The sequence below is a fragment of the Bradyrhizobium sp. CCBAU 53340 genome (assembly GCF_015291645.1).
Lineage (GTDB): Bacteria > Pseudomonadota > Alphaproteobacteria > Rhizobiales > Xanthobacteraceae > Bradyrhizobium.
Window position 1 is genome coordinate 793937 of the sequence record NZ_CP030055.1, and the last position, 56389, is coordinate 850325.

The 56389-nt window shown below is 64.3% G+C and carries 51 protein-coding genes and 3 pseudogenes (2 of these 54 cut by a window edge); 24 read left to right on the top strand and 30 right to left on the bottom strand.

The features are described 5' to 3' along the window. Together XH89_RS03685 and XH89_RS03690 are read left to right on the top strand one after the other, a co-directional pair. Positions 1-685: the 3' portion of a potassium/proton antiporter gene (locus tag XH89_RS03685; RefSeq protein ID WP_194465782.1), read on the top strand. 1109 nt of this gene lie to the left of the window's left edge; only the last 685 of its 1794 coding nucleotides appear in the window; its start codon lies beyond the left edge, outside the window; its stop codon occupies positions 683-685. A 369-nt stretch (positions 686-1054) separates the two neighbouring features. Beyond that, positions 1055-1315: a PepSY domain-containing protein gene (locus XH89_RS03690; RefSeq protein WP_194465783.1), complete on the top strand. Its 261-nt coding sequence runs from the start codon at positions 1055-1057 to the stop codon at positions 1313-1315. 132 nt (positions 1316-1447) lie between these two features. On the opposite strand, the gene modC is transcribed toward XH89_RS03690, so the two are convergent. The 5 genes from modC to mepA all read right to left on the bottom strand — a co-directional run bounded on the left by modC (position 1448) and on the right by mepA (position 5748). After that, positions 1448-2110, bottom strand: a complete 663-nt coding sequence (modC, locus tag XH89_RS03695; protein ID WP_194465784.1) for a molybdenum ABC transporter ATP-binding protein — start codon at positions 2108-2110, stop codon at positions 1448-1450. Positions 2111-2112: 2 nt separating this feature from the next. Continuing rightward, the gene (gene modB / locus XH89_RS03700; RefSeq protein WP_194465785.1) at positions 2113-2808 is read right to left on the bottom strand and encodes a molybdate ABC transporter permease subunit; all 696 of its coding nucleotides are present in this window, start codon (positions 2806-2808) and stop codon (positions 2113-2115) included. Between the two features lie 8 nt (positions 2809-2816). After that, complete coding sequence (modA, locus tag XH89_RS03705; RefSeq protein WP_194465786.1) at positions 2817-3602, bottom strand: molybdate ABC transporter substrate-binding protein; 786 nt, start codon at positions 3600-3602, stop codon at positions 2817-2819. Positions 3603-3776: 174 nt separating this feature from the next. Next, positions 3777-4280 carry a hypothetical protein gene (locus XH89_RS03710; protein ID WP_194465787.1) on the bottom strand — a complete coding sequence of 168 codons (504 nt, stop codon included), beginning with the start codon at positions 4278-4280 and terminating at the stop codon, positions 3777-3779. A 523-nt stretch (positions 4281-4803) separates the two neighbouring features. After that, on the bottom strand, positions 4804-5748 hold the full coding sequence (gene mepA, locus XH89_RS03715) for a penicillin-insensitive murein endopeptidase (RefSeq protein ID WP_194465788.1): 945 nt from the start codon (positions 5746-5748) through the stop codon (positions 4804-4806). Between the two features lie 552 nt (positions 5749-6300). Here mepA and XH89_RS03720 point away from each other — a divergent pair. Continuing rightward, a complete protein-coding gene (locus XH89_RS03720; protein WP_194465789.1) occupies positions 6301-8391 on the top strand; it encodes a bifunctional diguanylate cyclase/phosphodiesterase in 2091 nt (696 codons plus the stop codon). 8 nt (positions 8392-8399) lie between these two features. On the opposite strand, the gene XH89_RS03725 is transcribed toward XH89_RS03720, so the two are convergent. Then, positions 8400-9551, bottom strand: coding sequence for an acyl-CoA dehydrogenase family protein (locus XH89_RS03725; RefSeq protein ID WP_194465790.1), 1152 nt, complete (start codon positions 9549-9551; stop codon positions 8400-8402). A 79-nt stretch (positions 9552-9630) separates the two neighbouring features. Further along, positions 9631-10352: pseudogene (gene plsY, locus XH89_RS03730) on the bottom strand (glycerol-3-phosphate 1-O-acyltransferase PlsY). Positions 10353-10546: 194 nt separating this feature from the next. On the opposite strand from plsY, the gene XH89_RS03735 reads away from it, so the two are divergent. The 4 genes from XH89_RS03735 (at position 10547) to XH89_RS03750 (ending at position 13811) form a co-directional block, all read left to right on the top strand. Further along, complete coding sequence (locus XH89_RS03735) at positions 10547-11578, top strand: alpha/beta fold hydrolase (protein ID WP_371825196.1); 1032 nt, start codon at positions 10547-10549, stop codon at positions 11576-11578. A gap of 125 nt (positions 11579-11703) precedes the next feature. Next, the gene (locus XH89_RS03740) at positions 11704-12666 is read left to right on the top strand and encodes a tetratricopeptide repeat protein (protein WP_194465791.1); all 963 of its coding nucleotides are present in this window, start codon (positions 11704-11706) and stop codon (positions 12664-12666) included. A gap of 6 nt (positions 12667-12672) precedes the next feature. Continuing rightward, positions 12673-13152, top strand: a complete 480-nt coding sequence (locus XH89_RS03745) for a hypothetical protein (protein ID WP_194465792.1) — start codon at positions 12673-12675, stop codon at positions 13150-13152. Between the two features lie 242 nt (positions 13153-13394). Continuing rightward, entirely contained in the window at positions 13395-13811 is a 417-nt protein-coding gene (locus XH89_RS03750) for an SRPBCC family protein (RefSeq protein ID WP_194465793.1), read from the top strand. A 109-nt stretch (positions 13812-13920) separates the two neighbouring features. Here the strand turns inward: XH89_RS03750 and XH89_RS03755 are convergent, their stop codons facing one another. Further along, positions 13921-14688, bottom strand: coding sequence for an alpha/beta fold hydrolase (locus tag XH89_RS03755; RefSeq protein WP_246767728.1), 768 nt, complete (start codon positions 14686-14688; stop codon positions 13921-13923). Positions 14689-15016: 328 nt separating this feature from the next. Between XH89_RS03755 and XH89_RS03760 the strand changes: the two genes are divergently transcribed. Both XH89_RS03760 and XH89_RS03765 read left to right on the top strand, forming a co-directional pair. After that, complete coding sequence (locus XH89_RS03760) at positions 15017-15322, top strand: hypothetical protein (RefSeq protein ID WP_246767729.1); 306 nt, start codon at positions 15017-15019, stop codon at positions 15320-15322. Positions 15323-15329: 7 nt separating this feature from the next. Then, complete coding sequence (locus XH89_RS03765; protein WP_194465795.1) at positions 15330-16448, top strand: lipopolysaccharide assembly protein LapB; 1119 nt, start codon at positions 15330-15332, stop codon at positions 16446-16448. Here XH89_RS03765 and XH89_RS03770 read toward each other — a convergent pair. Continuing rightward, entirely contained in the window at positions 16445-16690 is a 246-nt protein-coding gene (locus XH89_RS03770; RefSeq protein ID WP_194465796.1) for a hypothetical protein, read from the bottom strand. The genes XH89_RS03765 and XH89_RS03770 overlap by 4 nt on opposite strands. A 127-nt stretch (positions 16691-16817) precedes the next feature. Then, a complete protein-coding gene (locus tag XH89_RS03775) occupies positions 16818-17027 on the bottom strand; it encodes a hypothetical protein (RefSeq protein WP_194465797.1) in 210 nt (69 codons plus the stop codon). 386 nt (positions 17028-17413) lie between these two features. Between XH89_RS03775 and XH89_RS03780 the strand changes: the two genes are divergently transcribed. After that, on the top strand, positions 17414-18103 hold the full coding sequence (locus tag XH89_RS03780; protein ID WP_194465798.1) for an aspartate/glutamate racemase family protein: 690 nt from the start codon (positions 17414-17416) through the stop codon (positions 18101-18103). Between the two features lie 269 nt (positions 18104-18372). After that, positions 18373-19485: a helix-turn-helix transcriptional regulator gene (locus XH89_RS03785; RefSeq protein ID WP_194465799.1), complete on the top strand. Its 1113-nt coding sequence runs from the start codon at positions 18373-18375 to the stop codon at positions 19483-19485. A gap of 814 nt (positions 19486-20299) precedes the next feature. On the opposite strand, the gene lepA is transcribed toward XH89_RS03785, so the two are convergent. Beyond that, complete coding sequence (lepA, locus tag XH89_RS03790) at positions 20300-22111, bottom strand: translation elongation factor 4 (protein WP_194465800.1); 1812 nt, start codon at positions 22109-22111, stop codon at positions 20300-20302. A gap of 113 nt (positions 22112-22224) precedes the next feature. Here lepA and XH89_RS03795 point away from each other — a divergent pair, with 113 nt between their 5' ends. Further along, the gene (locus XH89_RS03795) at positions 22225-23850 is read left to right on the top strand and encodes a glycosyltransferase family 39 protein (RefSeq protein ID WP_194465801.1); all 1626 of its coding nucleotides are present in this window, start codon (positions 22225-22227) and stop codon (positions 23848-23850) included. Between the two features lie 18 nt (positions 23851-23868). Here XH89_RS03795 and XH89_RS03800 read toward each other — a convergent pair whose 3' ends face one another. From XH89_RS03800 to XH89_RS03820, 5 genes are all read right to left on the bottom strand, one after another. Further along, positions 23869-24186 carry an HPr family phosphocarrier protein gene (locus tag XH89_RS03800; protein WP_194465802.1) on the bottom strand — a complete coding sequence of 106 codons (318 nt, stop codon included), beginning with the start codon at positions 24184-24186 and terminating at the stop codon, positions 23869-23871. After that, positions 24183-24584: a PTS sugar transporter subunit IIA gene (locus XH89_RS03805; protein ID WP_007597752.1), complete on the bottom strand. Its 402-nt coding sequence runs from the start codon at positions 24582-24584 to the stop codon at positions 24183-24185. The genes XH89_RS03800 and XH89_RS03805 overlap by 4 nt, the downstream gene beginning before the upstream one ends. A gap of 207 nt (positions 24585-24791) precedes the next feature. Continuing rightward, complete coding sequence (locus tag XH89_RS03810) at positions 24792-25256, bottom strand: HPr kinase/phosphorylase (protein ID WP_246767730.1); 465 nt, start codon at positions 25254-25256, stop codon at positions 24792-24794. Beyond that, entirely contained in the window at positions 25253-27043 is a 1791-nt protein-coding gene (locus tag XH89_RS03815; protein WP_194465803.1) for a sensor histidine kinase, read from the bottom strand. Before XH89_RS03815 ends, XH89_RS03810 begins: the two co-directional genes overlap by 4 nt. A gap of 116 nt (positions 27044-27159) precedes the next feature. Further along, a complete protein-coding gene (locus XH89_RS03820; protein ID WP_008542552.1) occupies positions 27160-27861 on the bottom strand; it encodes a response regulator transcription factor in 702 nt (233 codons plus the stop codon). A gap of 242 nt (positions 27862-28103) precedes the next feature. Between XH89_RS03820 and XH89_RS03825 the strand changes: the two genes are divergently transcribed. Both XH89_RS03825 and XH89_RS03830 read left to right on the top strand, forming a co-directional pair. Continuing rightward, complete coding sequence (locus XH89_RS03825; protein ID WP_194465804.1) at positions 28104-28838, top strand: HugZ family protein; 735 nt, start codon at positions 28104-28106, stop codon at positions 28836-28838. 83 nt (positions 28839-28921) lie between these two features. Then, positions 28922-31516, top strand: a complete 2595-nt coding sequence (locus tag XH89_RS03830; protein WP_194465805.1) for a CHAT domain-containing tetratricopeptide repeat protein — start codon at positions 28922-28924, stop codon at positions 31514-31516. On the opposite strand, the gene XH89_RS03835 is transcribed toward XH89_RS03830, so the two are convergent. After that, the gene (locus XH89_RS03835) at positions 31491-31694 is read right to left on the bottom strand and encodes a hypothetical protein (RefSeq protein ID WP_194465806.1); all 204 of its coding nucleotides are present in this window, start codon (positions 31692-31694) and stop codon (positions 31491-31493) included. The two genes, XH89_RS03830 and XH89_RS03835, sit on opposite strands and share 26 nt — an antisense overlap. Before the next feature lie 104 nt (positions 31695-31798). Between XH89_RS03835 and XH89_RS03840 the strand changes: the two genes are divergently transcribed. Beyond that, entirely contained in the window at positions 31799-33415 is a 1617-nt protein-coding gene (locus XH89_RS03840) for a phosphoenolpyruvate carboxykinase (RefSeq protein WP_194465807.1), read from the top strand. Between the two features lie 239 nt (positions 33416-33654). On the opposite strand, the gene XH89_RS03845 is transcribed toward XH89_RS03840, so the two are convergent. Together XH89_RS03845 and XH89_RS03850 are read right to left on the bottom strand one after the other, a co-directional pair. Next, positions 33655-34470, bottom strand: a complete 816-nt coding sequence (locus XH89_RS03845; protein ID WP_194465808.1) for an acyl-CoA thioesterase II — start codon at positions 34468-34470, stop codon at positions 33655-33657. Positions 34471-34564: 94 nt separating this feature from the next. Next, positions 34565-37090 (bottom strand): glycogen/starch/alpha-glucan phosphorylase, encoded by a 2526-nt coding sequence (locus XH89_RS03850; protein WP_194465809.1) that lies wholly within the window; start codon positions 37088-37090, stop codon positions 34565-34567. Positions 37091-37298: 208 nt separating this feature from the next. On the opposite strand from XH89_RS03850, the gene XH89_RS03855 reads away from it, so the two are divergent. After that, entirely contained in the window at positions 37299-37538 is a 240-nt protein-coding gene (locus XH89_RS03855) for a hypothetical protein (protein ID WP_194465810.1), read from the top strand. A 70-nt stretch (positions 37539-37608) separates the two neighbouring features. Here XH89_RS03855 and XH89_RS03860 read toward each other — a convergent pair. Then, positions 37609-37864 (bottom strand): annotated as a pseudogene (locus XH89_RS03860) (GIY-YIG nuclease family protein). Between the two features lie 197 nt (positions 37865-38061). Here XH89_RS03860 and XH89_RS03865 point away from each other — a divergent pair. After that, on the top strand, positions 38062-38493 hold the full coding sequence (locus XH89_RS03865; protein WP_194465811.1) for a hypothetical protein: 432 nt from the start codon (positions 38062-38064) through the stop codon (positions 38491-38493). A gap of 112 nt (positions 38494-38605) precedes the next feature. Here XH89_RS03865 and XH89_RS03870 read toward each other — a convergent pair whose 3' ends face one another. After that, positions 38606-39382, bottom strand: coding sequence for a DUF2865 domain-containing protein (locus XH89_RS03870; RefSeq protein ID WP_194468361.1), 777 nt, complete (start codon positions 39380-39382; stop codon positions 38606-38608). A gap of 145 nt (positions 39383-39527) precedes the next feature. Further along, a complete protein-coding gene (gene pyrE, locus XH89_RS03875) occupies positions 39528-40091 on the bottom strand; it encodes an orotate phosphoribosyltransferase (protein WP_092292810.1) in 564 nt (187 codons plus the stop codon). A gap of 198 nt (positions 40092-40289) precedes the next feature. Here pyrE and XH89_RS03880 point away from each other — a divergent pair, with 198 nt between their 5' ends. Then, a complete protein-coding gene (locus XH89_RS03880; RefSeq protein ID WP_194465812.1) occupies positions 40290-40916 on the top strand; it encodes a glutathione S-transferase family protein in 627 nt (208 codons plus the stop codon). Between the two features lie 181 nt (positions 40917-41097). Here the strand turns inward: XH89_RS03880 and XH89_RS03885 are convergent, their stop codons facing one another. The 4 genes from XH89_RS03885 to XH89_RS03900 all read right to left on the bottom strand — a co-directional run bounded on the left by XH89_RS03885 (position 41098) and on the right by XH89_RS03900 (position 46394). Next, entirely contained in the window at positions 41098-41733 is a 636-nt protein-coding gene (locus XH89_RS03885) for a LysE family translocator (protein ID WP_194465813.1), read from the bottom strand. A 90-nt stretch (positions 41734-41823) separates the two neighbouring features. Further along, complete coding sequence (locus XH89_RS03890) at positions 41824-42363, bottom strand: NADPH-dependent FMN reductase (protein WP_194465814.1); 540 nt, start codon at positions 42361-42363, stop codon at positions 41824-41826. Positions 42364-42373: 10 nt separating this feature from the next. Beyond that, complete coding sequence (gene polA, locus XH89_RS03895) at positions 42374-45436, bottom strand: DNA polymerase I (RefSeq protein ID WP_194465815.1); 3063 nt, start codon at positions 45434-45436, stop codon at positions 42374-42376. A gap of 100 nt (positions 45437-45536) precedes the next feature. After that, positions 45537-46394, bottom strand: coding sequence for a LysR family transcriptional regulator (locus XH89_RS03900; protein WP_246767731.1), 858 nt, complete (start codon positions 46392-46394; stop codon positions 45537-45539). A gap of 81 nt (positions 46395-46475) precedes the next feature. Here XH89_RS03900 and XH89_RS03905 point away from each other — a divergent pair, with 81 nt between their 5' ends. Then, entirely contained in the window at positions 46476-47447 is a 972-nt protein-coding gene (locus tag XH89_RS03905) for a quinone oxidoreductase (protein ID WP_194465816.1), read from the top strand. Between the two features lie 5 nt (positions 47448-47452). Here the strand turns inward: XH89_RS03905 and XH89_RS03910 are convergent, their stop codons facing one another. Further along, entirely contained in the window at positions 47453-48523 is a 1071-nt protein-coding gene (locus tag XH89_RS03910; protein ID WP_194465817.1) for an acyltransferase family protein, read from the bottom strand. Positions 48524-48716: 193 nt separating this feature from the next. On the opposite strand from XH89_RS03910, the gene XH89_RS03915 reads away from it, so the two are divergent. From XH89_RS03915 to XH89_RS42035, 5 genes are all read left to right on the top strand, one after another. Next, on the top strand, positions 48717-50033 hold the full coding sequence (locus XH89_RS03915) for a UDP-glucose/GDP-mannose dehydrogenase family protein (RefSeq protein ID WP_194465818.1): 1317 nt from the start codon (positions 48717-48719) through the stop codon (positions 50031-50033). A 125-nt stretch (positions 50034-50158) separates the two neighbouring features. Further along, the gene (hrpB, locus tag XH89_RS03920) at positions 50159-52633 is read left to right on the top strand and encodes an ATP-dependent helicase HrpB (protein WP_194465819.1); all 2475 of its coding nucleotides are present in this window, start codon (positions 50159-50161) and stop codon (positions 52631-52633) included. 119 nt (positions 52634-52752) lie between these two features. Beyond that, complete coding sequence (locus XH89_RS03925) at positions 52753-53265, top strand: TIGR02281 family clan AA aspartic protease (RefSeq protein ID WP_194465820.1); 513 nt, start codon at positions 52753-52755, stop codon at positions 53263-53265. Between the two features lie 186 nt (positions 53266-53451). Further along, the gene (locus tag XH89_RS03930) at positions 53452-54951 is read left to right on the top strand and encodes a phosphomannomutase/phosphoglucomutase (RefSeq protein ID WP_194465821.1); all 1500 of its coding nucleotides are present in this window, start codon (positions 53452-53454) and stop codon (positions 54949-54951) included. Between the two features lie 164 nt (positions 54952-55115). Next, positions 55116-55271, top strand: a complete 156-nt coding sequence (locus XH89_RS42035; protein WP_371825245.1) for a hypothetical protein — start codon at positions 55116-55118, stop codon at positions 55269-55271. Here XH89_RS42035 and XH89_RS42040 read toward each other — a convergent pair. From XH89_RS42040 to XH89_RS03945, 3 genes and pseudogenes are all read right to left on the bottom strand, one after another. Next, positions 55200-55736 (bottom strand): annotated as a pseudogene (locus tag XH89_RS42040) (sterol desaturase family protein); the annotation flags it as partial. The gene XH89_RS42035 and the pseudogene XH89_RS42040 sit on opposite strands and share 72 nt — an antisense overlap. A 75-nt stretch (positions 55737-55811) precedes the next feature. Then, positions 55812-56123, bottom strand: a complete 312-nt coding sequence (locus XH89_RS03940) for a cysteine rich repeat-containing protein (protein ID WP_194465823.1) — start codon at positions 56121-56123, stop codon at positions 55812-55814. Positions 56124-56200: 77 nt separating this feature from the next. Then, a protein-coding gene (locus XH89_RS03945; RefSeq protein WP_194465824.1) for a hypothetical protein crosses the window boundary here: on the bottom strand, positions 56201-56389 show its 3' portion. 33 nt of this gene lie beyond the right edge of the window; only the last 189 of its 222 coding nucleotides appear in the window; its start codon lies beyond the right edge, outside the window; it ends in the stop codon at positions 56201-56203.

The window sequence follows — 56389 nt, forward strand, 5'->3', positions numbered from 1 at the left end:
CGTCGTGGTCATCATTTCGCTGCTGCTGCAAGGCTGGACGCTGGCGCCCGCTGCGCGCAAGCTGCACGTGGCGCTGCCGCGCGCCGAGCGCGGCCCGCGCCGGGTCGAGCTGGATCTGCCCGGCCAGCTCGAACAGCAGCTGGTCGGCTATCCGGTCCGGCCGAAGAGCCTCTATTTCCGCCGCGGCCTGATTCCGTCCTGGTCCAAGCCGACGCTGGTGATCCGCAACGAGCACATCCTGACGCCTGTGGAAGCCGAGCCGGTCGCGCCCGGCGACTATATCTACCTGCTGGCGCCGCCTGAGAAGGCCGAGGCGCTCGACCGCTTCTTCGTCGACATGCAGCCGAGCACGGCGCCGGATCCGCACCTGCTCGGCGACTTCATGGTCTCAGGCGAGCACACGCTCGCCGAGCTCGCCGAGATCTACGGCGTGAGGGTGAGCGAGGACGAGGGCAAGCTGACGCTCGCCGATTATTTCGACGTCCATCTCGACCGCGCGCCGAAGGAAGGCGCCGAGCTCGCGCTTGATACGATCGTGCTCGTCGCGCGCAGCATTTCCGGCGGCCGCGTCAACGTCGTCGGCCTGCGTCTGCCGGAAGACGACGAAACGCCTGCGCCGCTGACGCGGCGGCAGGCGCTGCGGAAGAAGCTCGCGGAGATATGGACCTCGGTGGCGGGAGTTTAGGTGCTCGCCTGTTTCCTCAATGTCGTCCTGGCGGAAGCCAGGACCCATTACCACAGTCGGTAGTTTGGTCGGCGAAACTAGCCAAAAATTCGTCATTGCGAGGAGCTCTTGCGACGAAGCAATCCATACCGTCTCCGCGGGTGCATTTCTGGATTGCTTCGCTGCGCTCGCAATGACGGTGTTTGCCGATGCATCTTGCCCAATCGACGACATCGTTACGCATGGGAACGGAACACGGATTGACGACCGCCACCAAATCGCCGCAACCGCCGAAGATTTGCGCGGTTTCGTGACTCCCGGTTCCGGAACGTGTCGCGGCGTTGTCCGTTCTAGCCGCGTAATGGTCAACGCATCTGACAGGAGCAACCCATGCGCAAACTCATCCTGCCCGCCATCGTCGCGATCGGCCTCGGAGCCGCGGCGCCGGCGCTGGCCTATGACACGGGCGACCAGATCTCGATGCAGGCCGCGATCGATGTCGCCACCGATATCGGCGTCATGACCATTTCGCACACCGAGTTCGCCGGCGACGAATGGCAGATCGAGGGCCGCGACAGTCGTGGCCGCTGGATGGAGGTCGACGTCGACGCCCGCACCGGCGACGTGCGCAACGTCGATCGCGGCTGGTAGCTCTAGCCCGTCATTGCGAGGAGCCCGCGACAAAATTGCGAAGCAATTTTGCGCTGGTGCGACGAAGCAATCCAGGATCTTTCCGCCGGAGCACTCTGGATTGCTTCGCTGCGCTCGCAATGACGGGAAAGGCTAGGTCAGCACCTTCACCCCGCCGAACGACGTCACGCGGCCCTGCCTCAGCATCACGATCTGCGTGGCGAGCTGGCGCAGCTCGGCGACATCGTGACTGACATAGACCATGGGGACATTGGCTTCGTCGCGCAGCCGCACCAGGTACGGCAAAATCTCGAGCTTGCGGGCCTCGTCGAGCGCGCCGAGCGGCTCGTCGAGCAGCAGCAAACGTGGCTTCGACAGCAGCGCGCGGCCGAGCGCGACCCGCTGGCGCTCGCCGCCGGACAGTTTTCCGGGTCGGCGATCGAGCAGAGCGCCGATATCGAGCAGCTCGACGACGCGCTTGTGCTGGGCCGCATCGCGCGCGAGGCGGTTCATCCGCCTGCCATAGTCGAGATTCTGTGCGACGTTGAGATGCGGAAACAGCCGCGCGTCCTGGAAGACATAGCCGATGCGGCGGCGCCAGGTCGGCACGTGAATGCCTCTTTCTGTGTCGTCGACCGTCTCGCCGTCGATGACGATGGTGCCACGGTCGGGCCGCAGCAGGCCCGCGATCATGTTGATCAGTGAGGTCTTGCCGGCGCCGGATGCGCCGAACAGGCCGGTGACGCGGCCTTCGCTGGCGAAGGTTGCGTGCAGCGAAAACTCGCCAAGCTGCTTTTCGACGTCGACGCGCAGCATGGTCAGTTCCCGTGCAGTCGCGCTGTGGCGCGGCGGGCGAACCATTCGGCGGCGATGAGTGCGCCGAGCGCGAGCACGATCGAGACGATCACGAGCCGCTCCGCGGCGGCGTCGCCATCAGGCGTCTGGATCAGCGAATAGATCGCGGAGGAGATCGTCTGGGTCTCGCCGGGAATGTTGGAGACGAAGGTGATGGTGGCGCCGAACTCGCCGATCGCCTTGGCAAAGCCGAGCACCATGCCGGCGAGCACGCCGGGCAGCGCCAGCGGCAGCGTCACCGTGAAGAACACTTTGAACGGCGCGGCGCCAAGCGTCTCGGCGGCCTGCTCGAGCTTACGGTCGATTGCCTCGATCGACAGCCGCATCGGCCGCACCAGCAGCGGAAACGACATCACGCCGCAGGCGAGCGCGGCTCCGGTCCAGCGGAAGGCAAACACAATGCCGAGATGATCGGCGAGGAAGCCACCGACCAGGCCGCGTCGGCCGAAGGTGAGGAGCAGGAGATAGCCGGTGACAACGGGCGGCAGCACCAGCGGCAGGTGCACGACGGCGTCGAGCACCGACTTGCCCCAAAAATCCTTGCGGGCAAGCAGCCACGCCAGCGCAACGCCGAACGGCGTTGCCACCAGCGTCGCGACGACGGCGACCCTGAGCGAGAGCAGGATCGCCGTCCATTCGGCAGGAGAGATGTCGAGCACGAAAAAAATCAGGTTGTCGGGCTGATCAGGAATTTGAAGCCGTATTTTTCCAGAATGGCTTTGGCGGCCGAAGTGCGCAGGAAGGCGAGATAGCCGTTGGTCTCGGGCTTTGCGGTCGTCGTCGCTGCCACCGGATAGATGATCGCCGGATGCGAATCCGCGGGGAAGGTACCGACGATCTTCACGCCGGGCTCGACCTTGGCGTCGGTGGAATAGACGATGCCGAGGTTGGCTTCACCACGCGCAACCAGCGTCAGCGCCGCGCGGACGCTTTCGGCCATGGCGAATTTCGGCTCGGCAGCCTGCCAGGCCCCGAGCTTCTCGAGCGCGGCCTTGGCGTATTTGCCAACCGGCACCGACTTCACATCGCCGGTCGCGATCCTGCCGTCGCCGGCGAGTTTTGCGAGATCGAAGCCCTGCGCGATGGTGACGTTGTCGACCTTGGAATCCTTCGGCGCGATCAGCACGATGCTGTTGCCGAGCAGGTTGACCCTGGAAGGCTCGTTGATGGTCTTCTTGGAGAGGGCGTAGTCCATCCAGTCGGTGTCGGCGGAGACGAACACGTCGGCCGGCGCGCCTTGCTCGATCTGCTTTGCCAGAACCGAGCTCGCGGCATAGCTGACGCTGAACTTGATGCCGGTTTTGGCCGTATAGGCGGCGTCGATCTCGTCGAGCGCGTTCTTCATCGACGCTGCGGCGAAGACCGTGATGGTCTTGTCCTCGGCGGCAACCGGCGACAGGCTCGTGGCTGCGAGCATGACGAAGGCGGTGAAAAGTCCGGCAAGTCGATACATGGATGGCGCTCCGTGCGAGCCCGCGCGCGTCGTCGCACGCGCAAATCTGGCGTTAACTGGATGGGCAGTGCGACGGGCGGAAGCGCTGTTCCACGTGTCCCGCAACGGCTTACGGCCGGCGAGGATATCGCAGCTCCCGAAGATAGCAGGCTGGGGCCGGAGGTCAAAGGCGGCCTATTGGGCCGGCAGGATCGAAATCGACAGCGAATTGTCCCTGGCGCCGCTGATCTGGAGCACGAAGGGCTTGTCCGAGAGCTCGTATTTCATGGTCTTGCGGATGCCGTCGCAATCGGTCGCGCCGCTGAAGGCCACCGGCTTGAGGAAATGGCCGTCCTGAACCAGATCGACCCAGGCACCCGAGGACAGGCTGATCGTGTAGAGCCCGGCCTTCGCCGTCTTGATGCTGGTGAAGCCGGCAAAGGTGCCGTCCTTCGGCGCGCGCTCGGGCGGCGAGGGCAGTTTTGCCTCGGCAGGCGCGACCAGCCCGAGCGTGATCGCTGTCGACGGCACCGCGGCCTGCTCGGCTCCCGAGGCGAGCCTGGCACGTTCGGGCGCAGTCAGCGCGGCGCGGTCGCGCTCGATCGGCCATTTGAACTTGTCGCAGCCGCTGGGCTCCTCGGCGGCCAGAACTGAGGTCGCATTGATCGAGAGCACGGCAAGAAGAACGAAGACGCGCATATGAAATCTCATCGTTGGCCCGCGAGGGAAGCGGGCGTGCCGTCTGGTTTTGTTGGAGGCGGGATGCGCATTCCCGAAATGCCGAGGGCTTACGGCCGCGCCGGCGGGGCGGATATTAGCGCATTTGGATCGTGCGTACCAACCAACTCCTCGTCATCCCGGACAAGCGCAGCGAAGCGGAGCGCCGATCCGGGATCCATAACCACAGGGAGAAGTTTGGCGAAGACTCGGAGTGGCCATCTCGCGCCACACGACGTCTCGGGAGTATGGGTCCCGGATCTGCGCGCGCTTGGGGCGCGCTTGTCCGGGACGACAGCGGCGGGTGAGGCGGCAGCAGCAACTCTCTCCGTCATCCCGGCGCGCGCGCAGCGCGAGCCCGGGATCCATAACCACAGGATCGTGTTTGGCGAAGATTCGGAGTTGCCATCTCGCACCACACGACGTCCTGGGAGTATGGGTCCCGGGCTCGCTTCGCGCCCCGGGACGACGACGGTGGGTAGGCGACAGCGTGCCCCACACGCCCCTACGGCTTCGCATCCGGTGCGCGCAGCACGGCTTTGCAGGCCGCCGGCATCTGCGCCAGCGTCATCGGCGGTTTCGGCTTCGGCGGCTCCGGCGGCGGCTTGGGATGCAGCACGCCCTCACTGAACCAATAAGCAAAGTCGGAGGGCTTACAGCCTTCGTCCTCGGATTGCGACGGCTGGCCCTTGCATTCGCCTGATCCCGCCGGGCAGCGCATGCGGATGTGGAAGTGATAGTCGTGGCCCCACCACGGCCGGATCTTCGACAGCCAGGAGCGGTCGCCCGTGGCCTCGCGGCACAGCGCCTTCTTGATCGCGGGATTGACGAAGATGCGCTGCACCGCCGGCTCCTGCGCGGCGTCGCGCAGCACCAGCACATGGCCAGGGGTGAACACCTTCGGATCGATGTCGAGCCGGTCCGGGCGCACCATCATCACCGCCGACATTTCCTCGCGTTCCTCGCGCGAGAGGCGATGGTCCGGCATCGGCGTCAGCCAGATGTCGGCATCTAACCCGATCTGATGGCTGGCATGGCCGGACAAAGCGGGCCCGCCGCGCGGCTGGCCGATGTCGCCGACCAGAATGCCCGGCCAGTTCGCATCCTTGTGCGCCTTGGCAGCCAGGCGCTTGATCAATGCGATCATGTCGGGATGGCCGTAATTGCGGTTGCGCGACAGCCGCATCACCTGCCAGCTGTCGCCGTTGACCGGCATCTGCTGGGCGCCGCCGATGCATCCCTTCACATAGGAGCCGATCACGCGCGCCGGCCCTTTCGAGGGCAGCAGCTTGCGCGCGAACAGCTCCTTGGCGCCGAGCTTGGGATCGTTGGGGTTGGCGAGCGGCGGCAGCGGTTTCGGATTCACGCTGCCCTTGTCCTGGGCCAGCGCGCTGCCGGCGGCCAGGAGCGTCATGACGAGCAGGAGAGGGACGATGCGGCAGGGACTCATGCTGTTGCTCTTATATCCCATCGCGGAGCCGATGCCGCACGGCTGCGACGCGTCCAACACGACATTTAATAGTTCCAACCGGATCATCCTATAGTCGCATATGGCCGGCCGTTCTTTAACGAGGCGATAACTCTATCCTGGATTGACCAAAAATCGTGCGCGGAACGAGATGCGCCTGCCGCCTGCATACAAGCCGGCTGCGTTCCGGAATTGATTCAGGGAGACTGCGCGTTTTTGTATCTGCTCTCGCGCCGATCGCGACGTGGCGTCAGGTTCGGCGCGCCGATCGGCGCTTCTCGCGCCTCGCAAACAGGCAAATCCGCCCGGCTCGCAAGCGGCAGCCCGGTCACGCCGCCGGCCAGGATTACTTTTCTTTCAGACACTTGGAGCAAGACTTGCGGCCGCTGGGTGCGGCTAGGGCGTGTGAAGTTGAGTTCGGGGTCCAAAGAAACAAGAAAGCGAAAGCGCACCGCGCTTGCCGGAGGCGGCCGACAGCACGGCAAGCCGCGATTCGCGCGCGCGCCTCATTCGCTCGCCCGACGCGACCTGCTCGTGCAAAGCCGTGCGGAAGCCGAGGCGGCCATCGCGGACGCGCGCAAATCGCATGAGCGGCTGCGCCAGGCCGTCGACCTCTTGCCGCAGGGCATCGTGATTCTGGATCCCGAAGGCCGTTACGTCCTCTGGAACAAGCAGTATTCCGAGATCTACAGCAAGACCGCCGATCTGTTTCAGGAGGGCGCGCGGCTCGAAGACACGCTGCGCGTCGGCGTTGCCCGCGGCGACTATCCGGAGGCCGCCGGCCACGAGGACGAATGGATCGCCGCGCGGCTGAAGAAGCTCTACGAGCCCGGCAAGCGCCACGAGCAGACGCTGTCCGACGGCCGTGTCATCCTGATCGAGGAACGCCGCACCGATGATGGCGGCGTCGTGGGCCTCCGTGTCGACATCACCGAATTGAAGCAGCGCGAGGCCTCGTTCCGCCTGCTGTTCGACGGCAATCCCGTTCCCATGATCGTCTGCGCGCGCGACGACGAGCGCATCCTCGCCGTCAACGACTCCGCGATCGCGCATTACGGCTATGGCCGCGCCGAGTTCGAGAAGCTGACGATCCGCTCTTTGCAGGCCTTCGACAGCGAGCCGCCGTGGACCGGCGATCGTTCGAGCGATGAGCAGGCCGGCCGCACCTGGAAGCACGTCAAGGCCGACGGCGCCCTGATCGATCTGGCGATCTATTCCCGCGAGTTGACCTATGCTGAGCGGCCCGCCGTGCTGCTTGCGCTGATGGACATCACCGAACGCAAGCGCGCCGAGGCGAGGCTTGCCTTCATGGCCCAGCATGACGGCCTGACGGGGCTGCCGAACCGCAATCTGCTGCGCCAGACCATGGACGAGATGCTGCTGCACACCCGCCGCAGCGCCGAGAAGGTCGCGGTGCTGATGCTCGGGCTCGACAACTTCAAGTCGGTCAACGACACGCTGGGACATGCGGTCGGCGACAAGCTGCTGCGCGGCGTCGCCAAGCGGCTGCGTTCCACCTTGCGCGAGGAAGACGCGCTGGCGCGGCTCAATTCGGACGAGTTTGCGATCGTGCAGAGCGGTCTGACGCGCCCCGAGGACGCGGTGATGTTGGCCAAGCGCCTCCTGGAAGCGCTCGCCGATCCCTATCTGCTCGACGGTCATTCCGTGGTGATCCGCGCTTCGATCGGCATCGCGATGGCGCCGGGCGACGGCGATGAGGCCGAAAAGCTGCTCAAGAGCGCCGACATGGCGCTGTCGCGCGCCAAAGCGGACGCCCGCGGCAGCTTCGCCTTCTTCGAGGCCGCGTTAGACGCAAAAGCGCAAAGCCGCCGCAAGATCGAAGTCGAGCTGCGCGACGCGATCCAGAACGAGGTGCTGCGGCCCTACTACCAGCCGCTGATCGATCTCCAGAGCGGTCGCATCACCGGTTTCGAGGCGCTGGTGCGCTGGCCGCATGCCGAGCGCGGCATGGTCTCGCCCGCCGAGTTCATCCCGGTCGCGGAAGACACCGGCCTGATCAATCCGCTCGGCGGCCTGATGCTGCGCCGGGCGTGCCTGGATGCCGCGAGCTGGCCCGACGACGTCCGCGTCGCCGTCAATTTGTCGCCGCTGCAGTTCCGCAGTGGCAATCTGCTGTCGATGGTGACGGATGCGCTGAAGCATTCCGGCCTGGCGCCGCGCCGGCTCGAGCTCGAGATCACAGAGACGCTGCTCTTGGAGAAGAGCGCCCAGGTGCTGGCGACGCTGCATGCGCTGCGCGCGCTCGGCGTGCGCATCTCGATGGACGATTTCGGCACCGGCTATTCCAGCCTCAGCTATTTGCGCAGCTTCCCGTTCGACAAAATCAAGATCGACCAGTCCTTCGTGCGCGATCTCGGCGCCAACCGCGAAGCCCAGGCGATCATCCGCTCCATCGTCAGCCTCGGCAAAGGCCTCGGGGTCATCATCACCGCCGAGGGTGTCGAGACCGAGGCCGAGCTGAGCTGCCTCCGCGCCGAGGGCTGCGACGAGGGCCAGGGGTTTCTGTTCAGCAAGGCCCGGCCGAACGCCGAGATCATCAGCCTCCTGGCCGCACAGCGCGGCATCGATGGCGCGGATGACGAGGACGCCGCCCTGGTGGCGTGAGGTGTTGTTCACCTCTCCGACAAAATCGCCTTCCCGATATCCTCAAAATGCGTATCGCGTGCCTGGATCTGCTGGGTGATGGCGTGCATGTCACGAAACCGTCGCTCGAACGGATTGCTGCGAAATACGGCCGTGGCGCCGGCCATGCGATAGGCGGTGTCGACCACCTCCGCCGATTGCTGGATGGTCCAGGTCGCGGCGAGCCTGACAGCGCTGCGATGCGCCGGGCTAAAGACGCCTGTCGCTGAGAGGTCGCGCCACATCGCCTGCGCGGTCGCGTAGAGATAGGCCCGCGCGGCGCGCAGGTCGCCTTCGGTGCGGCCGATCAGCCCCTGAACCGCCTGGTTGTCGCGCATCGCGCTCGCCGCCAATGACTGATGCTTGGCGCGCGCCAGCGCGATCGCCGCATCCAGCGTCGCGCGCGCGACGCCGAGCGAGACCGCGGCAAAGCCGAGACTGTAGGTCGAGCCGGTCGGAAGCCGGTAGAGCGGCCCCGGCTCGCGCAGGGCGTCCGGCACATCGCGGAGCGCGGCGAAGCGATCGGGGATGAAGAGGTCTTTCACCTCGTAGGAATTGGTGCCGGTGCCGGCGAGGCCAATCGCCTGCCAGACGTCGTGCATCACGGCACGCGCAAGCGGAAACAGGAGGGTGCGCAGCTCCGGCGACCCATCGGCATTTTTGCGCGGCGTGCCGTCGGCATCGACGATGCGGACATGCGCGCCCAGCCAGCTTGCCTGCGGCGAGCCCGAGGCAAAATCCCATCGCCCGGTGACGCGGTAGCCGCCCTCCACCGCGCGCGCCTCATGCGCCACCGCGCCCCAGGCCAAGATGCCGGGCGCAGTGTTGAAGATCTCGTTCGCGGTGTCGTGGTCGAGCGCAGCTGCGATCATCGCGCAGACACTGTTTTGGCCGAGGCACCAGGCCGTGGACGCATCGGCGTTCGCGATCTCCTCCAGCATCTGCATGAAGGTCTCGGGCGGCGCTTCCGATCCGCCGAGGGATTGGGGCAACAACGCGCGGTAGAGCCCGTTCTCGATCAGCGCACCCACGACATCGGGCGTCAGCCGCCGCGTCCGCTCGATCTCGTCAGCCTTATCAGCAATCAGCGGCGCGATGGCCCGCGCCCGCGCGACGAGATCGACTCCGACAGTTCCGTCCATATCAGCGTTTCCTCGCCCATTCTGCCGTGAGCGGTGAAACGCGATCGTGGTCTATTTCGCGGTAGCGATCAAGTTGCCGCTAGGAGGCGTTGAGCGTCCAGCGCCGGCTATCCCGCGTCTTGGTGCCGCCAGGACTGACATCCAGACTGTTCTGCCTGAGCCGCGGCTCCGTGCCTGCGAGCAGCCGCCCGATGTTGGCGCGATGGCGAACGATCACGTAGAGCGCGCCTGCGATCACCAGCAGCCGATAGGGCAAAGGACTCGGAAAGCCGCAGACGAGGATGATCGCCGTCAGCGCCGCCAGCATCGAGCTGAGCGAGACGATCCGCCCGATCACCAGCACGGTGCCGAAGACCGCTGCCGCACCCAGGCCCACCGGCCACGACATCGCCAGCAGCACGCCGAGCCCCGTCGCCGCCGATTTGCCGCCGGTGAAATTCAGCCAGATCGAGCGGCCATGGCCCAGCAGCGCGGCAATGCCGGCGAGCATACGGCCCATGGCACCCACATTTGCAGATCAGTCGCCGTCGGCGGTGTCGGAGATAGCTCGCCATACAGCCAGGGACAGAACCAGCGGGCAACGAAGATGGCGGCGGCGCCCTTGAGCACGTCGGCGATCAGCACGGCCAGGGCCGGCCATTTGCCGAGGGTCCGCAACACGTTCGTTGCCCCCGTGGATTTCGAGCCATGCTCGCGAATGTCGAAGCGTCTCAGCAGCTTTCCCGCCAGGTAGCCCGAGGGGATCGAGCCGAGCAGATAGACGATCACCAATCCAGCCGCGCCGGCCATCCAGAACGCCATGGTCTTCCTTCCAACTCTGTCCAGTATGTTGCAGCCCCGTTCTATCGCCGACGTCGTCCAACCGCCATGGGGTTGGCGGTCCGCCCGTCGCTTATGCATGTCATGCATAATCATATTTTGACCTGACATTGGATTTTCGTCAGGTGTGCCGGCACGTTCCCGCAAGAAGCCTATTCCTTTCCCGGGAACGCGATATGTCCGAGATTGAGCAAGCAGAACGTCCATCCGATCCTGATATGACGCGGCGGCACCTGATGTCACTGGCGGCAACGGCCACAGGCGCGATCGGATCGGCTATGCTGGACTTGCCCGCTCGCGCCGAGGAGAAAACGACGGTGTCCACCGATCAGATCGAAAAACTGCTGCCGGGCTTTCGTCGCAGCCGCATCAAGACATCAGGCGCGGAGATCAACACCTTCGTGAAGGGCGAGGGCCCGCCGCTGCTGCTTCTGCACGGCCATCCGCAAACACTGGTGTGCTGGCACAAGGTCGCGCCAAAACTTGCCGAGCGCTTCACGGTCGTGCTCACCGATCTCAGGGGCTACGGCGATTCCAGCAAGCCCGACGGCGGCAAGGACAGCATAAATTATTCCAAGCGCGAGATGGCGCGCGACCAGGTCGAGGTCATGCGCGCGCTCGGCTTCGAGCAGTTCTCCGCGGCAGGGCACGACCGCGGCGGACGTGTCCTGCATCGCCTGCTGCTGGATCATCCCGCGGTCGTGACCAGGGCTGCGGTGCTCGACATCGCGCCGACGGCGACGATGTACGCCAAGGTGACCAAGGATTTCGCCATGCGCTACATGTGGTGGTTCTTCCTGAGCCAGCCGGCGCCGCTTCCGGAAACCCTGATCGGCAACAATCTCGACTTCTATCTGCAGACGCACATCAACAAGCAGAACAAGACGCCTGATGCGATCGATCCGATCGCGCTGGAGGAATACCGCCGCTGCTACACGCGCGAGACGCTGCACGCCGTCTGCGAGGATTATCGCGCCGCCGCCGGCATCGACCTGGTTCACGACGCGGCCGATGCGGACAAGCGGATCGGTTGCCCTCTGCTCGTGCTCTGGGGCGAAAAAGGCGTCGTCGGATCGAGCTACGATGTGCGCGAGACCTGGCGTGAGAAGGCCACGGACGTCCGCGGCGAGAGCCTGCCTTGCGGACACTACCTGCCCGAGGAGGCGCCGGAACTCGTGATCGACAGGCTCGGCGGATTCTTCACGTGATTCCGGGCGACCTGATCGGTCCGAAGGCGATTCCTGGGTCGCCGAAACCCCCGCATTGAACCCGTCCGGCCTCCAGCCGCACCAACACCGCGTACGTCCCTGAGATCAGCGACGAGGAACGCGCGATGAAGGTCCTGAAGGCATCGATCTGTGTTGCGGTCGCCGCGCTGGCGCTGAGCCTGTCGCTCGGTGCGCTGTCTTATGCGGCAGAGGATGAGGCGGGCACGCTCACCCAGCAGATGAAAGAACTCTATCGGGCCGGCAAATATGCCGAAGCGCTGCCGCTCGCCCAGAAGGCCCTCGCCCTTCGCGAGAAGGAGTTCGGCACCGAAGACGCCATGGTCGCGATGCCGCTCAATGATCTGGGCACGATCCACTACAATCTGGGCCAGTACCCGGTCGCCGAACTGCTGTACAAGCGGGCGCTGGCGATCAGGGAGAAGACGCTCGGTCCTGATGCCACCGAAGTCGCAACCGTGCTGAACAATCTGGGCGAGCTCTACCGCGTGGAGGAGCATTACGCCGAAGCGGAGCCGCTGCTCAAGCGCTCGATCGCCATTCGGGAGAAAGCGCTCGGTCGGAGCGATCCTTCCATCGTGATGGCCCTGAGCAACCTTGCTGCCGTCTACAGCAATCAGGGACGCTACGACCAGTCGGAGCCGTTGTTCAAACGGGGACTCACCATTCTTCAGAAGGCGAACGGCCCGGACGATCCCGAAGCCACGGTGTTGATGAGCAATCTCGCCGATGCCTACATGCATCGGCATCGCTACGCGGATGCCGAGCGGCTGCTCAAGCGATCGATCGCGGTGACGGAGAAGGCCTACGGCCCCGACCATCCCGACATTGCCCAGGCGCAGAACAATCTGGCGACGCTCTATGCCCGTCAGGGGCGCAATGCCGATGCCGAGCTTCTGTACAGGCAGTCGGTGGTCACCTACGAGAAGACGCTCGGTCCCGACCATCCGGATCTCGTCGACGTCCTCGACAATCTCGCCGCGTTCTACAAGGACCAGGGTCGCTACGCCGATGCCCAGCAGCTGTTCAAACGGTCGGCGGCCATTCGCGCCAAAGCGCGGCCGATCTGAGCCGCAATGCGCATCTTCCTTGCTGCCATGATCCTCGTTGCCGTCACGGCGAATGCGTCGCCGAGCGCGGCCAGTGATTGGCAGTATGGTTGCCGAGGCGTGCTGCCCAGCGGCGATGCGCCGGTCATCATCTTCAATCGCTCTTCGCTCATCATGCTGCCGAAGGCCTGGGTCGGCGGATCGCTGCTGGGTTCGGTCAACGATCAGCTGCTGAGCTCGAGCTTCCGCGCCAGCGACAACAATTCGGGCCTGGTTCCGACCATGGTGTTCGCGCGCGACGATCATCCCGACGAAAAGCTGACCCTGACCGAGACGTCGTCGAAAGTGATTTCGGATGTTCACCGACCGGCCGGCAGCCAGCCGCGCTCCGAGCAGATCACCACCTACCGCAAGGTCTACCGGTGGGTCAGCGACGGCATCTATCGAGGTCCCTACGAGATCAAGATGGACTGCGTCAATTACGAGCTCTCGGCGCCGCACCGATAGCTTGCCAAGCCGCCTTGCCAAGTCGCATCTGATCTTGCGGTCATGCGTCCGCGGCCGCGCGGGCGGCCAACGAATTCACCGACAATTCTCAAAGTTTTTTGCGGATCGGCGGCCTAACCATGTCGGCACAGGCCGGTCTCGATCGTCCTTGGGGGGACATCGCCCGGATGCGCTGGACATTGGCCCCGCAGACATGAAGTGATGCCACCTCGAAGCGTTAAGATTGAACTGGAGCAAGACCCATGAGGATTACCGTCGAAACCAGCGTCGCAGCCCCGATCGACCAGGTCTGGCGCGCCTATACGACCCCCGCGGACATCGTGAAGTGGAACGCCGCGTCGGACGACTGGCATACGACCAAGGCGACGGTCGACCTGCGGGAAGGCGGCCTGTTTTCGTCGCGCATGGAGGCCAAGGACGGCAGCATGGGCTTTGACTTCGCCGGGACCTACACGACCATCGTCGAGCACAAGCTGATCGAATATGCGTTCGGCCCTCGCAAGGCCGAGGTCGAGTTCGTGCCCGGATCGAAAGGCGTCACCGTCCGCGTCGTCTTTGATGGCGAAGAGACCCACTCGGTCGAGCAGCAGCGCGGCGGCTGGCAGGCGATCCTCGACAGCTTTGCGCGCTACGTCGAAGCGAAGCAGAAGGCGTCGTAAAGGGCGTCGAGAGCAGGTCCCGCGGATGTCGTTCGCGCGCGGGCCGAGCGAGACGGATCGCTCGGCCCGCAACTTGCTCTTGATGAGATCTGATCAGATCAGATCGCTCTTATGCGGCTTTCACCAGCACATCAGTCAACCAATCCGGCTGGGAGATCATGACCGAGTGGCCGGACGTCGTGTTTTCGAGGACGGTCCAGGAACTGTCCGACCTGCATTCCGCGGCCGCCTTGTCCAGGGCGGCCAACTGGAATTTTGGCAACCGGATGTAGGTCTTCTTCGCGACCTTTTCGCGAGCGCCCGATAGCTTCACCGGCTGGAGCCATGTGCCGATCGGTTGCGGTGTCACCTTTGACAGCACCCAGGCAACGTCTTGCGGATCGCTAAAGGCCGTCGGCGGGAGTGCTTTGGGCGCCGGACGGCTGATCGCGCCGTCCTCGATCGGGAAGGGAACGAGGTCTCGGAACGCCTGGCCGTCGGCGGGTTTGACTGCATCAACCCAGACGATCGCAGACACGCGGCTTCCGATCCGCTCGAGAGCGCCCGATGCGGGACATCCGGCATAGGAATGGGCGACGAGGCAAATGTCTTTCAGGTCTTCCCATTCGACGAGATTGGCGATGTCCGTGATGTGCGTGTCGAGATTGATCTCTTTGCTGAGAAGGTGCGAACGCTCCGCCAGTCCCGAGAGCGTAAACGCATAGACTTTATGGCCCTGCTTTTCGAGCCTCTCGGTGACGCGGTGCCAGCACCATGCGCCGTAGAAGGCGCCGCCGATAAGAACGAAGGTCTTCCGTGCGGACTGGGCACGGGCATCGTCGATGCCGAATGAAGTTGCCGAGGCCGCGCCCACTCCGGCCGCGAGACCGCCGATCATTCTGCGGCGCGTGACACCTGATAAAGTCATGAAATCCCTCCTGCGCAAAAAATGGGTTCAAATAAGAGTGCGATAGTTTAATCGCCAAAATCGAATTGGTGGAAGACAGGTTCGGCAGGCTTCGAGGGAGATTTTGGTCCGGCTCCCGACCCGGCGGTGATTGCCAGCGCGTGCTCATGCGCCGAGCCTTTCATTGCGGCTGACGTCTCCGCAAAGAAACGGCTAACCACGTTTTGAGGGCCGCATGGGCGAGGGCATGGGAAGTTAAATCAACCAGTGATAGCGTGTGTTTCCCGGGATCAACCAAGGGGAACCTGTCGTGCCTGGAATGACCAAGCCTCGCTCTTGGTTTCTGTCTGTCGCAGTGTGGATCGGGCTTGTCGGAGCTTTCGTCGCTTTGTTTGCGTTCACGTCAGGCAGCGGATTGCCATACTGGTTGGTGAGCCTTGTTGTCTCCTGGTTACCGTTCATTGTGCTCGTGGGTTTCTGGCTGTGGTTCTCGCGCAAGTACGGACGCACCGCATCCGGAGCGAGTTGGGTCGATCTCTACGAGCAGCAGGTCGCCGAATCCCAACGTACGAATGCATTGTTGGAGAGGATCGCAGCGGCTCTTGAGAAGCCCTCTGCAGGTTAGCTCAGCCATGGGTGCATCGCTGGGAGGAAGGATGCGCTCAAGAATTTTCGCGCGCATCTGGCTGGTTGTCCTGGCACTTGCGGCGGCCGATGCCGTCAGCCGGCCGGCGGCAGCCGACGACCAACAGGATTGCTTGCACGGGTCGAAGGAAGCCGCTCGATCGACCATCGCCGCCTGTACCCGCGCGATCGAAAGCGGCGACTACGATGACCAAAGCCTGTCCAATTTGTATCATGCGCGCGGCTACTCCTGGTCTTTGACAGACCTCGCCAATCGCGATGACCGCGCTTTGAACGATTACAGCGAGGCGATCCGGCGCGAACCCAAAGCTGTCAGCTCATTGCTGAACCGCTCGCATATCTACAACCAGCGGCATGACTACGCCCGGGCGATCGCGGACGTGAACCGGGCGTTCGAAGGCGACCTGTCGGACTATGGAAAGCGGGTCGGATACAGTGAGCGCGGCTATGCCTATCAGGCCAAGGGCGACAACGACCGTGCCATCGCAGACTATACTGACAGCCTCGGGCTGAATGCGGACAACTACGTCGCCCTCACTTACCGAGGCAACGCCTACTTCGCCAAAGGCGATCTTGATCGCGCCATCGCCGACTACGACCATGTGATCGCGCTCTATCCGAACTATGCGGTCGGTTACTACAACCGCTGCCTCGCCTACAGGGAAAAGGGAGACCTTGATCGCGTCATCGCCGACTGCAGCCAGGCGATCGCGCTCTATCCGCAATACAGGGACGCCTACTACTCTCGCAGCTACGCCTATCAGGCCAAGGGCGACCTCGACCGCGCCATCGCCGATTACGATCAGATGATCGCGCTCGATCCGAACGATAGCGACGCCCATAGCGGTCGTGCCTCCGCGTACCTGTCCAGGGGCGATCTTCGCCGCGCCGCCGCGGACGTCGGTCCGGAGCCGGTGCTATCTTTTCTCGTCGCCATTGGCTTTGGCGTGGCAGCCTGGTTGTGTTTCCGAGGCACGCGTGCGGGCGGGCGGCGGTCCGGGCGGACGATGATCGAGATGTGCGAGCAGCAGATCGCCGATATCAAGCGCCGGAACGCCGTCCTGGAGAAGGTCGCCGCGGCGTTGGAGAAGCGTTCGTCGGCTTAGCATCCACGGCAGATACCGCTGATCTTGCGATCGATCATGGCATCTTCCTGATCGAGGAAATCCTGCGGTCCCATGGTTGTTGGTGGCACGTCGGCCGCGTGCGGCTGGCGGTGACCGACCGGGGCCGTCCAGGGCTTTGTGGTCGTTTCCTTGCCGGCCGCCGATGGATGGAAGGATTGCGCCGACGCGGCGCCGATTGTCGCTACGAGTGCGAACACGACCAGGAGCTTCGAGGTGATCATCGCGGTCTCCAAATGGCATCCGCGCGAGATGCGCGGCTCTGACATTCAGATTTGCGCCGGAGAGCTGTTATTCCGCGCCTGGCGGAGGCGTGATGCCGCCGTGATCCTGCCTTGCGGAGCGGCCTGGTCAGACCGGTACCTTGCGCCCGATCAGGCCGAATACGATCATGACGAGGCTGATGCCGCCGACGGCGCCGGAGACCTCTCCGACCGTGCGCATCAGGGCGACGGGGTCATTGGACCACAGCGTCATGTCGCGCATCGACAGGAAGAACAGCACGGCCAGCACCAGCAGCACCGTGCCCACCGCAATCAATCGCCAGTTCCGTTGTCGCATGACAGATGCTCCCCCGTATCGCCCGTGGACAGGCGTGTCGTTTCTCTGCAGGGGGATAGTGTCGCCGAGGCCGGATCGGGTTCAATCGGAGCGAGCCCTATCCCCGTCGTCCTGAGGTGCTCGCCTCTTCGGCGAGCCTCGAAGGACGATGGCCCTGCTGCCTGATCATGGCCGTTCATCCTTCGAGGCTCCGCCCACGATGCTTCGCATCGTGGGCCTCGCACCTCAGGATGACGGATCGACGATGAACGACGCGAGGGCAAGGGCTGCCTTGCGTGGGGCGATCTCAAGCTCCGGCATTTTGACTCTTTCTTCCAGGCCGTGATTGGCGGATGTCGGCATCTTCGTTTACGATTCGGGCGGTCCAGATTTCGAAAGGCGAGAGAATGCAAACCATCGGCCTGCTCGGCGGCATGAGCTGGGAGAGCACCGCGCTGTATTACAAGCTCATCAACGAGCGCGTCCGCGATCGGCTGGGCAAGCTGCATTCGGCCCCGCTGTTGATGTATTCCTACGATTTCCAGGACATCAAGGAGATGCAATATGCCGGCCGCTGGGCGGAGGCGGCGGCGAGCCTTGCGAAAACGGCCGAGCTGCTCGAAAGCGCAGGGGCCCGCGCCATCGTGCTGTGCACGAACACGATGCACAAGCTGGCGCCCGAGATCACAGCGAAGCTGACCGTTCCCTTCATTCACATCGGCGACGCGACGGCAGAGCGCATCCGGGCCAGGGGATATCGGCGGGTCGGGCTGCTCGGCACCATCTTCACGATGGAAGAAGACTTCTACATCGACCGGCTGCGCGCCCATGATCTCGATGTCCTCATTCCGTCCGCCAGCGAGCGGGCCGATGTCAATCGCATCATCTATGACGAGCTGTGCCGCGGCGTCGTCGCCGATGCGTCGCGCCGTCGCTACCAGGAGGTGATGGCCGCGCTGGTCGCCCGAGGCGCGGAGTGCATCATCCTCGGCTGCACCGAAATCACGATGCTGGTCGGGGCTGCCGATACCTCGGTCGAGACGTTCGACACCACGGCCATTCACGCCGAGACGGCGGCCGATTTTGCCATCGGGTGAGTTCGGCTGTCGCTGGACCATCGCCATCCGAAGCCGGGTTCCGCGGCTCCGCGGCGCTCCGGATGACCTATGAACCGTCGGGTCATTGAAGCGGCGTCATGATGGCAGCGAGACTATCCGGGTTTGCCCGGGGGACAGCGTGATTGAGTTCCGTGGAAGCGGCTTGCTATCATGCCTCTCACATTCGAGCGGACCACAGCGGCTCAAGCGGAAATGGGCACCGCCCGCCAGAAGGTTCGGTCGATTTTGTTGGGTCTATCGCGGGGACAATGACGGACATCGCTTTCGAGCACATCATCGATCGCATCCACGAGGCTGCGACCGTTCCGGAGCTCTGGCCGGAGGTTCTGGAAGCCATCGCGCATGCCGTAGGCGCATATGGCATGGTCATGATCACCTCGGACACCGACCCGTGGGCTGGCGTCTGGAATGGTGTTGTGACGTCGCCGTCGATCAGTGAGGCGTTCTCGGCGTTCATGCGTGAGGGTATCTCCAGCCGTACCGAGACCACACCCAGGCTTCTGGCGCTCGATCACCCCGGCTTCGTCAGCGAACAGGATGTCTTTTCGCTGGAAGAATGGGAGCGTGATCCATATCGGGTGGAGTGGAACAAGAAATGGGGCTTCGAGCACGCCTGCGCGACTGCGGTCCATAGCCCCTCCGGTGAGCTCATTGTCTTTCACATGGAAAGACTGGCAGGCCGGCCTGCCTTTTCACGGCAGGATCTTGATTTCCTCGACCGCTTTCGTCCCCATCTCGCACGGGCGGCGCTGCTGTCGACCCGTTGGCGCCTCGCCCGGATGCGGGCGGCGACCGAGGCGTTGGCGCTGGTCGGCCTGCCGGCCCTCGCCATCGCGGGGTCCGGACGGGTCGTGGCGGCGAACGCCCTGATCGAAGGCATGACGGATGTCCTGCGGTGGTTGCCGAAGGACCGGCTTGCCATCAGGGACGGCGCAGCCGACGCGCTGCTGCGCACCGGCCTGGCTCAGCTCGGATCGCCTGAAGCGCCCGTGTGTTCCTTCGCGGCGCGCCGGGCAAGCGACCAGGATCGGGTGGTATTTCATCTCGTTTCGATGCCGGGCGAAGCGCGCGATCTGTTCAATGGGGCGGTCGGCCTCCTGATTGTGACGCCCGTGACCGCCTCCCAGGCGCCAAGCCTTGCGCTCATTCGTGGCCTGTTCGATCTCACCCCAAGCGAGGCCCGCGTTGCGCGTGGCATCGCGCAGGGACAGACGATCGGCGACATCGCGGCGCATCACGGGCTGAGCCGCGAAACGATCCGCACGCAGATCAAGGCCGTCCTCGCCAAGACGGGAACGCGAAACCAGAAGAGCGCAGCTGCGCTCTTCGGTGCGATCCCCAGGTTACCCCTCAACGATTGACGCCGGCAAGAATCCGGCCGGATCGGATTAACCTTGGCTATGCGTCGGCGCCTCTTCACCCAAAGGGGTGAAGACACGGGCATGCCGTCCGGGGTCAACTCCGTCGATAAGTCTGACGAGAAGCCGCAGGGATGGTGGGACCGGAGTTTCCGATTTTCGAAATGACGTTGGCGCAGCGCAGGCGACGAGCATGGGCTTGGAGCGTCTGCACCAGCCAGGGCGTGGTGGTGATGCAGGGCCGGGAACGAAGCCGACCTGCCGCAAAGTACCACGCCGAAAGAGCGCTCTTCCTGCTGCTGCTGACCGCCCCCTACCGGTCGCGACTTCCGGCGTAGCGAGGCCCTCATCGAGGCCGCGCCGGAGCCTGAATCGAGATCAGAGATTGCCAGCCGCCCGGTCGTCGGGAAATGTGTCCTGGTCGGCGCCGGCCGGCCGCAGACATCCTTCGTCGTGTGGCGCGAGATCATTTCCACCGTGCCATGGGAATTCCGAAGCCGCCGCTGCAGGCGCCCGTTGAACTCAGGCAAGAGCGGGAGCACCGCATCCTCGTAGGCTCTGAAGTCCGCAACGCCCTCTGCCGGAATTCGGGCGATGAGCGCAAAAGTGACGGGGATGGTTTAATGGGACATCGTCGGCTGCAGGCTGCATCACCGCTATGATGCCATCATACCCCTGTTTTGCCCGACGGATCAAGCGATTTTCGTAAAAATCGAAAAAGCGTAGCGCCGCCAATACGCCGGCTACTGTGCATGGGGTTGTTTTCGAGATTTGCGTCGTCCGGCTCCGAAAATCCCGGGCCGGACCCCGACCGGCCTCAGCTGTCGACCTTCAGTGCGGCAATGAAGGCTTCCTGCGGGATGTCGACCTTGCCGAACTGCCGCATCTTCTTCTTGCCTTCCTTCTGCTTCTCCAGAAGTTTTCGCTTACGCGTGATGTCGCCGCCGTAGCACTTGGCGGTGACGTCCTTGCGCAGCGCGCGCACGGTCTCGCGCGCGATCACCTTGCCGCCGATCGCCGCCTGGATCGGGATCTGGAACATGTGCGGCGGGATCAGCTCCTTCATCTTCTCGACCATGGCGCGGCCGCGCCCTTCCGCGCGGGTGCGGTGGACCAGCATCGAGAGCGCATCGACCGGCTCGGCGTTGACCAGGATCTGCATCTTGACGAGATCGGCCGGCTTGTAGTCGGTGAGATGATAGTCGAACGAGGCGTAGCCCTTGGAGACCGACTTCAGGCGGTCGTAGAAGTCGAACACGACCTCGTTGAGCGGCAGGTCGTATTTCACCATGGCGCGGGAGCCGACATAGGTCAGCTCCTTCTGCGAGCCGCGGCGGTCCTGGCACAGCTTCAGCACGCTGCCGAGATATTCGTCGGGCGTCATGATCGTCGCCTCGATCCAGGGCTCCTGGATCTCCTCGATCTTCACCACGTCAGGCATGTCGACGGGATTGTGGATCTCGAGCTCGGTGCCGTCGGTGAGCTTCATCTTGTAGATGACGCTCGGCGCGGTCGCGATCAGGTTGAGGTCGAACTCGCGCGACAGCCGCTCCTGGATGATCTCGAGGTGGAGCAGGCCGAGGAAGCCGCAGCGAAAGCCGAAGCCGAGTGCGGCCGAGGTCTCCATCTCGAAGGAGAAGCTGGCGTCGTTCAGCCGCAGCTTGCCCATCGCGGCGCGCAGCGTCTCGAAGTCGTCGGCGTCGACAGGGAACAGGCCGCAGAACACCACGGGGATCGCCGGCTTGAAGCCCGGCAGCATCTCGGTGACGGGCTTTCGGTCGTCGGTGATGGTGTCGCCGACGCGGGTGTCGGCCACTTCCTTGATCGCGGCGGTGATGAAGCCGATCTCGCCGGGGCCGAGTTCGTCGACCTGCTGCATCTTCGGCGTGAAGAAGCCGACGCGCTCGACGTCGTAGGCGGCGCCCGTGCCCATCATGCGCACGCGCTGGCCCTTCTTCATGACGCCGTCGACGATGCGCACCAGCACGACGACGCCGAGATAGACGTCGTACCAGCTGTCGACCAGCAGCGCCTTCAGCGTCGCGTCGCGATCGCCCTTCGGCGGCGGCAGGCGGGTGACGATGGCTTCGAGCACATCAGGGATGCCGAGGCCGGTCTTGGCCGAGATCATTACCGCGTCGGAAGCGTCGATGCCGATGACGTCCTCGATCTGCTGCTTGACCTTCTCCGGCTCGGCGGCCGGCAGGTCGACCTTGTTCAGGACCGGGACGATCTCGTGATTGTTGTCGAGCGCCTGGTAGACATTGGCGAGCGTCTGCGCTTCCACGCCCTGGCTGGCGTCCACCACCAGCAGGGAACCCTCGCACGCCGCCAGCGACCGCGACACCTCGTAGGCGAAGTCGACATGGCCGGGCGTGTCCATCAGGTTGAAGATGTAATCCTTGCCGTCCTTGGCGCGGTACTGGAGCCGCACCGTCTGCGCCTTGATGGTGATGCCGCGCTCGCGCTCGATGTCCATGGAATCGAGCACCTGCTCCTTGCCCGCCATTTCGCGGTCGGAGAGGCCGCCCGTCATCTGGATCAGGCGATCGGCCAGCGTCGATTTGCCATGGTCGATGTGGGCGACGATGGAGAAATTGCGGATGTTGGAAATGGGGACGGTCGTCATGGGCGCGGGATACCACTCACATCCCCGTGCGGCAACCATATTGCTGTATTTTCAGGGCCTTTCTTCACGCCAAGCTGATTCCACCTGATGCCAAAACGCGCTACGCAGGCGCCATGTCAACGACCTCGATCCCCTCCGCCCGCGCGCGCGTGAAAAACCGGGTGAGCTTCAACCGCTTCCGGGCCTGGCTGGTCGCCTACGCGACCGACCCCTCCGCCCGGCTCTGGCTGGTGATCCAGCTCGCTATCCTGCATGCGGTGATCTGGACCTTCATCCTGATCAATCTCAAGGCAGCGCAGGATGTTCACATGGACGTCGCAGAGGCCTGGGGCTGGGGCCAGAAATTCCTCTGGGGCTACGGCAAGCACCCGCCGCTGTCGGGCTGGATCGCGGGCCTCTGGTTCAAGCTGTTCCCGGCGACGGACTGGGCGACCTATGCGCTGGCGATGACGACCGTCGGCGTCGGCATGGTGATCTGCTGGCTGGTGGCGATGCGCGTCGTCGACCCCAGGCGCGCGTTCCTGGTCGTGGTGATGGTCGCGCTCTATCCGATCTTCAATTTCAAGGGGTTCAAGTACAACCCCGATCTGCTTCAGCTCGTCACTCTGCCGTTGGTCGTGCTGGCTTATCTCAACGCGTTCGAGAAGCGGAGCTGGCAGTCGGGCGTCTGGCTCGGGCTTGCCGGCGCGCTGGCGCTGATGACCAAATATTGGGTGCTGACCATGATCGGCGCCATCGGCCTTGCCGCGCTGATCCATCCGGAGCGGATGCGATTCCTGCTGTCGCCGGCGCCATGGGTTGCGATCGCGACGATGGTCGTGGCGATGATCCCGCACATCATCTGGCTCGCGGACGCGCATTTCGTGCCGCTGACCTATGCCGGCGACACCTACAGCCTCGAGGATGCCGGTCTCGTGCATCAGCTCGCGGCCGGCTATGCCCTGCATAATTTTGCGCTGCTGGCGCTGCCGGTGGCGCTTGCCGGGCTCGCAATGGCGCTGGTGCCGCCGTGGGCGACGCTGCTGATGCGCGCGCCCTCGCGCATCGTCACGCGGGCCTGGGCGCGCGGCGTCAATCCCGGTGTCAATGTTTCGCAGGCGCTGAACATCTGGATCATCCAGATCATCGTTGCGGTCGGCCCGCCGCTCGGCGCGCTTGTCTTCAGCGTCTACTTGAAGACCGACTGGGGCATCTCGCTGTTCTTCCTGGTGCCGCTGGCGCTGGTCGCGATCCCCACGCTGCGGGTACAGAGCGCGGTGTTGTTCAACATCACCGCGATCTGGCTCGTGCTCAGCGTCGCGACGCTCATCGCCTCGCCCTGGATCGCCGCGCGCGAGATGGCGGCGAACAGGGACAACACGGCGACCTATGGCGCCCGCTCGGAGCTCGCGCGCGAGCTGACGCAAGCCTGGCATTCGCGCTTCGCCTCGCGCTGGGCGATCGTCGCCGGCACCATGGAGTCGATCCAGCCGATGGTGTTCTACAGTCCCGACCATCCGGTTGCGTTCATCCCGAACGAAGCCTGGAGCTCGGGGCTGACGTCACTCGATGAGGTCAAGAAGGACGGCTTCATCGGCGTGTTCGATCCGACCGACGGCCGTTTGCCCGCGTTCGAAAAATGGGTGTCGGAGATCGCGCCGAACGCCGAGCGCATGGTGATGACGACGCGCCGCTTCACTCACGGCAAGGCCGGCCCGTCAATGACGTGGAATATCTACATCGCCCCGCCGGCGAAGTGAGACTGCCGTTCCGGGGTGCTAAACCCCTTCCTCGTTGAACTTGCTTTCAACGAGCTCGGTGATCGCCACAAGCGCAGCTTCCGCATCCGCACCGGCGGCCGCGACCGTGATCGTGGTGCCGGGGCCTGCAGCTAACATCATCAGGCCCATGATCGAGGTGCCGCCGACGGTCTCGCCGCCGCGCGTCACCCACACCTGCGCGTTGAAGCGCTCGACCGCCTGGACGAATTTCGCCGAGGCGCGCGCATGCAGGCCGCGCTTGTTGATGATCAGGAGCTCCTTGGAGATCGCGCCCGCGGGCACGCCAGTCCCGGCTTGTGGCGCGTCGTCACTCATTTGCCGGCGAGCACTCGGCTGGCGATGGTGACGTATTTGCGTCCGGCTTCCTGTGCCATCGCGATCGCGTCGGGCAGCGGACGCTCTTCGCGCACCTTGGCGAGCTTCACCAGCATGGGCAGGTTGATGCCCGCGAGCACTTCGACCTTGGGTCTGCTCATGCAGGAAATCGCAAGGTTCGACGGCGTGCCGCCGAACATGTCGGTGAGAATCGCAACGCCGTCGCCGGAATCGACGCGGTTAACCGCCTCGATGATGTCGCTTCGGCAGAGATCGGAATCATCTTCGGCCCCGATCGTAATCGCTTCGATTTGCTTTTGTGGGCCCATGACGTGTTCAAGCGCTGCCTTGAATTCGTCGGCAAGGCGCCCGTGGGTCACAAGTACTAGACCAATCATCGGAAAACTCCCGCGGGCGCTTTTGGTGCACCGCACGAACGCGCCACTTTGACCATCCAGAGCCCCCGCGCAAGAGGGGATGTTGCGTATCTCCCTGAATCTAGACGGATGGATGAGGGGAGCTGCGCCGGTCTATTCGGTCGCGAGTGTGGGGTTCATATGGTTACCATTTCCCTTCAAACAATCGGCCGAAGGGTTAGGGGAAGGTTAACTCTTGGTAGTGGTCAAGGCCGCGACAACCAATGGGAGCGGCGAATGGCCCCGGCCGACGGGGATTCGCGGTATTTCGACACCAAAAATGGCTGTTTTCAGCGATTCCGGCGCCGGCAGGCGTTCGGCGTCGTCGGCGTCCAGATCGACCACGAGGCCGACCGCCGCATGCTCCACGAAGTCGCATCGGCGGATTCCAAGCCCGCGAATCTCGATTAGTCCCGCCAGGGCGGGAGCTGGGCGAACCACAATTTCATGGCCGAGTGTCGCCAGATGGACACGGTCGTCGCCGACCAGAACGGCGCTGTCGACCACCCCTGACCGGCCCGCGATGATCAAATCGAAGGCAAGCCGCGACTTGCCGGCGCCCGAAGGCCCGCGGATCAGCACCCCCAGGGACCCGACCTTGACCGCGGAGGCGTGAACGCTCGGCCCGCCGTCGTTCAGACTGCCTTGGCTCATAGCGCCGGCAGCCTCACCACAAAGCGTGCGCCCGCGACCGTCGGCGCCCCGTCTTCGTCCGCGGGGCCGGCGCGGTTCTCGGCCCAGATGCGTCCGCCATGGGCGTCCACGATCTGCTTGGAGATCGAGAGCCCAAGGCCGGAATTCTGGCCAAAGCCCTGATGCGGCCGGTCGGTGTAGAAGCGCTCGAAGATGCGCTCCAGCGCGTCGTCGCGAATGCCGGGGCCGTCGTCGTCGACCACGATCTCGATCTCGCCGCGAACACGGCGGCAGATCAGCCGCACCTTGCTGCCTGCTTCCGAAAACGACTGCGCGTTGGAGAGCAGGTTGGAGACCACCTGCCCGAGCCGCGAATCATGACCGCTGACCGAGAACGTGTCGGTCGGGCCGCGGCCCTCGAAGCGCGCCTCGACGGCGACGTCGTGGCCAAGCTTGGTTTCATTGGCGACGGCGACCAGCGTGCCGAGCAGGCGCCTGAGATCGACCGGGATCGCATCCTGCCGCTGCAATTCGGCGTCGAGGCGGCTTGCGTCGGAAATGTCCGAGATCAGCCGGTCGAGCCGCTTGACGTCATGCTCGATCACCTCGAGCAGGCGGGCGCGGCTGTTCTCGTTGCGCGCCAGCGGCATCGTCTCGACCGCGGAGCGCAGCGAGGTCAGCGGGTTTTTCAGCTCGTGGGCGACGTCGGCAGCGAACATCTCGATCGCCTCGATCCGCTTGTAGAGCGCACTGGTCATGTCGCGCAGCGCGCCGGAGAGATGGCCGATCTCGTCGCGGCGGCGGGTGAAGTCGGGGATCTCGACGCGGGTCTTGATGCGGCGCCGGACCCGCTCGGCGCTGTCGGCAAGCCGGCGCACCGGGCCAGCGATGGTGCTCGCAAGCAGCAGCGACAGCATGATCATGACGGCGGCCGCGACGCCGCCGACCTTGAGGATCGCCAGACGCTCGGCCGTGACCATCTGGTCGATTTCGTCGCCCTGGGTCGACAGCATCAATGCGCCGTGGATGGCACGCGCACGCTGCACGGGGACCGCCACCGAGACGATCACCTCGCCGCGCGTATCAATCCGCACCATCGAGCGCTTCTGGCCTTGGAGCGCATCGGCCACCTCGACATAGCCCTTGCCGTTCTCGCGCCCGAGTTCGCGATAGAGCGGCAGGTCGCCGCGGTTCAGATAGGTCCGCACCGGGACCATCATGCGTTCGACGAGGCCCGGCTTTTGGGACAGCGGCGGCAGCGGAAAGCCCCGCACGCTATCGAGATCACGGCTGTCGAGCAGCACGCTCCCGTTGGGATCGAAAATCCGCGCACGGGTCTTGGTCGGCGAGATCAGCGTGCTCAACACCGGCGCAACGCGCTCGGGATTGATCGGAAAATCCAGCGAATCATCCATCCCGCCGTAGCTCTCGCCCAGCTTCAGGTCGAGCAGCCGCTCGGGATCGACGGTGATCGCGTTGGTCTGCACCGTCGCCGATGCGCCGATGGCGCCGGCGATGATCTCGGCCTGCACCAGCAGGCTCTGTGCACGCGCGTCGATCAGGCCGGCGCGGAACTGCGACAGATAGAGGATGCTCGCGACCAGCGCGACGAGGCCGGCAAGGTTGAGCGAGACGATGCGGCGGGTCAGGCTCGAGAATGACAGCGCGAAGAAGAACTGGCCGGCGCGCTTGAGCCAGTTCAGCGGCCCCCAGCCTTTCGCAACCGGCTTGTCCTCATGGTCCGGGGCGCCGTGGGATAAGATCTCCTCGGCGTTCGAACTCGGATCAGGCTGCGTTCGGTCAAGCAATGCTCACGCCCGCGTTAGGACAGCTCGTTGCGACGGTCCCCGCATCCTAGAGCATGCCCGGTTCTGATGGAATCAGAACCGGCGCAGCCCTCATCTGTCGTGAAGGCGCGTGCGCCTCAGGCTTCCTTGAAGCGGTAGCCGACGCCGTAGAGCGTCTCGATCATCTCGAACTCGTTGTCGACCACCTTGAACTTCTTGCGCAGCCGCTTGATGTGGCTGTCGATGGTGCGGTCGTCGACATAGACCTGGTCGTCATAGGCGGCATCCATCAGCGCGTTGCGGCTCTTGACCACGCCGGGCCGGGTCGCCAGCGCCTGCAGGATCAGGAATTCGGTGACGGTCAGCGTCACCGGCTCGTTCTTCCAGGTGCAGGTATGCCGTTCCGGATCCATGCGCAGTAGGCCGCGATCGAGCGCCTTGGCGTCGTTCTCTTTCGGCGCGACGGTCGGATCCTTCGGCGCCGAGCGGCGCAGCACCGCCTTGACGCGTTCGACCAGGAGACGTTGCGAGAACGGTTTGCGGATAAAGTCGTCGGCGCCCATCTTGAGGCCGAACAGCTCGTCGATCTCTTCGTCCTTGGAGGTCAGGAAGATCACCGGCAGGTCGGACTTCTGGCGGAGCCGGCGCAGCGTCTCCATGCCGTCCATGCGCGGCATCTTAATGTCGAGGATGGCGAGATCAGGCTGGGTGGTGCGAAAACCGTCCAGCGCGGAGGCGCCGTCGGTATAAGTCATGATGCGATAGCCTTCGGCTTCCAGCGCGATCGAGACGGATGTGAGAATGTTGCGGTCGTCGTCGACCAAAGCGATTGTGGGCATGAGCCTCTCTGCTTTCTGCTTTCCGTTTGGGTCGTGGCTTAAACGGCGAGCAATCCAGTGATGCGCCGCATACATGGGTGCCGAATTTGGCGTTCGAACCTTGTCACCGAGCAATGCAAGCAGGGCTGAAGTGTGACCAAGTTCCACGAAACACGGCGGATTCGCCGCATGTCGACCCATAACCGGGCTCGGGTTTACCCGAAAAAAGGCCCGCCTTGCAACCACCCGAACCGAGAAAGCCCATGCAACCGACCCCCGATTTTACCCCCCAGAAGCTGGCCAAATCGCTGCTCAGGCGGTCGCGGCAGGGGGCGCTCGCAACCCTGATGCCTGATAGTGGCGCCCCCTATTGTTCCCTGGTCAATCTGGCCAGCCATCCCGACGGTTCGCCGATCCTGTTGATCTCGCGATTGGCTGTTCATACCAAGAATATCCTCGCAGACAGTCGGGTCTCCCTGATGCTGGACGAGCGCGCCGCGGGAGACCCCCTGGAAGGCGCCCGGATCATGCTGTCCGGCCGGGCCGAACTGGCCGAAGACGAGAAAGATCTGCTCCAGTGGCGGTATCTCAATGCCCACCCGTCGGCGGCGGCCTTTGTCTCGTTCAAGGACTTTTCTTTTTTTCGGATCCGGCCAACGGGAACCCATCTGGTGGCTGGCTTTGGCCGAATCATCGATCTCAGGCCGGAGCAGTTCCTGACGGACCTTGCTGGCGCGGAGGACCTGCTGGCGGCGGAGGAGGGGGCGGTCGAGCATATGAATGCCGATCATCGCGACGCCATGGGTCTTTACGCAACGAAGCTTCTGGGGGCGGCCGCGGGCGACTGGCGCTGCACCGGCTGCGATCCTGAAGGCCTCGACATGCAGGATGGCCAGACTGCGCTGCGACTGGTTTTTCCGGAGCGGGTCACCGATGGCATGTCACTGCGCAAAATGCTGGTCCGCCTGGCGGGCGAAGCGCGCGCCAAGCCGGACTAGAAGAGACGGACTGGGCACATTGAACGCTGCCCCCCATCGCTGCGACCCAAGCTCATGTTCGGTGAGGTTGGCAGCGAGGGTTCATGACAAATCGTCGTTCGGCATGGGTCGCAGGCCTGGCGCTCGCGATCACCGCATCGCTTGTCACGCCCGGCTTTGCCCAGAAGGGCGATCTCGCGGCCCAGAGTGCGCGGATCAATGGGCTCAGAACAGCCGGGAAATATGCGGAAGCGCTGCCTTTGGCGCAGGCCATGGTGGCCTCACTCGAGAACACCGGCAACAACCGCGATCTTGCCGCCGCGCTCAACAACCTCGCGCAGATCTATGCCGACCAGGGACACGACGATCAGGCCGAACCGGTCTACAAGCGCGCCATCGCGCTGATGGAGAAGGGGACCGGCCTCGACAGCGTCGAGATCGCGCCCGTGCTGAACAACCTCGCCGCGCTCGATCAGCGGCAGGGCCGTTTCACCGAGGCCGAACCGCTGTTCAAGCGTGCGCTGGCCGTCCGCGAAAAGGCGCTGTCGCGCGAGCATCCCGATGTCGGCCAGTCCCTGAACAATCTCGCGACGCTCTATGTGAAGCAGGAGCATTTCGCGGAGGCCGAGCCGCTGTTCCAGCGCGCGCTTGCGATCTTCCAGAAGGTCGGCGGTCCCGAGCACCCGGCGGTCGCGACGCTGCTGAACAATCTCGGCCAGCTCTGTCGTGACCTCAACCGCGACGGCGATGCCGAAGCGCCGATCAAGCGCTCGCTTGCGATCCGTGAAAAGGTGCTGGGACCCGATCATCCCGATGTCGCGCGGTCCCTCAACAATCTCGCCGGCCTCTACGAGCACCAGCAGCGCTATGCCGATGCCGAGCCGCTGTATCGCCGCGCGCTCGCCATCCGCGAACGTGCGCTTGGGCCTGATCATCCCGACGTCGCGACATCGACCAGCAATCTCGCTTATTTCCTCTATGTGTCGGGACGAACCGCGGACGCGTTGCCGCTTGCCGAAAAGACGCTTGCGAACAATCGCGCGCAGCTGCGTGTGGTGCTGCCGATCCTGTATGCGGCGCGCCAGCAATCGCTGCTGCCTGATGACAAGGCGCTGGACCAGGCGCTCGCTGCGATCCAGCGCGGCACGCAATCCTCCGCCGCATCGGCCGTGAACAAGCTCGCGGTGCGGCTTGCTGCCGGCAGCGACCGGCTCGCCGAGCTGGTGCGCAAGGACCAGGATCTTGCGGCCGAATCCGAGGCGCTCGACAAGGCGATCATCACGGCCGTGTCGAAATCATCGGCGCAACGCAACGTCGGCTCCGAGCAGCGCAGTCGCGCACGGATCGCAGCCATTGCAAACGAGCGCACCGGCTTGCAGAAGACGCTCGCGGTCGAATTTCCCGACTACGCCTCGCTCTCCAATCCGCTGCCGCTGACGGTCAATGACGTCCAGCCGCTGCTGTCGGCCGATGAAGCGATGGTGCTCTATTCCGTCGTCGACAAGCGCAGCTATGTCATCGCGATCACGCGGGAGAGCGCCGTCTGGAAGGAAATCCCGCTTGGCGCGGACGCGCTGGCACAGAAGGTCACGTCTTTCCGCAGAGGTCTCGATGTCGGCAGGGTGCGCGATGGCTCCGGCAAATCGGGTCTGTTCGACCTCGCTCTCGCCAATGAGCTCTATGTCACGCTGCTCGGGCCGGTCGAGGCGCTGACCAAGGACAAGCGCAGCCTTCTCTTGGTGCCGTCAGGCGCGCTGACCGCACTGCCGTTTCATCTGCTCGTCACGGAGCCGCCGCAAGCTGCGATCCCTGATACGCTCGAGGGCTATCGCAGCGCCGCCTGGCTGCTGCGGCGCCAGGCTGTCTCGGTGCTGCCGTCGGTGGTCAGCCTGAAATCGCTGCGCGCCTTTGCGCGCAAGGACGAGGGCGTCAAGCCGATGACCGGCTTTGGCGATCCCGTATTCAATCCCGCCGAGGGCGGTGCTTCCGACCGTCGCGCCGCAGGCGGCAAGGTTGCTTCACGCAGCATCGCGACGATTGCCTATACCGACTTCTGGCGCGGCGCAGGCGTCGATCGCGCGCGGCTTGCGCAGGCGTTGCCGCAGCTTCCGGATACGGCGGACGAGTTGAACGCCGTGGCGAAAGATGTCGGTGCTGCCGAGGGTGACATCCATCTCGGCCGCGACGCCAGCGAGGCGACGCTCAAGCGTGCACCGCTTGCTCAATACAGTATCGTTTACTTTGCGACCCACGGTCTCGTCGCCGGCGATATCAAGGGTGTGGGCGAGCCCTCGCTCGCGCTGTCCATTCCCGACCAGCCCTCGGAGCTCGACGACGGTTTGCTCACGGCGAGCGAGGTCGCGCAGCTCAAGCTCAATGCAGATTGGGTCGTGCTGTCGGCCTGCAACACGATCGCCGGCGACAAGCCTGGCGCCGAGGCCTTGTCGGGACTTGCGCGCGCCTTCTTCTATGCTGGGGCTCGGGCGCTGCTGGTCTCGCATTGGGCGGTGGATTCCGACGCTGCCACACGCTTGACCACTTCGACTTTCGATCTGCTCAAAAACGAACCAAACATCGGCAGAGCCGAAGCTCTGCGTCGCGCGATGCTAGCGTATGTTGATGACCCGTCGTCGCCCCGCAACGCCTACCCTGCAATGTGGGGACCGTTCGCGCTCATTGGCGAAGGCGCGCGACGATAAAGCGGCGCAACATTTGTGCGTCGCAAAACACTCGGTAACGCTGAAACAGGCATTTGGTTGCGCGATCATTCGTGATTTTTGTATCAAGCCGCTCAAGGCTGACATGCGCGACGTTTGGCGCGGTCCTTGAATAAACCAATTCCTGCGGGATCAGCTTGGCAACGCCAGCGTTCACCATTATTAGGTCGTCCAGCCGAGGCCGGACGGCCTATAATTCACGGTGACCGCGATGGCGACTGAGCTAGGTCGCACTGTGTGTCGCGGGTTCTAGGAGGATTTTTCGTGAAAGAGACGGGCGTGCGCAACGGTGCCTTCGGCGCCGACAAATTCGGCTTAAAGAATCTCAAACAGGTTCACTGGAACCTCGGCGCGCCGCAGCTCTATCAATACTCGCTCGCTGCGGGCGAGGCGGTGCTGTCCGCCGACGGCGCACTCTGCGCCGACACGGGCGAGTTCACGGGCCGCAGTCCGAAAGACAAGTTCACGGTGCGTGACGCCACCACCGACAAGAAGATGTGGTGGGCCGGCAACCAGTCGATCACCTCCGAGCAGTTCGAAACTCTGTATCAGGACTTCCTCAAGCACGCCGAAGGCAAGAGCCTGTTCGCACAGGACCTCTATGGCGGCGCCGATCCGGCCTACCGGATCAAGACCCGCGTCTTCACCGAGCTGGCCTGGCACTCGCTGTTCATCCGCACACTGCTGATTCGCCCCGAGGCGATCGAGCTGTCGACCTTCGTGCCCGAGCTCACCATCATCGACATGCCGAGCTTCCGCGCCGATCCGAAGCGCCATGGCTGCAAGTCGGAGAACGTCGTCGCGATCGACTTCGCCCGCAAGATCGTGCTGATCGGCGGCTCCTACTACGCCGGCGAGATGAAGAAGTCGGTCTTCACCACGCTCAACTACTATCTGCCCGAGCGCGGCGTGATGCCGATGCATTGCTCGGCCAATGTCGGCGCCAAGGGTGACACCGCGATCTTCTTCGGACTGTCGGGCACCGGCAAGACCACGCTGTCGGCCGATCCGAATCGCACCCTGATCGGCGACGATGAGCACGGCTGGGGTCCGAACGGCGTGTTCAATTTCGAAGGCGGCTGCTATGCCAAGTGCATCAAGCTGTCGCAGGAGGCCGAGCCGCAGATCTATGCCGCCTCGACCCGCTTCGGCGCGGTGCTGGAGAATTGCGTGCTCGACGAAGACACCCGCATCGTCGACTTTGACGACGGCTCCAAGACCGAGAACACGCGCTCGGCCTATCCGCTCGATTTCATCCCGAACGCTTCGCGCAGCGGCCGCGCGCCGCAGCCGAAGAACGTGGTGATGCTCGCCGCCGACGCCTTCGGCGTGCTGCCGCCGATCGCCAAGCTGTCGCCGGCGCAGGCGATGTATCACTTCCTCTCCGGCTACACCGCCAAGGTCGCCGGCACCGAGCGCGGGCTCGGCAATGAGCCGCAGCCAGAATTCTCGACCTGCTTCGGCTCGCCGTTTCTGCCGCTCGACCCGAGCGTCTACGGCAACATGCTGCGCGACCTCATTGCCCAGCACAATGTCGACTGCTGGCTGGTCAACACCGGCTGGACCGGCGGCAAGTACGGCGTCGGCTCGCGCATGCCGATCAAGGTGACGCGCGCCTTGCTCACCGCTGCGCTCGACGGAAGCTTGCGCAATGTCGAATTCCGCACCGACAAATATTTCGGCTTCGCGGTCCCGACCGCGCTGCCGGGCGTGCCGAGCGAGATCCTCAATCCGGTCAATACCTGGAAGGACAAGGACGAGTTCGACAAGACCGCACGTGGTCTGGTCGGCATGTTCCAGAAGAACTTCGCCAAGTTCGAGGCCCAGGTGGATGCAGAGGTGCGTGCGGCGGCGCCGGACGTGAAGCTCGCGGCGGAGTAATTTCCAAATCGCTTGGAATGCAAAAGGGCGGCCGCAAGGCTGCCCTTTTGTTTGTGGCCATGTGCGCGAACCACATTCTCGGTGTCGTCCCGGCGAAGGCCGGGACCCATACCGCGTGATCTATCGAGGGCGCGTAGTGCACGTACCGGTGAAGAAGAGATCACTGCAAGTCTTCGCCAAACGACGCCCTATGGTTATGGGTCCCGGCCTGCGCCGGGACGGCGTCGAGACAGTTGCACCTACGCCTTGAAATACGCGATCTGCGTCGTCGTCGCGAGCAGTCTGCCGTTCGGCGACCACAGCTCGGCGTTCTGGTCGGCGTAGCTCTTGTGCATGATTTTCGAATCGGCCGTCGCCAGCACGCGGGTGATGTCTTCAGCCGCGAGTTCCTCACCGTCGGTGTGGAAATAGGTGGTCAGCGACACCGTGCCGAACGGCACCAGCTCGCGCCGGACGTGGAAGATGCGGCCAAAGAAGGCGTCCGACATCGACATCAGCGACAGCATGTCGAGCTTGCGCGGTTCGCGATCGCTGATCCAGAGTTTTGAATAGGTGCTGGCGAGTGCGGCCTGCGGCCGCCCGATCCGCATCTCGCCCTCGACGAAGCGGAATTCATACTGGTTGGCCCAGGACGCCTTGATCTTCGGGAATGGCAGCGTCTCTTCGAATGGCTTTGCATCCGGCGCTTTTGCCGCTCGATGCTCCCAGGATGGCCGCCGCTCGGCGAACACGGCGGTGGCAAGCGTTGCGACCTCGCCGCCGCCTTGGCTGAGTTCGACGCTCCAGTGCTGGCTGGATCGGTTGGCCTTCACCAGGCGGATGTCGAGATCGAACGGACCCTTGGCGATCGGCGCGCAGTAATTGACGGTCAGCGCCAGCGGATCGCCGGAGGCTTGCGGATGCTCGATCAGCGCGCGGAGGATGGTCGCGGCAGTCGCGCCCCCGAATGGACCGACGAAGGCCCAGTAATCGTCGCTGGTGTGTCCCTGCCAACGCGAGTCGCCGGCGGTGATACGGGTGGCGTCGTCGAAGGGATGCGCGAGCTTGGCGTGCATTGTCATGTCCGGCGTTCAATGACGGACGTCATATCACATCCGCCGCCGGCTTGTGCAATTACCTCTGGGGTAGGGATCTCATGCTGCGGAAAAATCAGCTCGCCGTGTCGCGCAGCTTCTCGGCCTCCTGGAACGGAGGCGTGATCGGGTTCACCGGCACGTTCCAGATTTCCTCGGCATATTCGCGGATGGTGCGGTCGGACGAGAACCACGCCATGCGCGCGACGTTGAGGATGGAGGCTCTCGTCCAGGCCGGCGCGACCAGCCAGCGCGCATCGACCGCGCGCTGCGCCTCGTAATAGGAATCGAAATCGGCGCTGACCATATAATGATCGAGATAGCGCAGCGCATGCGCGATCGATTCGAAGCGGCCGGGATCGCCGGGCGAGAACTCGCCGACGCCGATCGCGTTGATGGCGCGCTGGAGCTTCGGTGAATTGCGGATCACGTCGGAGGCATCTAAGCCCTGCTTGCGCCGGATCATCACATCGCCGGCCTCCATGCCGAAGATCGCGATGTTCTCCGCGCCGACCTGGTCGCGGATCTCGATATTGGCGCCGTCGAGCGTACCGATGGTGATGGCGCCGTTGAGTGCCAGCTTCATGTTGCCGGTGCCGGAGGCCTCCATGCCGGCGGTCGAGATCTGCTCGGACAGGTCGGCGGCGGGAATGATCACCTCCGCCAGGCTGACATTGTAGTCCGGCAGGAACACGACCTTCAGCTTGCCGCCGATGGCGGGATCGTTGTTGACGATTTCGGCGACGTCGTTGATCAGCTTGATGATCAGTTTTGCGTATTTGTAGCTCGCCGCCGCCTTGCCCGCGAAGATCTTCACCCGCGGCACCCAGTTGCCATCCGGATCGTCCTTGATCGACTGATACAGCGCGACCGTCTCGATGATGTTGAGCAGCTGGCGCTTGTATTCGTGGATGCGCTTGATCTGCACGTCGAACAATGCGGTCGGATCGACCTTGATGCCGAGCCGCTCGCCGATCAGGCGCGCAAGCGCGGTCTTGTTGTGCAGCTTGACGCTGCGGAACTTCTTCTGGAATTCGACGTCGCTGGCGCGCGCCTCGATCTGCGAGAGCAGGGTCGGGTCGTCGAGCACGGCATCGCCGCAGGTCTCGCGCAACAGCTCGGTCAGCTTCGGGTTCGCCAGCATCAGCCAGCGGCGGAAGGTGATGCCGTTGGTCTTGTTGGTGATGCGGCCGGGATAGAGATGGTTGAGGTCGTGGAACACGGTCTCGCGCATCAAATCCGAATGCATCGCCGAGACGCCGTTGATGCGGTGCGAGCCGACGAAGGCGAGCTGGCCCATGCGGACGCGGCGTCCGCTCTTCTCGTCGATCAGCGAGACCGAGGCGCGGAAGTCGATGTCGCCGGGCGCGCGTGCTTCAGCCAGGGCCAGATGCTGGACGTTGATACGGTAGATGATCTCGAGATGCCGCGGCAACAGTCGCTCGAACAGCTCGACCGGCCAGGTCTCCAGCGCTTCGGGCAGCAGCGTATGATTGGTGTAGGAGAGGGTGGCGACCGTGATCTTCCAGGCCTCGTCCCAGCGGAAGTTGTGGAGATCGACGAGGATGCGCATCAGCTCGGTGACGGCGAGGCTCGGATGGGTGTCGTTGAGCTGCACCGCGACCTTGGACGACAGGCTGCGGAGCTGGCCGTCCGACGACAGATGCCGTTTGACCAGGTCCTGTAGCGAGGCCGAGACGAAGAAATATTCCTGCCGCAGCCGCAGTTCGCGGCCCGCCGGGCTCTCATCGTTCGGGTAGAGGAATTTGCAGATCGCTTCCGCGCGCGCCTGCTCGGCGCTGGCGCTGACATAGTCGCCCATGTTGAAAGCGTCGAGCTTGAGCGGATCGGGCGAGCGCGCCGACCACAGCCGCAGCGCGTTGACGTGCTGGCCACGCCAGCCGACGATCGGCGTGTCATAGGCGATCGCCTGCACCGTTTCGCCCGGATGCCAGATCGCGCGGTCGCGGCCTCTGTCGTCAACATGCTCGACGCCGCCGCCGAAATTGACGTCGTAGATCACTTCCGGCCGCTGCAATTCCCAGGGGTTGCCGAAGCCGAGCCACTCGTCCGGATATTCCTGCTGCCAGCCCTGATTGATGATCTGGCGGAACAGGCCGTAATCGTAGCGGATGCCATAGCCGATCGCGGGGATCGACAGCGTGGCCATGCTCTCCATGAAGCAGGCGGCGAGCCGCCCGAGGCCGCCATTGCCGAGCGCGGCGTCCGGCTCGCATTTGCGCAGCTCGGGCAGCGAGACACCGAGATCGCCGAGCGCGACCTCGAAGATCTTGAGTAGGCCCATGTTGTTGAGCGCATCGGTGAAGAGGCGGCCGATCAGGAATTCGAGCGAAAGATAATAGACGCGCTTGCGGCCTGCGTCGTAGCTGCGCTTCTCGGCCGAAAGCCAGCGATGCACGATGCGGTCGCGCAGCGCCAGCGCCGCGGCCTGGTACCAGTCGTGCCTGGTCGCCATGCCCGCGTCCTTGCCGATGGCAAGGCGCAGCTTCGCCAGGATCGCGCCCTTGATCTCCGCCAGCGCGAGCTCGTCGATCGGCTGACCGGGGGCGGGGAAATTTGGCTGGAACGATTGATCTTGCAAGGCCGTCACTTCCTGGTCGACAGAAACACCACTAAACCCTACGCGTCTTGCCCCTGCACCGGAACCATCGCTGGCGCGGCCGTGCACTGCGCTGGCGTAAAATTATGCAAGGAATGGGCCGGTTTGGGAACCCGGAGCAGCACGGAGGAACGCTGATTTGGTGCTAGAGTGGGCGCAGATTCAGCCATCAGTGTGGAGGAGACGCCCCATGAAACCTCTGATGAGACTGCTGATCGAAATCGCGACCGCAGCGCTTCTCGTCATCTGCATCGCCACCTCGAGCGCCGCCTTCGCCGCCGGCAAGCGCAGCGCCGATGGCCTCAGCTGCGCCGTCTCGCTCCCGCAAAACGCAACGCCAGCGCAACGCTGCGCCGCCATCAAGCGCCAATGCGGCGGCAAGTTCTACGCGAGTGCGTGCGGGGACAAGCTGATGTCGGCGGTGAATTGAGGCGTTGGACGAAGCGAAACTGTCGCCCCATTGTCGTCCTGGCGAAAGCCAGGACCCATTACCCCGACTGTCAGATGAGGCCCGACTGATCATTCCAGTCAGGATTTTCTCGCTCGATCAACTTGATCTTCCAATCGCGTTTCCAGAATTTCAGCTGCTTCTCGCGCGCAATGGCTTCCTGCGGTGTCGCAAATGCCAAGGCGGAAGACCTTGTACTTCTGCACGAACTTGGAACCGCGACCCGAACGGTGCAGGTCAATCCGCGCGCGGATGTTATTGTGATGGCGGCTCGCCAGAATATAGACGTAGTAGCTGCCTGCGCTCATGGGTGCGGCTCAAGCTCGCAAGAGCAACGCTGACCGGGGTAATGGGTCCTGGCTTTCGCCAGGACGACGGCTTTTAGCAACCAGCTGTTCAGCATCAGAACAAATTAAGAACACTTTAGCAAGTCTTTGATATATCATTGTGATTCGGCGCATTGCCGACACAATATCTAGGGTCTGTCAGACGTTGCGAGGACTACATGTCCACCATTGCCTTCGATCAATTTGCTCTCACCCGGATCGCCGATTTCGCACGGTCGCTGTCGCGGTTGCATCAGGCGGCGCGGCGCTATGCCGTCGACGATGACCAGTTTGATCGCGAGTTCAACGCGGTGTGCCAGTCGATCTGGGGCTACACGATCGACGACATTAGCGACGATCTGTTCACGGCCGCAGATCATCACTTCCTGGACACGCTGGACGAAGCGCATGCGCGGATCTTTGCGGCCGAGCAGGGTTATGACCTTGTCAGCGAGACTGGCATGCTGACCGACTGGTGGGGCTTCTGCTGGATGATTCTCGCCGAGAAGCGCGGCCTGCTCACGGCGGAAAACCGCGCTGCCGCGCGCGCGGCGATCGAGGAGAAATATCTGGCCGCGCCGAATGTGATCGGGGTGATTATCGGGCGGTAGCGCCGCGACCTCCGTCATTGCGAGGAGCTCTTGCGACGAAGCAATCGAGAGTGCCGCCGCAGAAGCATTTCTGGATTGCTTCGCTACGCTCGCAATGACGGCGTGGAGGGCCTTAATCCAGCCCCGCCCGCTTCGCCGATTTCGCCGGCGACTTCGGTGCCGTTACGTCAGGCAGTGTCTCGCGCACGATCTCGGCGGACGGCGCATCGGCCGCCACCGTGTCCGCGCGAACTGGGGCCACCCTCATCTCGCCGAGCCGGGCGCGGACCTGCGCGGTGAGGCCGGGATAGGAAGCGACGGGCGTGAACTCCGCGGTCTGCTCCTGGCCAAGCCGGACGCCGGTATAGGCGACCAGGCCGTCAGTGGTGGCAATGACGTCGCCGGCCTTCAGCGACGAGTCGAGGGCCAAATCGACCGGAGCGAGGCCGGCCGGCTCGCGGCCGTTGCAGGTGCAATCCGCGCGCAGCGCCTTGCGATAGGCGAACGCGTTCTCGCTGTCGGCGTAGCGCTCACCGGTCTGCGAATAGGCGCCGTCGATCGAGGAGCCGAAATAGACCTTGGTCGTGCTGGCAGGACAGAAGGCCTGACACATCTGCGCCGGCGAGGCGAGGCCGCGCATCAGCGGAAAATATTTGCCGTCACAGCTGCGCACGCAGAACGCCGGGCCAGAGCCGCCGGCCGCCGCCGAGCGCGTCGGCGGCACATATTGCGGCTGGACGGCCGGGTTCTGCTGACCGGTGAAGGGATCGGCATAGGAGTTCGCCTGCTGCGGCACGTCGCGTTGAGGCCGCTGCTGCATTCCGCCGAAGAAGAAGTCGAACAGGCCTTCGGCTGAAACCGGGGCCGGGGCGGCAAGCAGCGGGCTTGCGAGAATGGCGGCCAAAAGCATCGCGCGACGCCGCGCATGGGATACAATCGTACGCAACGCTTACTCCACCCGACGCTACTGAAGCGGCCGCGACCATCAGGTCTCAGCACATGATTCACCATAGAGCGGGATGGTAAATGAGCGGTTGAGGGGGCGCCTCGGGCCGCTATGCCTTCAGGAATTCCGAGGCCTTGTACAGCGAGCGGAACGGCAGGCCGGCCGCGCCGAACGTGTCGGTGGCGCCTTCCTCGCGATCGACCATGGTCAGCACCAGCACCACTTCAGCGCCGGTTTCGCGCACGGATTCCACCGCCTTCATCGCCGAGCCGCCGGTCGTGGTGACGTCCTCGACGATCACGACGCGCTTGCCGGCGAGCGTTTCGCCTTTCGGCAGGCCTTCGATCGCGAGCCTGGCGCCGTGCTCCTTCGGCTTCTTGCGCACGAAGAAGGCCGCGATCGGATGGCCCTTGATCCAGGAGATCTGCGCCAGCGCGCCGGCGAGCGGTACCGCGCCCATTTCGAGGCCGCCGATGAAATCGAGATTATCGTCCTTCAGCGCCTCGTAGGTCAGCTCGGCGAGCAGGGTCGCGCCTTCGGGGTCGAGCATGGTCGGCTTGAGGTTGAAATAGAAATCGCTCTTGCGGCCCGACGCGAGCGTCACCTCACCGCGGCCGAAGGAGCGGCGACGGATGATTTCGAACAGGCGGGCTCGGGAGGCAGATTTCGACACGGTGGTCCCTCGAACAGGGTTTTGAGAGGTGGCGGAATTTATCCGCGACAGCGGCGACATTCCAGAGGGGGCGTCCCCAGTCAACAGGGATCGGCCATCCCGGTCCGCCGGTTGTGGCGGCACAACCTTCTGGAGTAGGTGGAGGCCCGATATCGTGGGCAAGAAACTGGGCAAGAAACTGGGCAAGGAAACAGGCAAATGACCATCGAGCTGCACACCTGGAACACGCCGAACGGCCGCAAAATCTCGGTCGCCCTTGAGGAAATGGGGCTGCCCTACAAAGTGGTTCCGGTGAACATCACCAACGGCGAGCAAATGGCGCCGGCGTTCCTCAAGCTTTCCCCCAATAACAAGATCCCCGCGATCGTCGATCCCGAGGGGCCGGACGGCAAGCCGGTCAGTGTCTTCGAATCCGGCGCGATTCTGCTCTATCTCGGCGAAAAGACCGGCAAATTCCTGCCGAAATCGCTCGCAGGCCGCATCCCCGTCTACGAATGGCTGATGTGGCAGATGGGCGGTTTCGGCCCGATGCCCGGCCAGGTGCATCATTTCATTGCACTCGAGAACGAGCAGGACCGTGCCTACGGGCTCAAGCGCTTCATGGCGGAGACCCGCCGGCTTTACGGCGTGCTGGACCGTCGCCTGGACGGCCGGGACTTTGTCGCCGGCGATCTCTCGATCGCCGATTTCGCCATCCTGGGCTGGGCCTGGCGCCACCCTCGCCACAAGGTTGATCTCGCCGACTTCCCCAACGTCAAGCGCTGGTATGAGGCGCTGATGGCCCGCCCCGCGGTGAAGCGCGGCATGGAGGCGAAGCTGGATTGATTTTCGCTTTTACCCTCCCCTGGAGGGGGAGGGTCGATCGCGCGCAGCGCGAGCGGGGTGGGATGATCTCTCCACTCGGGCACCGCTTCGGTGGAGAGACTGTCACCCCACCCCGCTACGCATTCCGCTTCGCTCCATGCGCAGCGACCCTCCCCCTCCAGGGGAGGGTGAAGAAAGAATCTCACACCTTCTTCGCTTCCACCGCCATCCGCACGGCAAGCCCGGCCAGCACGGTGCCCATCAGCCAGCGCTGCACCAGCATCCAGCTCGGCCGGCTTGCCAGGAACAGCGCGATCGATCCGGCGGCGAGCGCGATCATCGCATTGACGCTGACGCTGATTGCGATCTGGATCGCGCCCAGTGCCACCGACTGCGTCAGCACGCTACCGGCGGCGGGATCGATGAACTGCGGCAGCAGCGCCAGATATAGCATCGCGATCTTCGGATTGAGCAGGTTGGTGACGAAGCCCATCGCGAACAATTTGCGCGGGCTGTCGATCGCGAGCTTCTTGACCTGAAACGGCGAGCGTCCGCCCGGCTTCACCGCCTGCCAGGCCAGCCACAACAGATAACCGGCGCCGGCAAAGCGCAGCGCGTCATAGGCAAAGGGGATGGCGAGCAGCAGCGCCGTGATGCCGAACGCCGCACACAGCATGTAGAATACAAAGCCCAGCGCGACGCCGCCGAGCGAGACGATGCCGGCCGCCGGTCCCTGCGTGATCGAGCGCGAGATCAGATAGATCATGTTCGGTCCTGGCGTGAGCACGAGACCAAGGCAGACGAGAGCAAAGCCGAGCAGGGCGGAGGTGTGGGGCATGGCTGAACCGGTGCAGGAGATGCACCGGTTCTAATGTGCGCGGCGCGGCGCCGCCATCGCGCAATTGCACGGAGGACAATTCATTTGACGCTACACGTCAGCTTGCGCGGTGCCGATGAACGCCGCGAAACGCTCGATTGCCAAACGCAAAGGCTCGGCCAGGGCAGGATCGGCGGCGATGCTGTGCTCGTCCCAGGCGCCGCCCAGCAGCGGCAGCGTCACGCAGGCCTCCGTGGCGAGCCGTGCCGACATCGTCTCCAGCGTCAGCGTCAGGGCCGCCAGCCCGTGTGTCGCGCGCGGTGACGTGTTGATCAGAGCGACGGGCTTGTCTGGAAATTCGTGGCTGCCGACGAGCCAGTCGAGCGCGTTCTTCAGCACGCCTGCGACGCCGCGGGCATATTCGGGGCTCGAGATCAGGAGGCCGTCGACGCTGCCGATCAGGTGGCGCATCACCCCGACCGCTGCAGGCACATCATCGCCATCGAGATCCGGATTGAAGAAAGGCAGATCCGCAATTCCCTCGAACAGGATCACCTCGACGCCAGCGGGCGCGAGCCGAGCGGCTGCGCGCAAGACCGCGGTATTGCTCGAACCTGCGCGCAGGCTGCCGGAGATGGCGGCGATCTTCATGGGGTGGCCGTCAGTGCGCCTCGTCCCAGTTCTTGGCCGCACGCGCGTCGACGTGCAGTGGGACCGACAACAGCACGGCCGGGAACGGCGCGTCCTGCATCACGTGCTGCACGACGGGAAGCGTCTTCTCGACCTCGGCATCCGGTACCTCGAAGATCAGTTCGTCGTGCACCTGAAGCAGCATCTGTGCCGAGAGCTTCTTTTCGGTAAGCGCATCCTCCACTCGCGTCATGGCGCGGCGGATGATGTCCGCGGCGGTGCCCTGAAGCCTCGCATTGATCGCGGCGCGTTCGTTGAAGGCGCGCACCGAGGCGTTGGATGCTTTGATGTCAGGATAGTGGCACTTGCGGCCGAACAGCGTGGTGACGTAGCCGTGGCTCCGGCAGAAATCGCGCGTCTCGTCCATATAGGCGCGGATGCCGGGGAAGCGCTCGAAGTATTTCTTGATGTAGGCCGAGGCCTCCTCGCGGGCGATGCCGAGCTGGTTGGCGAGGCCGAACGCCGAGATGCCGTAGATGATGCCGAAATTGATCGCCTTGGCGCGGCGGCGAATCTCGCTCGGCATGCCCTTGATCGGTACGCCGAACATTTCCGATGCGGTCATCGCGTGAATGTCGAGGCCGTCGCGGAACGCCTGCTTCAACACGGGGATGTCCGCGATCTCCGCCAGCAGCCGCAGCTCGATCTGCGAATAGTCCGCGGAGACCAGCTTATGGCCTGGTGTCGCGATGAAGGCGCGGCGGATTTTTCGGCCGTCCTCGGTACGAACAGGAATGTTCTGCAGGTTCGGCTCGTTCGACGACAGCCGGCCCGTGGTGGTCGCGGCCAGGGCGTAGGTCGTGTGCACGCGATGGGTCTGCGGATTGACATAGGTCGGCAGCGCGTCGGTGTAGGTCGATTTCAGCTTCGAGACCTGCCGCCACTCCAGAATCTTGCGCGGAAAATCGTGACCCTGCTCGGCGAGCTCGTCGAGCACCTGCGCGGTGGTCGACCACGCGCCGGTCTTGGTCTTGGTACCTCCAGGCAAGCCCATCTTGCCGAACAGGATGTCGCCGATCTGCTTGGGGCTGCCGACGTTGACCGGCTCGCCGGCGATCTGCTGGATCTCGGCCTCGACGCGTGCGGCGGTCTGGGCGAAATCACCTGACAGCCGCGACAGCACCTGGCGGTCGATCGAGATGCCACGCCGCTCCATGCGCGCAAGCACGGAGACCAGCGGCCGCTCCAGCGTCTCGTAGACCGTCGTCATGTGTTCTGCGACGAGGCGCGGTTTCAGCACGCGCCACACCCGCAGGGCGATGTCGGCGCTCTCAGCCGACAGCGGCGCCGCCTTGTCGATCGGCACCTGGTCGAAGGTGATCTTGCCCTTGCCGCTGCCGAGCAGCTCGTTCTCCTTCAGCATGGCATGGCCGAACCAGCGCTCGGCAAGCGATTCGATTGCATGTGAGCCGCGGCCGGCATCGAGCACGTAGGAGATCAGCAGCGCATCGTCGATGTTGCGCAAAGTGATGCCGTGCTGCGTCAGCATGACGGCAGCGAACTTGATGTCGAAACCGATCTTGAGAATTCCTGATGATTCCAGCACGGGACGCAGCGCGTTGATTGCGTCGGCGTGCTTGACCTGATCCGGCGCGAGACCGGCGTCGAACAGACCGGCACCGCCGCCGGACTGCTTGTGCGCCAGCGGGACGTAGCAGGCCTCGTTCGGCGCCAGCGCCAATGCAATACCGCAGAGATCGGCCTGCATCGGATCGATGGAACTGGCCTTGATCTCGATCGCGACATGGCCGGCATCATGGATGCGTGCGATGAAGGCGTTGAGTTCCTTCAGCGACTTGATTGCCTGATACTTGGCTCGGTCGACCGGAAGCTTGCGCAGCGCTTCCTCGCGTGCAGCGGCGAGCGAGATCGGTGCGCCCTTGGGGCTCGCAGCCTTGTCCTCCTTGCCAGCCGATGCGTTGCGCTCGCCCGGTCGGGGCTGCGGCACCGTGCCGATCCCCGGCGTCGGCGCGACATCGGAGGGCGGCAGCGGCGAGAACACGCTGGCGCCGCTGGCATAGCCGGGATCGGCGTCGACATTGGAAGGATCGATCTGCGAATAATCGGCGACACGCCGCGTCAGCGTGGTGAATTCCATCGCCTTCAGGAAGGCGATCAGCTTGCGCGCATCGGGCTCGTGGACGGCGAGGTCGTCGAGCGGCACCTCGAGACCGACCTTGTCATCGAGCAGGACGAGCTGCCGCGAGATGCGCGCCTTCTCGGCGTTTTCGAGCAAGGCTTCGCGGCGCTTCGGCTGCTTGATCTCGGTGGCGCGGAACAGGAGCTGTTCGAGGTCGCCATATTCGACGATCAGCTGCGCCGCGGTCTTGATGCCGATGCCGGGCACGCCGGGCACGTTGTCGGTGGAATCGCCGGCCAGCGCCTGCACCTCGACGACCTTCTCCGGCGGCACGCCGAACTTCTCGATCACCTCGGGGATGCCGATGCGGCGATCCTTCATGGTGTCGTACATCGTGATCTTGTCGTTCACGAGCTGCATCAGATCCTTGTCGGAGGACACGATGGTCGTGGTGGCGCCGCGTTCGCTCGCCTGCCGCGCATAGGTGGCGATGAGATCGTCGGCCTCGAAGCCGGTCTGTTCCAGGCAGGGCAGGTCGAAGGCGCGCACGGCTTCGCGGATCAGGGCGAATTGCGGAATCAGATCATCGGGTGCCGGCGGCCGGTGTGCCTTGTACTCGGGATAGATCTTGTTGCGGAAGGTCACTTCCGACTTGTCGAACACGATGGCCAGATGCGTCGGCCGATTGTCCGCGGGCATGTCGCGGAGCAGCTTCCACAGCATGTTGCAGAAGCCGAGCACGGCATTGACCTGCAGACCGTCGGATTTGCGGTTCAGCGGCGGCAGCGCGTGATAGGCGCGGAAGATGTAGCCGGAACCATCGACCAGGAAGATATGGTCGCCTTTTCCAGCCGCCTTGGCTGCAACCGGTTTGGCAGCAGCTGTCGCAGCAGCGGGCTTGGTGTCGGCTTTGGCTGAGGTCTTCGGGGATGTCTTGGGGGAGCTCTTGGGCATGGCCGCAATGTATGAATTTTTGCGGCAAAAGACAGCCTCGACAGGGCGCAAATTTGCCGACTCACACAGACAAATCAAGGCATCGGCAAAGGCCGCCAGATCAGGCCAGGCAGCCCTCGATGAAACTCGCCACCGCGCGCACCGCCGGCGTGCGGCGCAGGTCGCGATGGACGACCAGCCAGATTTCGCGCCCGACCGGGCGTCCGCCGATGTCATGCCGCTCGAGCCGCGGATCGGCATCGCCAAGGAATCTTGGCAACGCCGCCAGCCCAATTCCTGTCCTGGCGGCCGCTGCCTGGTTCTCCAGATCATTGGTGCGCAGCACGATCTCGCGCGATCCGGCAAAGCGCCTTAGCCAGCGCTGTTGGGGAGCTTCATCCATGCTGGCATCGTAGGCGATGAAGGCGAAGGCGTGTGGATGTGTTGCCCTCAGATATTCGGGCGAGCCGTAGAGAGCGAACTCGAAATAGCCGATCTTGCGGGCGATCAGCCCCGGCTCCGTCGGGCGGGACAGGCGAAGCGCCAGATCGGCCTCGCGTCGATTGAGTGAAGCCGTACGCTTCTCGCCGATCAGCTTGATCGTGATGCCAGGGTGCTGTTGTCGCAGCCGGATCAGCTTCGGCGCGATCAGAAGATTGGCGAGCGAAGGTGGCGCGCTGATCGCGATCTCGCCGCCGACCTCCGATTTCGAGGCTTGCGCGGCGCGCTCAACCGCAAATGACGTCTCCGCCATCGGTGCACCGGTCTTGGCGATGCGCTTGCCGTCCTCGGTGAGCTCATAGCTGCGCGGCCTGCGGTCCACGAGCTTCAGCGACATCGATGCCTCCAGCGCGGCGACCCGGCGGGCTACGGTCACGTGATCGACATTGAGGCTCCGTGCCGCGGCTGACAGGCTGCCCTCGCGTGCGAGCGCCAGAAAATGCTGCAGGTCGGTCCAGTCCATTGTGCGAAATCTCACATCACAAGCTCAATTATGGACAGTTTCGCAGATTCTCGGATCGATCCATAGTTCCTTCGATCGTCGAGAGGACGCCGCAACATGGCCGTGATGATGAGAGTGAAGGCGCCGGGCGGCGTAGACCAGCTCGAACTGGCAAGCGCCGATCTGCCGCCGCCCGGCCGCGGGGAGGTCCGGCTGCGGCAAACCGCGATCGGCGTCAATTTCATCGACATCTACCAGCGCCTCGGCCTCTACGCCCTCCCTCCCGAGCGAATTCCCGGCGTCGAGGCCGTCGGCGTCGTTGCGGCATTGGGTAGCGAGGTCACCGGTCTCGAGGTCGGGGATCGTGTCGCTTATGCGGGCACGCCGGTCGGCGCCTACGCGTCCGAGCGCAACATGCCCGCCTGGCGATGCGTGAAGATTCCAGCCGGTCTACCGGACGAGCTCGTCGCCGCAGCGTTCGTCAAGGGCATTACAGCAGACATGCTGCTTGGTCGCGTGTTTCCAGTCGGTCGCGGGACGAGTGTTCTCGTCCATAGCGCCGCGGGAGGGCTCGGGCAGCTATTGACGCGCTGGGCGAGTGCGCGCGGCGCGGTGGTGATCGGAACCGTGGGTTCGCCAGCGAAAGTCGACATCGCCCGTGCCGCCGGCGCGCGCCATGTGATCGTCGGGCGGGACGCCGATTTTGCCGCGGCCGTCGCTGATTTCACCACCGGAGCCGGCGTCGATGTCGCCTATGACGGCGTCGGCGGGACGACCTTGCAGAAGACTTTCGGCTGCGTGCGGCCATTCGGCGTCGTGGCGAGCATTGGACAATCGGCCGGGCCGATTCCGTCCGTCGAGGTCAACGAACTCGGGCCGCGGCGCAGCCTCATGTTGGCGCGTCCGAGTGTCATGGCCCACATGAACGATGCCAGTGCGTATCGGGCTTCTGCCGAACGGGTGCTTGCCGCGATGGCAGAGGGCGTGCTCACGGTGATCGGCAAAGCCTACAGCCTGCAGGACGCGGCGCTGGCGCAAGCCGATCTGGAAGCCGGGCGTACGACGGGAGCTCTCTATCTGCGACCCTGATCGGCCTATTCCGCGGCCTGCAGCACCGGGCCTGCCTTTTTCGGGGCGATCCAGAATGTGTCCGGTCGCTCGAACAGGAAGTCGGCGTGCAGCAGCAAGGCGGCCCGCCAGATCGCGAGCGATCCGAGCACGCCGACGACGGTCACGATCAGCGACACCGTGCCGATGTCGGAGATGATGCTCGCGCGCAGCAGCAGTGTGCGCGTTGCGGCCATCGGCAGGAAGAATGCGAGATATATCACGATCGAATGCTCGCCGCAGAAGCGGAGAAAGTTGCACCAATGCGCGCGTGCGAGCAGCGTCCCGATGGTGATGATCGCGCACGCGCCGGCAAAACCGAGCATGAGCGAGACGATTTTCCATTCGCTGGCGCCGAGCGCGACGAGGCCGGCATTCGTGATCGCCCAGGTCGCGAGCGCGGCGAGCGCCAGGGCAGGATGATGGCGCGCGCGATCCGACAGCGCGAACACGTAAGGCGCAAACAGATAGCCCGAATAGAAATAGACGAAGCGTGCGCAGAACTCGTCGATCACGGTCCAGCCGGTCGTGATGCGCGCCGTCTCCAAGGCGGCCGCCGCGAACCAGATCGCAAGCGGCGGGAATTTGCGTGTCAGTTTTGTGACGACGAAGAAGACCGGCAGCAGGTAGATGAACCAGAGCGTGCCGAAGGGTTCGACGAAGGATTCGAGATACAGCACACCCACATCGCGCCAGCCGGTTTCAGCGGCAAACGCCGGGGCCTTGAAGCCGAACTGGATTGTCACCCAGACGACATAAAAATAGGCGAAATGCACCACCTTGCGGTCGAGATAGGTTCGCCAGTCCCGATCGATCACCAGCGGCAGGAACAGGCCAGAAATCAGGAAGAAATCCGGCATCCGGAACGGTTTTGCGAAAGCCACCAGGACATGCATGAAGCCGGTCTCACCGGCGGCGAGCTCGACGCCCAGAACCGAATGCATCATCACGACCATGACGATGCAGATGCCCTTGGCATAGTCGACCCAGTCGACGCGCGCGGCAGCTGAGGCTTTGGGGAACCTTTCGCTCGCGGCTGATGTGCCTGATCGTGCCATGTGTCTCGTTTCGAGGCGTGTTCCGCCCGGTTCTGTGTGGGCGTGGGGCAGTGTGGCGCCCAGTGGTTTCCGACTTCTTTACCGGTACAAATCGCGTGCCGGTTTCTGAGCGCGGGCTCTTCCTTCCCGACGGGAAAATGCTAAACCGCCCCCGGATTGGGGCTTTGTTAACCAAGCTGAAACAGGGATTTTCATGCGCATCACGATGATCGGCACGGGTTACGTGGGACTGGTGTCCGGGGCCTGCTTTGCTGATTTCGGCCACGACGTGGTTTGTGTCGACAAGGACGAGAGGAAGATCGCGGCGCTTCATCGCGGTGAAATCCCGATCTACGAACCGGGCCTCGACGAGCTGGTCGCAACCAACGTCAAGGCCAAGCGCCTGAGCTTCACCACTGATCTGTCGCAGCCGGTTGCGGATGCCGATGCCGTGTTCATCGCCGTCGGCACGCCCTCGCGCCGCGGCGACGGCCATGCCGATCTCTCCTATGTGTACGCCGCCGCGAAGGAGATCGCGCAATCGTTGTCGGGCTTCACCGTGGTGGTGACGAAGTCGACCGTGCCTGTCGGCACCGGCGACGAGGTCGAGCGCATCATCCGCGAGACCAATCCGAAGGCGGACGTCGTGGTCGCCTCCAATCCGGAGTTCCTGCGCGAGGGCGCGGCGATCCGCGACTTCAAATTCCCCGACCGCGTCGTGGTCGGCACCTCCGACGAGCGCGGCCGCAAGGTGATGGGCGACATCTACCGCCCGTTGTCGCTGAATCAGGCGCCGCTGATGTTCACCGCGCGTCGCACCGCCGAGATGATCAAATACGCCGCGAATGCGTTCCTGGCGACCAAGATCACCTTCATCAACGAGATCGCGGATCTCTCCGAGAAGGTCGGCGCCAACGTGCAGGAGGTCGCGCGCGGCATTGGCCTGGATAACCGCATCGGTACCAAGTTCCTGCACGCCGGTCCCGGCTTCGGCGGCTCCTGTTTCCCCAAGGACACCAAAGCGCTGATCAAGATCGCGCAGGACTACGACGTCTCCTTGCGCATCGTCGAATCCGTGCTGGCGGTCAACGAGAACCGCAAGCGCGCGATGGCGCGCAAAGTGAGCCAGGCGCTCGGCGGCTCCTTGCGCGGCAAGACCATCGCGGTGCTCGGCCTCACCTTCAAGCCCGACACCGACGACATGCGCGATGCGCCATCGATCCCGCTGGTCACAGGTCTCCTCGACATGGGCGCGAAGGTAAAGGCGTTCGACCCGGTCGGCATGGAGCAGGCCAAGAGCGAGTTGCCAAACATCACCTATTGCGAGGATGCCTATTCCTGCGCGCAAGGCGCCGACGCGATGGTCGTCGTCACCGAATGGGTGCAGTTCCGTGGCCTCGACCTCGACCGGTTGAAGGCGACCATGGCGCAGCCCGTCGTCGTCGATCTTCGCAACATCTACAGCCCCGACGACATGGCCGCGGCCGGCTTCACCTATGAGAGCGTCGGACGCCCGTCCGTGCAGGGCTGACGATCCTTCATCGCGCATAATTCCGTCATGGCCGGGCTTGTCCCGGCCATCCACGTCTGTTTTCTAGGCGCGTCAGATAACGTGGATGCCCGGGACAAGCCCGGGCATGACGAACGGATAGATTTTTGCCCCGCACTTTCGACACGCCCCTCCCGATCGATGCCGTGCTCGACGATTTGTCGCGCACGCTGGATCAGCACAACGCAGCCGTGCTGGTCGCCCCTCCGGGCGCCGGCAAGACCACGCGCGTGCCACTGGCGCTGCTCGATGCGCCCTGGGCTCAAGGCAAAAAGATCATCGTGCTGGAGCCGCGCCGCATCGCGGCGCGCGCCAGCGCGGACCGCATGGCCAAATCGCTGGACGAGCGGGCAGGAGAGACCGTCGGCTACCGCGTCCGCTTCGGCTCGAAGATCTCGCGGGCCACACGCATCGAGGTCGTGACCGAAGGTATTTTCACCCGCCAGATCCTCGATGATCCCGAGCTGTCAGGCACTGCCGCCATCCTGTTCGACGAATTCCACGAGCGCTCGCTCGATGCTGACCTGGGGCTGGCGCTGGCGCGCGACGCGCAGCTCGGTCTGCGTGAGGATCTGCGCATCCTGGTGATGTCGGCGACGCTCGATGGCGCCCGTGTCGCAAAGCTGCTGGGGGCGGCGCCCGTCGTCGAGAGCGAGGGCCGCGCCTTTCCGGTCGAAACCCGCTATCTCGGCCGCAAGGCGGATGCGCCGATCGAGCGGCAGATGGCGGATGCGATCGCATCCGCGCTCCGCGCCGACAGCGGCTCGGTGCTGGCCTTTCTGCCGGGCGCGGCCGAAATCCGCCGTACCCAGACTTTCCTGGCCGAGCGCGTTCAGGATGCCAGTATCGAGATCGTACCGCTGTTCGGCGCGCTCGACGCCGCCGTGCAGGATCGCGCCATTTCTCCCGCGCCCAAGGGCATGCGCAAGGTCGTGCTCGCGACCTCGATCGCGGAGACCTCGCTGACGATCGAGGGTGTGCGCATCGTAGTCGATTCCGGTCTCGCCCGCGTACCGCGCTACGAGCCGGACATCGGCCTGACGCGGCTCGAGACCGTGCGCGCTGCGCGTGCCGCAGTCGATCAGCGCCGCGGCCGTGCCGGCCGCACCGAGCCCGGCGTGTGCTATCGGCTCTGGGACGAGCCGCAGACGGCGTCGCTCGCGCCCTACACCCAACCTGAGATCCTGAGCGCCGACCTGTCCTCGCTGGTGCTCGATCTCGCGCAATGGGGCGTCGCCGACCCCTCAGCGCTGTCGTTTCTTGATCCCCCGCCCGCGCCGGCATGGAAGGAAGCCAAAAGCCTGCTCTCCGAGCTCAACGCCCTCGATCGCGACGGCCGTATCACAGCGGAGGGCAAGAGCCTGCGCGCGCTGGCGCTGCCGCCGCGGCTGGCGCGCATGATCGTGGATTCGCATCGCGTCGGCTGCGGCGAAGACGCGGCCGAGATCGCGGCCATCCTGACCGAGCGCGGACTTGGCGGCGACAGCGCCGATCTCGAGCACCGGCGCGACCAGTTTCGCCGCGACCGCTCGCCGCGGGCGGCCAGCGCGCGCGATCTGGCGCGCCGCTGGGCCTCGCAGGTGGCCGCGTCGGAGAAGGCGGGGCCGCAGGAAGATCTCTCGACCGGCCTAATGCTCGCCTATGCGTTCCCGGATCGTGTCGCGCGCAACCGCGGCAATGGTAGTTTCGTGCTTGCCAACGGCCGCGGCGCCGCGGTGGAGCAGACCTCGTCGCTCGCCCGCGCACCCTACATCGCCATCGGCGAAATGACCGGAACGGCTGCGAGCGGTCGCATCCTGCTCGCCGCGCAAATCGCCGAAGACGACATCGAGCGGCACTTCGCCGAGCATATCGAGAGCGTCGACGAAATCTCTTTTGATCGCGGTGCGATGGCATTGCGCGCTCGGCGCAAGCGCGTGCTGCATGCGATCACGCTGTCCGAGACGACGCTTGCCGTGTCGCCCTCGGAGGACACTGCGCGCATCTTCGCCGACGGGTTGATCGCCGCGGGCCTCGATCGGCTGCCCTGGTCGAAGGCCGCAAAACAATGGCGCGACCGCGTGATGTTCTTGCGCAAAGCCGAGGGCGAGAGCTGGCCCGATCTCTCCGACAATGGACTGATCGCGCGGCGCGACGATTGGCTGGTGCCTGTTCTCTACGACAAGATTGCGCTGAAGGACGTCTCCGCCGGCGATCTCTCCGATGCGCTGATGGCGCTGCTGCCATGGGAGATGCGCGCACGACTGGATCGCGAGGCACCGACGCATTTCGAGGCGCCGACGGGAAGCGCGCTCGCGATCGACTACGAGGCCGAACAGGGGCCGACCATCGCCGTCAGGCTCCAGGAATTGTTCGGCCTCAACACCCATCCGTCGATCGCGGCCGGCAAGGTGCCGCTGGTGCTGGAATTGCTGTCGCCGGCGCAGCGCCCGGTCCAGGTGACGCGCGATCTGCCCGGATTCTGGCGCGGCAGCTATGCGGCGGTGCGTTCGGACCTGCGCGGCCGGTATCCGCGCCATCCCTGGCCGGACGATCCGGCCAGCGCCGCACCGACCCGCCGGGCGAAGCCGCGCGGGACGTGAGGCCGCATTAACCGTCCGCTCATCCTTTTCGTCAAAATAACAACGGCTCTGCCGCGGCCTCGCTCGCGGACCGGCTTGCCGCGTGTTGAAATCGGGCTTTCCGGCTCGAAAGTGGTGTGATGCGTAACATTATGATCTTCGCGGCCATCATGATCGGCCTCGGTACATTCATGGCAGAGATGGCGGACAAGATGAGCTCCGCGTCGGCCACGTCGGCTCCGCGTATGACGGTTGCGGTCGCGACCACGGCGCCGGCCGGCGGCCGCAGCCTCAACATCCCCCGCGACAGCCGTGGTCACTTCCAGACCGAAGGCCGCATCGACGGTCAGCGCATCGGCTTCATGGTCGACACCGGCGCATCGGTGGTGGCGCTGAACGAGACCTCGGCCGCGCGCTTCGGCCTGCGCCCCTCGCGCAGCGAATACAACGCCACCGTCACGACCGCGAACGGCACCATCAAGGCCGCGCGCACCCGCATCGCCATGCTCGACGTCGGGGGCCTCGTGGTGCGCGACGTCGATGCCATGGTGCTGCCGGACGCCGCGCTGTCGGAGAACCTGCTCGGCCTGTCCTTCCTGTCCCGTCTGAAGCGGTTCGAATACGCCAACGGCCAGATGGTGCTGGAGCAGTAGGCCGCCGTTCGCGCCCGCCGCGGCCCCTTTATTTCAGATCATTTTTTCGGGCGACCGTCGCGGTCACGTTTCCCTGTTGCCAAACTGCCGCAATTATCGGCCATAGGTCGTCATTCCCGCCTTCCGCTCCGGCCCGGCATTCGCTAAGGCTGCATCAATTCCTGCCTTCTTCACGAGACCGTCTCAATGTTTCCCAAGCCGAAATCCGTCCTGCTGCCCAACACCTACGCTTTCGAATCCGAGCCGATGGTGAAGCCCACGGGTTTTCGCGAATACGACGCGCGCTGGTTGTTCCAGAAGGAAATCAACCTCATGGGCGTGCAGGCGCTCGGCATGGGCCTCGGCGCGCTGATCGCCGAGCTCGGCGTCAAGCAGGAGATCGTCACCGGTCACGACTTCCGCGGCTACTCGGCCTCGATCAAATACGCGCTGATCTCCGGCCTGATGGCTGCGGGCTGCAAGGTGCACGACATCGGCCTTGCGGTGACGCCGATGGCCTATTTCGCGCAGTTCGATCTCGATGTGCCCTGCGTCGCCATGGTCACGGCTTCGCATAACGACAATGGCTGGACCGGCGTGAAGATGGGTGCCAACCGTCCGCTGACCTTCGGTCCCGACGAGATGACGCGGCTGAAGGAGATCGTGCTGGGCGCCGCGTTCAAGAATAAGGCCGGCGGCTCCTACCAGTTCCACGAGAACTATCCGGCGCGCTACATCGCCGATCTCACGGGCCGCCCGAAGCTGACGCGCAAGCTGAAAGTAGTCGCGGCCTGCGGCAACGGCACCGCCGGCGCATTCGCACCGCAGGTGCTGGAGGCGATCGGCTGCGAGGTGATTCCGCTCGACACCGAGCTCGACCACACCTTCCCGAAATACAATCCGAACCCTGAGGACATGGAGATGCTGCACGCGATCCGCGACGCGGTGCTGCATCACAACGCCGATGTCGGCCTTGGCTTCGATGGCGACGGCGACCGTTGCGGCGTCGTCGACAACACCGGCGAGGAGATCTTTGCCGACAAGGTCGGCGTGATGCTGGCGCGCGACATGTCGGCGATCCAGAAGGACGCCCAGTTCATCGTCGACGTGAAGTCGACGGGCCTGTTCATCACCGATCCGGTCCTGCAGAAGCAGGGCGCCAAGACCGCCTATTGGAAGACCGGCCATTCCTACATGAAGCGCCGCACCAACGAAACCGGCGCGCTCGCCGGCTTCGAGAAATCAGGCCATTTCTTCTTCAACAAGCCCTACGGCCGCGGCTATGACGACGGCCTGGTCTCGGCGCTCGCGATCTGCGACATGCTCGACCGTGCGCCCGGCAAGTCGATGGCCGACCTCAAGAACGCGCTGCCGAAGACCTGGTCGTCGCCGACCATGTCGCCGCATTGCGCCGACGAGGTCAAATACGGCGTCATCGACAAGGTGGTGAAGCACTTCGAAGGCTTGCAGGCCAAGGGCGCCAAGATCGGGGGGCAGGCGATCCGCGATCTCGTCACCGTCAATGGCGTGCGCGTCACGGTCGAGGACGGCAGCTGGGGCCTGGTGCGCGCCTCCTCGAATAAGCCCGAGCTCGTGGTCGTGGTCGAGAGCCCGGTATCCGAGCAGCGCATGCACGACATGTTCGAGATGGTGAACAGCGTGCTGCGCACGCATCCCGAAGTCGGCGAATACAATCAGAAGATCTGAGCGCTTGCGAGCGCTCAGCCACCCGGTGGGCCGAACAGCGCGCGCAGTTTCGCGCTCGTGCCGCGGGCCTTCCAGACATCGGCAAGCATCGCGATCCACTCGCCAAGTGCAATCCGGATCGGGTTGAACGACGGCACGCCGCCGACGAGACCGAAGCGGAGTGGCTGGTCTTTGGGTCGCTCGGCAAAGCTGCCGAACAGACGGTCGAACACGATCAGGATGCCGCCATAGTTCTTGTCGAGGCAGGGCTCGTTGCAGGCATGATGCACGCGATGGTGCCTCGGCGTGTTGAGCACCCATTCGAGCGCGCCGAGATTTAGTGCAAAGCCGCTGTGGATGAAGAACTGGTAGAACAGGTTGATCCCCAGCATCGCCACGATCGCGAGCGGATGAAAGCCGATCAGCGCCAGCGGCAAGAAGAACAGGAAATTCCCCGAGATGTTGCCGGTCCAGCCGAGCCGGATCGCCGCCGTCAAATTCAGCCGCGTCGTCGAGTGATGCACCGCATGCGTCGCCCACATCCAGCGGATTCGATGCGAGGCACGATGTTGCCAATAGTAGAGAAATTCGCTGCCGAGGAATAAGCCTGCGAGTGCGGGCAGGCTGGTTGGTGCGAAGTCGAACAAGCGATGCTCGTACGAAAATGCGAATGGCACGGCAAGAAAGCCCGCCCCCAGCGCGCGGAGCAGCTTCTGCCCGAGCGCGACGCCGAATGACGCGACGCTTTCGCGCCAGTCATGGGTGTCGCGATGGGCGAGCCGGCCGATGCCGTATTCGAGCAGCATCAAGCCGATCGCCGTGGCCAGGATCGCGCGCCGGAGCGTCGGATCGAGGAGTGATGCATATCCCACGGCTTCCTCCTATTTCGGCGCGGCGCCGGCGCTGACGGCGCTGTTCCTGAGCGCCTGCGCGCGAGGCAGAGCCTGTGCGCAGGTCGAGGTGAGCTGACCGGCGTGAGATTGCAGACAGGCAAGGATGCGCCCGCCGCCCGGCGCGACCTTGTTGCAAAGGCTGTCATAGTCGGCGCGGCAGGCCTGCATGACCGCTCGCGCTTCGCTGCGCATCTGCGGGGACGTCTGGATCTGTGCGCGTGCGGGCGGAGCGGCGGCAACGCCGAGGGCGATGATGGTTGCTGCCTGCGGCAGCGCAATCAGGCGGACGATCGATGACACAGTGCTGATCCTTCTCTGGTCTGACGCGATGAACCGCCGCCGCGCGGGGCTGTCGCGGCGGCGGCTTTGCCCGCTGCTCAGCGCGAGATCGTGCCGGTGCGGGTGTAGGTGTTGCCGGCCGGGCCGGTGCGGGTGATGCTGCGCGTGCAGCTGCCGTTGCCGCAGCTTCCGGTCGCATTGATGCTGGAGGTGCCGCGCGGGCCGTTCACCGTCGCCGACCGTGTCCAAGCACGGGCGTCTGCGGCGGCGGCTACCGACAAGGCGCC

What these genes read in the sequence shown, in the direction of transcription:
- XH89_RS03690 (WP_194465783.1), top strand. Translation starts at nt 1,055, where the DNA reads ATGCGCAAACTCATCCTGCCCGCCATCGTCGCGATCGGCCTCGGAGCC.
- modC (WP_194465784.1), bottom strand. Translation starts at nt 2,110, where the DNA reads ATGCTGCGCGTCGACGTCGAAAAGCAGCTTGGCGAGTTTTCGCTGCAC.
- modA (WP_194465786.1), bottom strand. Translation starts at nt 3,602, where the DNA reads ATGTATCGACTTGCCGGACTTTTCACCGCCTTCGTCATGCTCGCAGCC.
- XH89_RS03710 (WP_194465787.1), bottom strand. Translation starts at nt 4,280, where the DNA reads ATGCGCGTCTTCGTTCTTCTTGCCGTGCTCTCGATCAATGCGACCTCA.
- mepA (WP_194465788.1), bottom strand. Translation starts at nt 5,748, where the DNA reads ATGAGTCCCTGCCGCATCGTCCCTCTCCTGCTCGTCATGACGCTCCTG.
- XH89_RS03725 (WP_194465790.1), bottom strand. Translation starts at nt 9,551, where the DNA reads ATGGACGGAACTGTCGGAGTCGATCTCGTCGCGCGGGCGCGGGCCATC.
- XH89_RS03735 (WP_371825196.1), top strand. Translation starts at nt 10,547, where the DNA reads ATGTCCGAGATTGAGCAAGCAGAACGTCCATCCGATCCTGATATGACG.
- XH89_RS03740 (WP_194465791.1), top strand. Translation starts at nt 11,704, where the DNA reads ATGAAGGTCCTGAAGGCATCGATCTGTGTTGCGGTCGCCGCGCTGGCG.
- XH89_RS03745 (WP_194465792.1), top strand. Translation starts at nt 12,673, where the DNA reads ATGCGCATCTTCCTTGCTGCCATGATCCTCGTTGCCGTCACGGCGAAT.
- XH89_RS03750 (WP_194465793.1), top strand. Translation starts at nt 13,395, where the DNA reads ATGAGGATTACCGTCGAAACCAGCGTCGCAGCCCCGATCGACCAGGTC.
- XH89_RS03755 (WP_246767728.1), bottom strand. Translation starts at nt 14,688, where the DNA reads ATGATCGGCGGTCTCGCGGCCGGAGTGGGCGCGGCCTCGGCAACTTCA.
- XH89_RS03760 (WP_246767729.1), top strand. Translation starts at nt 15,017, where the DNA reads ATGACCAAGCCTCGCTCTTGGTTTCTGTCTGTCGCAGTGTGGATCGGG.
- XH89_RS03765 (WP_194465795.1), top strand. Translation starts at nt 15,330, where the DNA reads ATGGGTGCATCGCTGGGAGGAAGGATGCGCTCAAGAATTTTCGCGCGC.
- XH89_RS03770 (WP_194465796.1), bottom strand. Translation starts at nt 16,690, where the DNA reads ATGATCACCTCGAAGCTCCTGGTCGTGTTCGCACTCGTAGCGACAATC.
- XH89_RS03775 (WP_194465797.1), bottom strand. Translation starts at nt 17,027, where the DNA reads ATGCGACAACGGAACTGGCGATTGATTGCGGTGGGCACGGTGCTGCTG.
- XH89_RS03780 (WP_194465798.1), top strand. Translation starts at nt 17,414, where the DNA reads ATGCAAACCATCGGCCTGCTCGGCGGCATGAGCTGGGAGAGCACCGCG.
- XH89_RS03785 (WP_194465799.1), top strand. Translation starts at nt 18,373, where the DNA reads ATGACGGACATCGCTTTCGAGCACATCATCGATCGCATCCACGAGGCT.
- lepA (WP_194465800.1), bottom strand. Translation starts at nt 22,111, where the DNA reads ATGACGACCGTCCCCATTTCCAACATCCGCAATTTCTCCATCGTCGCC.
- XH89_RS03795 (WP_194465801.1), top strand. Translation starts at nt 22,225, where the DNA reads ATGTCAACGACCTCGATCCCCTCCGCCCGCGCGCGCGTGAAAAACCGG.
- XH89_RS03800 (WP_194465802.1), bottom strand. Translation starts at nt 24,186, where the DNA reads ATGAGTGACGACGCGCCACAAGCCGGGACTGGCGTGCCCGCGGGCGCG.
- XH89_RS03805 (WP_007597752.1), bottom strand. Translation starts at nt 24,584, where the DNA reads ATGATTGGTCTAGTACTTGTGACCCACGGGCGCCTTGCCGACGAATTC.
- XH89_RS03810 (WP_246767730.1), bottom strand. Translation starts at nt 25,256, where the DNA reads ATGAGCCAAGGCAGTCTGAACGACGGCGGGCCGAGCGTTCACGCCTCC.
- XH89_RS03820 (WP_008542552.1), bottom strand. Translation starts at nt 27,861, where the DNA reads ATGCCCACAATCGCTTTGGTCGACGACGACCGCAACATTCTCACATCC.
- XH89_RS03825 (WP_194465804.1), top strand. Translation starts at nt 28,104, where the DNA reads ATGCAACCGACCCCCGATTTTACCCCCCAGAAGCTGGCCAAATCGCTG.
- XH89_RS03830 (WP_194465805.1), top strand. Translation starts at nt 28,922, where the DNA reads ATGACAAATCGTCGTTCGGCATGGGTCGCAGGCCTGGCGCTCGCGATC.
- XH89_RS03835 (WP_194465806.1), bottom strand. Translation starts at nt 31,694, where the DNA reads ATGGTGAACGCTGGCGTTGCCAAGCTGATCCCGCAGGAATTGGTTTAT.
- XH89_RS03845 (WP_194465808.1), bottom strand. Translation starts at nt 34,470, where the DNA reads ATGCACGCCAAGCTCGCGCATCCCTTCGACGACGCCACCCGTATCACC.
- XH89_RS03855 (WP_194465810.1), top strand. Translation starts at nt 37,299, where the DNA reads ATGAAACCTCTGATGAGACTGCTGATCGAAATCGCGACCGCAGCGCTT.
- XH89_RS03865 (WP_194465811.1), top strand. Translation starts at nt 38,062, where the DNA reads ATGTCCACCATTGCCTTCGATCAATTTGCTCTCACCCGGATCGCCGAT.
- XH89_RS03870 (WP_194468361.1), bottom strand. Translation starts at nt 39,382, where the DNA reads ATGCTTTTGGCCGCCATTCTCGCAAGCCCGCTGCTTGCCGCCCCGGCC.
- XH89_RS03880 (WP_194465812.1), top strand. Translation starts at nt 40,290, where the DNA reads ATGACCATCGAGCTGCACACCTGGAACACGCCGAACGGCCGCAAAATC.
- XH89_RS03885 (WP_194465813.1), bottom strand. Translation starts at nt 41,733, where the DNA reads ATGCCCCACACCTCCGCCCTGCTCGGCTTTGCTCTCGTCTGCCTTGGT.
- XH89_RS03890 (WP_194465814.1), bottom strand. Translation starts at nt 42,363, where the DNA reads ATGAAGATCGCCGCCATCTCCGGCAGCCTGCGCGCAGGTTCGAGCAAT.
- polA (WP_194465815.1), bottom strand. Translation starts at nt 45,436, where the DNA reads ATGCCCAAGAGCTCCCCCAAGACATCCCCGAAGACCTCAGCCAAAGCC.
- XH89_RS03905 (WP_194465816.1), top strand. Translation starts at nt 46,476, where the DNA reads ATGGCCGTGATGATGAGAGTGAAGGCGCCGGGCGGCGTAGACCAGCTC.
- XH89_RS03910 (WP_194465817.1), bottom strand. Translation starts at nt 48,523, where the DNA reads ATGGCACGATCAGGCACATCAGCCGCGAGCGAAAGGTTCCCCAAAGCC.
- XH89_RS03915 (WP_194465818.1), top strand. Translation starts at nt 48,717, where the DNA reads ATGCGCATCACGATGATCGGCACGGGTTACGTGGGACTGGTGTCCGGG.
- XH89_RS03925 (WP_194465820.1), top strand. Translation starts at nt 52,753, where the DNA reads ATGCGTAACATTATGATCTTCGCGGCCATCATGATCGGCCTCGGTACA.
- XH89_RS03930 (WP_194465821.1), top strand. Translation starts at nt 53,452, where the DNA reads ATGTTTCCCAAGCCGAAATCCGTCCTGCTGCCCAACACCTACGCTTTC.